The organism is Candidatus Baltobacteraceae bacterium (assembly GCA_036488875.1).
GTDB lineage: Bacteria > Vulcanimicrobiota > Vulcanimicrobiia > Vulcanimicrobiales > Vulcanimicrobiaceae > JAFAHZ01.
Genome location: DASXGW010000004.1, coordinates 283,892 through 340,926, shown reverse-complemented (window position 1 = coordinate 340,926; position 57,035 = coordinate 283,892). Strand labels below are relative to the sequence as shown.

At 63.3% G+C, this 57,035-nt stretch carries 56 protein-coding genes (2 of these 56 running past the window's edge); 31 read left to right on the top strand and 25 right to left on the bottom strand.

Annotated features, from left to right (window positions below):
- Window positions 1–3,355 carry the 3' portion of an AAA family ATPase gene (locus VGG89_07165; GenBank protein ID HEY1976304.1) on the top strand. The gene continues 53 nt to the left of window position 1, outside the view, so only the last 3,355 of its 3,408 coding nucleotides appear in the window; its start codon lies off the left edge, out of view; its stop codon occupies window positions 3,353–3,355.
- Here VGG89_07165 and VGG89_07160 read toward each other — a convergent pair.
- Both VGG89_07160 and VGG89_07155 read right to left on the bottom strand, forming a co-directional pair.
- Window positions 3,319–4,845, bottom strand: a complete 1,527-nt coding sequence (locus VGG89_07160) for an amino acid permease (GenBank protein ID HEY1976303.1) — start codon at window positions 4,843–4,845, stop codon at window positions 3,319–3,321. The genes VGG89_07165 and VGG89_07160 overlap by 37 nt on opposite strands.
- Entirely contained in the window at window positions 4,827–5,279 is a 453-nt protein-coding gene (locus VGG89_07155; protein HEY1976302.1) for a hypothetical protein, read from the bottom strand. The genes VGG89_07160 and VGG89_07155 overlap by 19 nt, the downstream gene beginning before the upstream one ends.
- Here VGG89_07155 and VGG89_07150 point away from each other — a divergent pair.
- Window positions 5,278–5,871 carry a hypothetical protein gene (locus VGG89_07150; GenBank protein HEY1976301.1) on the top strand — a complete coding sequence of 198 codons (594 nt, stop codon included), beginning with the start codon at window positions 5,278–5,280 and terminating at the stop codon, window positions 5,869–5,871. The genes VGG89_07155 and VGG89_07150 overlap by 2 nt on opposite strands.
- Here VGG89_07150 and VGG89_07145 read toward each other — a convergent pair.
- The 3 genes from VGG89_07145 to VGG89_07135 are packed head-to-tail and all read right to left on the bottom strand — an operon-like array spanning window position 5,868 to window position 9,980.
- Window positions 5,868–6,884, bottom strand: coding sequence for an NAD(P)-dependent alcohol dehydrogenase (locus VGG89_07145; GenBank protein HEY1976300.1), 1,017 nt, complete (start codon window positions 6,882–6,884; stop codon window positions 5,868–5,870). The two genes, VGG89_07150 and VGG89_07145, sit on opposite strands and share 4 nt — an antisense overlap.
- Window positions 6,884–9,301, bottom strand: a complete 2,418-nt coding sequence (locus VGG89_07140; protein ID HEY1976299.1) for a TonB-dependent receptor — start codon at window positions 9,299–9,301, stop codon at window positions 6,884–6,886. The genes VGG89_07145 and VGG89_07140 overlap by 1 nt, the downstream gene beginning before the upstream one ends.
- The gene (locus VGG89_07135; protein ID HEY1976298.1) at window positions 9,198–9,980 is read right to left on the bottom strand and encodes a hypothetical protein; all 783 of its coding nucleotides are present in this window, start codon (window positions 9,978–9,980) and stop codon (window positions 9,198–9,200) included. The genes VGG89_07140 and VGG89_07135 overlap by 104 nt, the downstream gene beginning before the upstream one ends.
- Window positions 9,981–10,088: 108 nt before the next feature.
- On the opposite strand from VGG89_07135, the gene VGG89_07130 reads away from it, so the two are divergent.
- From VGG89_07130 to VGG89_07095, 8 genes are read left to right on the top strand one after another with little or no spacing between them, the layout of a single operon-like run.
- Window positions 10,089–10,289 carry a hypothetical protein gene (locus VGG89_07130; protein ID HEY1976297.1) on the top strand — a complete coding sequence of 67 codons (201 nt, stop codon included), beginning with the start codon at window positions 10,089–10,091 and terminating at the stop codon, window positions 10,287–10,289.
- Window positions 10,286–10,522: a BolA family protein gene (locus tag VGG89_07125; protein HEY1976296.1), complete on the top strand. Its 237-nt coding sequence runs from the start codon at window positions 10,286–10,288 to the stop codon at window positions 10,520–10,522. Before VGG89_07130 ends, VGG89_07125 begins: the two co-directional genes overlap by 4 nt.
- A gap of 2 nt (window positions 10,523–10,524) precedes the next feature.
- A complete protein-coding gene (locus VGG89_07120) occupies window positions 10,525–10,884 on the top strand; it encodes a glutaredoxin domain-containing protein (GenBank protein ID HEY1976295.1) in 360 nt (119 codons plus the stop codon).
- A complete protein-coding gene (locus VGG89_07115) occupies window positions 10,884–11,738 on the top strand; it encodes a sulfurtransferase (GenBank protein HEY1976294.1) in 855 nt (284 codons plus the stop codon). Before VGG89_07120 ends, VGG89_07115 begins: the two co-directional genes overlap by 1 nt.
- Window positions 11,739–11,798: 60 nt before the next feature.
- Entirely contained in the window at window positions 11,799–12,260 is a 462-nt protein-coding gene (locus VGG89_07110; protein ID HEY1976293.1) for an EVE domain-containing protein, read from the top strand.
- Window positions 12,260–13,408: a cystathionine beta-lyase gene (locus tag VGG89_07105; protein ID HEY1976292.1), complete on the top strand. Its 1,149-nt coding sequence runs from the start codon at window positions 12,260–12,262 to the stop codon at window positions 13,406–13,408. Before VGG89_07110 ends, VGG89_07105 begins: the two co-directional genes overlap by 1 nt.
- A gap of 50 nt (window positions 13,409–13,458) precedes the next feature.
- Window positions 13,459–14,559 carry a hypothetical protein gene (locus tag VGG89_07100; GenBank protein HEY1976291.1) on the top strand — a complete coding sequence of 367 codons (1,101 nt, stop codon included), beginning with the start codon at window positions 13,459–13,461 and terminating at the stop codon, window positions 14,557–14,559.
- Complete coding sequence (locus VGG89_07095) at window positions 14,559–15,656, top strand: SMP-30/gluconolactonase/LRE family protein (protein HEY1976290.1); 1,098 nt, start codon at window positions 14,559–14,561, stop codon at window positions 15,654–15,656. Before VGG89_07100 ends, VGG89_07095 begins: the two co-directional genes overlap by 1 nt.
- A 59-nt stretch (window positions 15,657–15,715) precedes the next feature.
- On the opposite strand, the gene VGG89_07090 is transcribed toward VGG89_07095, so the two are convergent.
- Window positions 15,716–16,321 carry a hypothetical protein gene (locus VGG89_07090; protein ID HEY1976289.1) on the bottom strand — a complete coding sequence of 202 codons (606 nt, stop codon included), beginning with the start codon at window positions 16,319–16,321 and terminating at the stop codon, window positions 15,716–15,718.
- Window positions 16,322–16,455: 134 nt separating this feature from the next.
- Here VGG89_07090 and VGG89_07085 point away from each other — a divergent pair, with 134 nt between their 5' ends.
- Window positions 16,456–18,312, top strand: coding sequence for an alkaline phosphatase family protein (locus tag VGG89_07085; GenBank protein HEY1976288.1), 1,857 nt, complete (start codon window positions 16,456–16,458; stop codon window positions 18,310–18,312).
- A gap of 10 nt (window positions 18,313–18,322) precedes the next feature.
- On the opposite strand, the gene VGG89_07080 is transcribed toward VGG89_07085, so the two are convergent.
- Together VGG89_07080 and ppk1 are read right to left on the bottom strand one after the other, a co-directional pair.
- Window positions 18,323–21,145 carry a TonB-dependent receptor gene (locus VGG89_07080; protein ID HEY1976287.1) on the bottom strand — a complete coding sequence of 941 codons (2,823 nt, stop codon included), beginning with the start codon at window positions 21,143–21,145 and terminating at the stop codon, window positions 18,323–18,325.
- Window positions 21,146–21,380: 235 nt separating this feature from the next.
- The gene (ppk1, locus tag VGG89_07075; protein ID HEY1976286.1) at window positions 21,381–23,495 is read right to left on the bottom strand and encodes a polyphosphate kinase 1; all 2,115 of its coding nucleotides are present in this window, start codon (window positions 23,493–23,495) and stop codon (window positions 21,381–21,383) included.
- 39 nt (window positions 23,496–23,534) lie between these two features.
- Between ppk1 and VGG89_07070 the strand changes: the two genes are divergently transcribed.
- Genes VGG89_07070 through VGG89_07055 form a run of 4 tightly spaced genes read left to right on the top strand, consistent with a single transcriptional unit; the run spans window position 23,535 to window position 26,417 of the window.
- Window positions 23,535–24,134, top strand: coding sequence for an ABC transporter permease subunit (locus VGG89_07070; protein ID HEY1976285.1), 600 nt, complete (start codon window positions 23,535–23,537; stop codon window positions 24,132–24,134).
- Window positions 24,134–25,012 (top strand): glycine betaine ABC transporter substrate-binding protein, encoded by an 879-nt coding sequence (locus tag VGG89_07065; GenBank protein ID HEY1976284.1) that lies wholly within the window; start codon window positions 24,134–24,136, stop codon window positions 25,010–25,012. The genes VGG89_07070 and VGG89_07065 overlap by 1 nt, the downstream gene beginning before the upstream one ends.
- Window positions 25,009–25,800 (top strand): ATP-binding cassette domain-containing protein, encoded by a 792-nt coding sequence (locus VGG89_07060; GenBank protein ID HEY1976283.1) that lies wholly within the window; start codon window positions 25,009–25,011, stop codon window positions 25,798–25,800. The genes VGG89_07065 and VGG89_07060 overlap by 4 nt, the downstream gene beginning before the upstream one ends.
- Window positions 25,797–26,417, top strand: coding sequence for an ABC transporter permease (locus tag VGG89_07055; protein ID HEY1976282.1), 621 nt, complete (start codon window positions 25,797–25,799; stop codon window positions 26,415–26,417). Before VGG89_07060 ends, VGG89_07055 begins: the two co-directional genes overlap by 4 nt.
- On the opposite strand, the gene VGG89_07050 is transcribed toward VGG89_07055, so the two are convergent.
- Both VGG89_07050 and VGG89_07045 read right to left on the bottom strand, forming a co-directional pair.
- Window positions 26,309–27,532, bottom strand: a complete 1,224-nt coding sequence (locus tag VGG89_07050) for a hypothetical protein (GenBank protein HEY1976281.1) — start codon at window positions 27,530–27,532, stop codon at window positions 26,309–26,311. The genes VGG89_07055 and VGG89_07050 overlap by 109 nt on opposite strands.
- Before the next feature lie 36 nt (window positions 27,533–27,568).
- The gene (locus VGG89_07045; GenBank protein HEY1976280.1) at window positions 27,569–27,871 is read right to left on the bottom strand and encodes a metalloregulator ArsR/SmtB family transcription factor; all 303 of its coding nucleotides are present in this window, start codon (window positions 27,869–27,871) and stop codon (window positions 27,569–27,571) included.
- A gap of 36 nt (window positions 27,872–27,907) precedes the next feature.
- Between VGG89_07045 and VGG89_07040 the strand changes: the two genes are divergently transcribed.
- Genes VGG89_07040 through VGG89_07030 form a run of 3 tightly spaced genes read left to right on the top strand, consistent with a single transcriptional unit; the run spans window position 27,908 to window position 30,324 of the window.
- Window positions 27,908–28,843, top strand: coding sequence for a threonine/serine dehydratase (locus tag VGG89_07040; protein HEY1976279.1), 936 nt, complete (start codon window positions 27,908–27,910; stop codon window positions 28,841–28,843).
- Complete coding sequence (locus VGG89_07035; protein ID HEY1976278.1) at window positions 28,840–29,181, top strand: RidA family protein; 342 nt, start codon at window positions 28,840–28,842, stop codon at window positions 29,179–29,181. The genes VGG89_07040 and VGG89_07035 overlap by 4 nt, the downstream gene beginning before the upstream one ends.
- A gap of 21 nt (window positions 29,182–29,202) precedes the next feature.
- On the top strand, window positions 29,203–30,324 hold the full coding sequence (locus VGG89_07030) for an aminotransferase class I/II-fold pyridoxal phosphate-dependent enzyme (GenBank protein HEY1976277.1): 1,122 nt from the start codon (window positions 29,203–29,205) through the stop codon (window positions 30,322–30,324).
- Here the strand turns inward: VGG89_07030 and VGG89_07025 are convergent.
- The 6 genes from VGG89_07025 to VGG89_07000 all read right to left on the bottom strand — a co-directional run bounded on the left by VGG89_07025 (window position 30,280) and on the right by VGG89_07000 (window position 35,832).
- On the bottom strand, window positions 30,280–31,296 hold the full coding sequence (locus tag VGG89_07025) for an ATP-dependent DNA ligase (protein ID HEY1976276.1): 1,017 nt from the start codon (window positions 31,294–31,296) through the stop codon (window positions 30,280–30,282). The genes VGG89_07030 and VGG89_07025 overlap by 45 nt on opposite strands.
- Window positions 31,283–32,113, bottom strand: a complete 831-nt coding sequence (locus VGG89_07020) for a hypothetical protein (GenBank protein ID HEY1976275.1) — start codon at window positions 32,111–32,113, stop codon at window positions 31,283–31,285. The genes VGG89_07025 and VGG89_07020 overlap by 14 nt, the downstream gene beginning before the upstream one ends.
- Before the next feature lie 133 nt (window positions 32,114–32,246).
- Complete coding sequence (gene egtD / locus VGG89_07015; GenBank protein ID HEY1976274.1) at window positions 32,247–33,248, bottom strand: L-histidine N(alpha)-methyltransferase; 1,002 nt, start codon at window positions 33,246–33,248, stop codon at window positions 32,247–32,249.
- Between the two features lie 55 nt (window positions 33,249–33,303).
- Window positions 33,304–34,722 carry an amino acid permease gene (locus tag VGG89_07010; GenBank protein ID HEY1976273.1) on the bottom strand — a complete coding sequence of 473 codons (1,419 nt, stop codon included), beginning with the start codon at window positions 34,720–34,722 and terminating at the stop codon, window positions 33,304–33,306.
- Window positions 34,723–34,726: 4 nt separating this feature from the next.
- Window positions 34,727–35,227 (bottom strand): hypothetical protein, encoded by a 501-nt coding sequence (locus VGG89_07005; protein HEY1976272.1) that lies wholly within the window; start codon window positions 35,225–35,227, stop codon window positions 34,727–34,729.
- Window positions 35,224–35,832 carry a lytic transglycosylase domain-containing protein gene (locus VGG89_07000; GenBank protein ID HEY1976271.1) on the bottom strand — a complete coding sequence of 203 codons (609 nt, stop codon included), beginning with the start codon at window positions 35,830–35,832 and terminating at the stop codon, window positions 35,224–35,226. The genes VGG89_07005 and VGG89_07000 overlap by 4 nt, the downstream gene beginning before the upstream one ends.
- Before the next feature lie 102 nt (window positions 35,833–35,934).
- On the opposite strand from VGG89_07000, the gene VGG89_06995 reads away from it, so the two are divergent.
- Both VGG89_06995 and VGG89_06990 read left to right on the top strand, forming a co-directional pair.
- Window positions 35,935–36,465: a hypothetical protein gene (locus VGG89_06995; GenBank protein ID HEY1976270.1), complete on the top strand. Its 531-nt coding sequence runs from the start codon at window positions 35,935–35,937 to the stop codon at window positions 36,463–36,465.
- An 11-nt stretch (window positions 36,466–36,476) separates the two neighbouring features.
- Window positions 36,477–37,673, top strand: a complete 1,197-nt coding sequence (locus VGG89_06990) for a glycosyltransferase (GenBank protein HEY1976269.1) — start codon at window positions 36,477–36,479, stop codon at window positions 37,671–37,673.
- On the opposite strand, the gene VGG89_06985 is transcribed toward VGG89_06990, so the two are convergent.
- On the bottom strand, window positions 37,670–39,049 hold the full coding sequence (locus VGG89_06985; GenBank protein ID HEY1976268.1) for an alkaline phosphatase family protein: 1,380 nt from the start codon (window positions 39,047–39,049) through the stop codon (window positions 37,670–37,672). The two genes, VGG89_06990 and VGG89_06985, sit on opposite strands and share 4 nt — an antisense overlap.
- 6 nt (window positions 39,050–39,055) lie before the next feature.
- Window positions 39,056–40,021 carry an ROK family protein gene (locus VGG89_06980; protein ID HEY1976267.1) on the bottom strand — a complete coding sequence of 322 codons (966 nt, stop codon included), beginning with the start codon at window positions 40,019–40,021 and terminating at the stop codon, window positions 39,056–39,058.
- Between the two features lie 38 nt (window positions 40,022–40,059).
- On the opposite strand from VGG89_06980, the gene VGG89_06975 reads away from it, so the two are divergent.
- The 5 genes from VGG89_06975 to VGG89_06955 all read left to right on the top strand — a co-directional run bounded on the left by VGG89_06975 (window position 40,060) and on the right by VGG89_06955 (window position 45,245).
- On the top strand, window positions 40,060–40,740 hold the full coding sequence (locus tag VGG89_06975) for a YkgJ family cysteine cluster protein (protein HEY1976266.1): 681 nt from the start codon (window positions 40,060–40,062) through the stop codon (window positions 40,738–40,740).
- 64 nt (window positions 40,741–40,804) lie between these two features.
- Entirely contained in the window at window positions 40,805–43,756 is a 2,952-nt protein-coding gene (locus tag VGG89_06970) for a hypothetical protein (GenBank protein ID HEY1976265.1), read from the top strand.
- A 10-nt stretch (window positions 43,757–43,766) separates the two neighbouring features.
- Window positions 43,767–44,183, top strand: coding sequence for a hypothetical protein (locus tag VGG89_06965; GenBank protein HEY1976264.1), 417 nt, complete (start codon window positions 43,767–43,769; stop codon window positions 44,181–44,183).
- 37 nt (window positions 44,184–44,220) lie between these two features.
- Window positions 44,221–44,796 (top strand): peroxidase-related enzyme, encoded by a 576-nt coding sequence (locus VGG89_06960; protein ID HEY1976263.1) that lies wholly within the window; start codon window positions 44,221–44,223, stop codon window positions 44,794–44,796.
- A complete protein-coding gene (locus VGG89_06955; GenBank protein ID HEY1976262.1) occupies window positions 44,796–45,245 on the top strand; it encodes a hypothetical protein in 450 nt (149 codons plus the stop codon). The genes VGG89_06960 and VGG89_06955 overlap by 1 nt, the downstream gene beginning before the upstream one ends.
- Here the strand turns inward: VGG89_06955 and VGG89_06950 are convergent.
- Genes VGG89_06950 through VGG89_06920 form a run of 7 tightly spaced genes read right to left on the bottom strand, consistent with a single transcriptional unit; the run spans window position 45,199 to window position 51,397 of the window.
- Complete coding sequence (locus tag VGG89_06950) at window positions 45,199–46,422, bottom strand: hypothetical protein (protein ID HEY1976261.1); 1,224 nt, start codon at window positions 46,420–46,422, stop codon at window positions 45,199–45,201. The genes VGG89_06955 and VGG89_06950 overlap by 47 nt on opposite strands.
- Before the next feature lie 14 nt (window positions 46,423–46,436).
- A complete protein-coding gene (locus VGG89_06945) occupies window positions 46,437–47,432 on the bottom strand; it encodes a pyridoxal-phosphate dependent enzyme (GenBank protein HEY1976260.1) in 996 nt (331 codons plus the stop codon).
- On the bottom strand, window positions 47,399–47,758 hold the full coding sequence (locus tag VGG89_06940; protein HEY1976259.1) for a hypothetical protein: 360 nt from the start codon (window positions 47,756–47,758) through the stop codon (window positions 47,399–47,401). Before VGG89_06940 ends, VGG89_06945 begins: the two co-directional genes overlap by 34 nt.
- Window positions 47,755–49,347, bottom strand: a complete 1,593-nt coding sequence (locus VGG89_06935; GenBank protein HEY1976258.1) for a peptide chain release factor 3 — start codon at window positions 49,345–49,347, stop codon at window positions 47,755–47,757. The genes VGG89_06940 and VGG89_06935 overlap by 4 nt, the downstream gene beginning before the upstream one ends.
- Before the next feature lie 9 nt (window positions 49,348–49,356).
- The gene (locus VGG89_06930) at window positions 49,357–49,839 is read right to left on the bottom strand and encodes a hypothetical protein (protein HEY1976257.1); all 483 of its coding nucleotides are present in this window, start codon (window positions 49,837–49,839) and stop codon (window positions 49,357–49,359) included.
- A 14-nt stretch (window positions 49,840–49,853) separates the two neighbouring features.
- Window positions 49,854–50,933, bottom strand: coding sequence for a hypothetical protein (locus VGG89_06925; GenBank protein ID HEY1976256.1), 1,080 nt, complete (start codon window positions 50,931–50,933; stop codon window positions 49,854–49,856).
- A gap of 32 nt (window positions 50,934–50,965) precedes the next feature.
- On the bottom strand, window positions 50,966–51,397 hold the full coding sequence (locus VGG89_06920; protein ID HEY1976255.1) for a hypothetical protein: 432 nt from the start codon (window positions 51,395–51,397) through the stop codon (window positions 50,966–50,968).
- A 142-nt stretch (window positions 51,398–51,539) separates the two neighbouring features.
- Between VGG89_06920 and VGG89_06915 the strand changes: the two genes are divergently transcribed.
- The 6 genes from VGG89_06915 to VGG89_06890 all read left to right on the top strand — a co-directional run.
- The gene (locus VGG89_06915) at window positions 51,540–52,460 is read left to right on the top strand and encodes a COX15/CtaA family protein (GenBank protein HEY1976254.1); all 921 of its coding nucleotides are present in this window, start codon (window positions 51,540–51,542) and stop codon (window positions 52,458–52,460) included.
- Window positions 52,457–53,326: a heme o synthase gene (locus tag VGG89_06910; protein HEY1976253.1), complete on the top strand. Its 870-nt coding sequence runs from the start codon at window positions 52,457–52,459 to the stop codon at window positions 53,324–53,326. Before VGG89_06915 ends, VGG89_06910 begins: the two co-directional genes overlap by 4 nt.
- Window positions 53,323–54,651, top strand: coding sequence for an MFS transporter (locus tag VGG89_06905; protein ID HEY1976252.1), 1,329 nt, complete (start codon window positions 53,323–53,325; stop codon window positions 54,649–54,651). Before VGG89_06910 ends, VGG89_06905 begins: the two co-directional genes overlap by 4 nt.
- A gap of 39 nt (window positions 54,652–54,690) precedes the next feature.
- Window positions 54,691–56,340 (top strand): acyl-CoA dehydrogenase family protein, encoded by a 1,650-nt coding sequence (locus VGG89_06900; GenBank protein HEY1976251.1) that lies wholly within the window; start codon window positions 54,691–54,693, stop codon window positions 56,338–56,340.
- A complete protein-coding gene (locus VGG89_06895) occupies window positions 56,337–56,933 on the top strand; it encodes a hypothetical protein (protein HEY1976250.1) in 597 nt (198 codons plus the stop codon). The genes VGG89_06900 and VGG89_06895 overlap by 4 nt, the downstream gene beginning before the upstream one ends.
- Window positions 56,934–57,005: 72 nt before the next feature.
- Window positions 57,006–57,035, top strand: partial view of a hypothetical protein gene (locus tag VGG89_06890; GenBank protein ID HEY1976249.1) — the 5' end (the start) only. The gene runs 225 nt beyond the window's last position; 30 of the gene's 255 nt are visible here — the first part of the coding sequence; its start codon is at window positions 57,006–57,008; the stop codon falls past the right edge of the window.

Here is a 57,035-nt window from a genome sequence, read left to right as displayed (position 1 = left end):
GCAGCCCATCAAGCTGCCCACGCCCGCACGTTGCGTCGCCGTACTCGCAACGATCGCGCTGCGCCGCGGCGAGCCGCCGACGCGTTCCACCTTGGCGGCAGCAATTTGGCCCGACGAACTGGATTCGAACGCGCGTGCGAATCTTCGCCGGCACCTGCATCTCGTCGCGCAGGCGCTGCCCGCGATCGACGATATCGAATGGCTCGACACGACCGCGCGCACGATCGCGTGGAACGTAGGCGCTCCGGCGTGGTTCGACGTGCTCGAGTTCGAAGATCGTGCGAACGATCCGAAGCGGCGCGAAGAAGCCATCGCTTTATATAACGGCGATCTTTTGGCGGATTGGCCTGACGAATTTCTCATTGCCGACCGCGAGCGTCTGCGCACGCTGTATCTGACCGCGTGCTTCGAAGCCGCCATCGGCGCGCGGCGCGATTCGCGTTTGAGCGAAGCGCTCGCCTACGCCGAGCGTATTCTTACCGCCGACGAGTTTCGCGAAGACGCGCTGCGTCTAGCGATGACCGTCGAGTACGAATCGGGCGACCGGTTGGGAGCGGTGGGGCGCTTTCAACGTTTCGTCGATCGATTGCACGCGGCGATGGGCGTCGATCCCATGCCCGAAACGTTAGCGTTGCGCGACGCCCTTCTCAGCGGGGTCCCGGCCTCGACACGCACGCCGTTCGTGGGACGCCGCGCCGAAATGCAGGTCCTGGAGGCCGCGTGGCGACATGCCGCGCGCGGACGTGGAACCGTCGTCTTTGTCGGCGGCGACGCGGGCGCCGGCAAAACGCGCTTGATCGGCGAGATTTGCGCGACGGTCGGCGCACAGGGCGGCCGCGCACTCTACGGCGAGACGTCCAATCCTCAGGCCTATCCGTACGAACCGATCGTCGAGGCACTTCGGCGCGGCATCTCGATGATCGCCGACTCGCCGCCGGCTATGCCGTGGCTGAGCGCTTTGAGCGAGCTGCTTCCCGAGCTGCACGCGCGCATAGCCGGTATCCCGCCTCCCAAACCGCTCGAACCCGGCGACGCGCAAAAGCGCCTATTCGAAGCGATCGAACGAACCATCGAGCGGCTGTCGCGATCGCGCCCGCTCGTGCTGGTCCTCGAAGATCTCCACTGGGCGCAAGCGGCCACGCTGCAAGCGCTCGAAGCGCTGGCGGCGCGCATCGCCGCCGTTCCCGTGGCGATCGTAGCGACGTACCGCACCGGCGAGGTGACGCCCGGCCACGAGCTGCATTCGCTGCGCCGGCGTTTGCACAATCAGCGGCTTGCGACGTCGATCGACGTTCCTCCCTTGCTGGCCGGCGAAGTGGCCGAGCTCGTTGCAAAGATCGGCGCCTCGTCGAGCGACGAAGCGTTGAGCGCTGCCGTGTATCGGGGCAGCGAAGGGAACGCGCTGTTCGCATCGCTGCTGCTGCGCAACTATGCGGAAACCGGCACGCTGCCGTCGCCGGGCAGCGCGCCGCGTAATATCGCCGAAACGATTCTCGAGCGGACGTCGTCGCTCGACGCATCGAGTCACGCGCTGCTCGACGCCGCGGCCGTCGCCGGACGAACGTTTACGGCCGGCGTCTTGGCAGGCGCCCTAAACTGGAATGAAAGCGCGCTTTTCGACGCGCTCGGCGTCCTGCTCGATCGCGGTTTTATTCGCACGTCGGGCAGTTCGGCGTACGCGTACGCGTTCTCGCACGCGCTCATCGAAGCGGCGATCTATTCGAACATACCGGCTTGCGAACGCACCGCGCGCCATCGCCGTATCGCCGAGCTGCTCGAGAGCGACGACGCCGGAACCGGTACGCTGCATTCGATCGCTCGCCACTGGAAGGCCGCGGGAGAGCGCGCACGTGCGGCGCACGCCTTTGCCGGCGCGGCCGAGGCATCGCTCGAGGTGTACGCACGCGACGAAGCAATCGGTTACGCCCGCGAAGCGATCGAACTCCAAGACGATCCACAGCGCAAGTTCGAAGCGCTCAGCGTGCTCGTGCGCGCCGACGAGCACTACGTGTCGGTGGAACGCTGGAACGACGACCTCGTACACCTCGAGACCGTCGCGACCTGCCTCGGCGACGCCGAGCGCTACGGTGCGATGGAGGCGCGAGCCCGCTTCTACGCCCAAACCGGAGAACGCGAACGCGAGCGGACGCTCATCGACAAGATGCTCGACCTGGCCGGTCGCATGCGCTGGAGCGACCGGATCGCCGATGCGCTGTGCTCTCTGGGAAGCGTTCACGTCGGCATCGGCGATTTTCGCGGAGCGGTAGCCGAATTCGAACAAGCGCTCGTGCTCGCCGAAGCACTGCGCGATAAGCGGCGCATTTTGCACGTTCGTCAACGGCTCATCTTGACGCTCATGCGCTGCGGCGACGTGGCCACTGCATCGCGTCAGCTCGACCTCTTGCGCGCCGAACGCACCGGTGACGAACCGATCTCCGAGCGTATGGATATGTTGTGGGCCGAGAGTTCGGTCGGCACCGCGACGGAAGATCCGGTTATCCTCGGACGCGTCGGAGCGGAACTGCTCGACCTAGCCACCACTATCAACGACCGTGAAACCGAAGCCAAAGCGCACTGGCTGTTGGGCTGGGCGGCGATGGTCGGCGGCGATCCCGCGAGCGTACGGCAAGAGTACGAAGCGGCGGCCGCCCTCTTCGAGCAACTCGAACAACCTCAGTCGCTTGCCGCCACGTACACGAACCTCGGCGTTCACTACTTCGAGGTCGGGCTCTTCGCGCAAGCAGTTGAATTCTACCGGCAAGCCGCTGCATGTGCCGAGCGCGCCGGGGCGCGCAATCTGGTCGCATTCGCATGGACGAACATCGGCGACGCACGGTATGCCGCCGGCGACGTTGCCGGTGCTCGCGAAGATGCCGCGCGCGGGCTCGAACTTGCCGGGCCGACCGCGGACCAACGCTGCATTGCCGGAGCGCTTAGCGTCCTAGGAACGATCGAGTGCGGTGCCGGCGACACCGATTCCGGACTCCGCCGCTTACGCGCCGCGGTCGACATCCGGCGAACGCTCCTCAATACCGATTCGCTCATGGAAGATCTTTGCCGATTCGCCGAGGCGCTGTTCCGTGCCGGAAGACTCGAAGACGCCGCTGGGGCGGCCGCCGAGCTCGAAACGTTGCTCGCCGGCGCAAGCCCTCTGCGAACGCCGCCGCGTCTCTATGCCACGATCGCGCAGATCGAGCGCGCAATCGGCAACGGCAAGAGCGCCGGCGAGTATTTAGCTCGAGCGGAAGCGATTTTTCAAGACCAGCTGGCCGCGCTTCCCGATGAGGAAAGTCGTGAAGCTTTTCGGGCGCTGCCGCATCACCGCGATTTCGCGGGCCGAGCGATCGTTTCGTAGATCGCGCCCGCTCCGACGATAATCGCCATCACGAGCAGCGTCACCCAGCCGTAATTGAACACGGCGCGCCCGCTGCCGAGCGCGCTCGGCCACACGATGTTGAGCAGCATGAGCAGCAGGTAAAGTCCCCCCGCGACCGTCACCGGAACGCCCCACGCGCCGAGGGTAAAGACGCCGCTGGGCTTCCAACCGCGGCGGCGTGCCACGAGCGCTCCAACGACCGTCAAGAAAAACGCCAGATAAATACCCGACGTTGCAAACGACACGAGTGCGTAGAGCGCGTTGACGTTGGCCGGGTAGTCGAACCACAGCACGTGCACCGGCTTACTTGGATTGACCAGCACCAGCAGCAAGAAGAGGAACGGAACGATGGTGCCGACCAGGATGGCATTGACCGGCGTGTGGTGGCGCGGTGAGATGCTCGCGATCTTTTGGCCGGCGGGCAACGCGCCGTCACGCGCCAGCGCGAAGGCGACGCGCGCGCCGGCGCCCTGTACGGCCGTCCCGCAGCTAAAGAACGCCACGATCACCATGACGAGAAAAAAATCTTGCAGCCACGGCGGCAACTGCGCGAGAACGGTGTTGACGCTTCCGTTGACGATCGGCGCGATGCCCCCGTGCGGCGTTGCGAGCAGGAGTCCGAGTACCAAGACGAACGACGCGATCCCGCCGTAGAGCAGCGCGCTGCGCATCGCGCGCGGCACTTGGCGTTGGGCGTCGAGCGTCTCTTCCGAAATGTCGCCAGCCGATTCAAATCCGTAAAAGATGTAGACGTTGGCCAGCACGGCAACGAGCGCGGCGGCCGCCCAGCTCCCGCCGAAGTCCAGGCTCATCGGATTGGTCTTGACGTGCTCGACGCCTTGCGTCGTGAAAATGAACCCGAGGTTCTGATGAAACGCAAAGATCGCCAGCGCCAAGAAGACGCCGAACGTTCCGATGGTTTCGACGTAAACGCCGTAACGTGCGACGCGACCCATGATCTTGGCGCCGACCGAGTTGAGAATCGCCGACAACACGATGATGCCGCCCGCGATGACGAAGATCGTTGCGTGATCGTCGGGCTTCAAATTCGTCTTGAACAGCAGGTTGCAGAGCGCCGTCACGTAGCCCACGGCGCCGGAATCCACCGACGCGACGGTCGCGAGCAGCGCGAAGCCGTAGATCCAGCCGATGTACCAGCCGAAACGCGGGCCGACGTTGTACTTTCCGTATTGGTAGAGCGCGCCCGAGAGGGGATACTCGCTCGCCAACTCGCCGAAGACGAGCGCGACGAGCAGCATGCATCCGACGACGATCGGAATGGTCCAGATGTAGCGCGGGCCGCCCGTTCCCAAACCAAGCGTGTAAAGCGAGTAGATCCCGACCATCGGGCTGAGGTAGCTGAAGGCAACGGAAAAGTTGTCGAAGAGCGAGAGTACCCTCGATAACTGCTGCTTGTATCCGAGCGCGGCGAGCCGCGCGTCGTCGGCGGTTACCTGCCCGCGCCCCAAGCCCACGCCGTGATGCGCCAGCCGGCCGAGGTATTCTTCAGCACCAGCGTCCAGGTCGCTCCGTTTTGCTTAACGGTCGATCCTTTGTGCTGGTACGAAAACGTCGTTGGAACGACGACGTACGCGAGATTTCCCGTCACATCGACGTGGACGGGCGGCCCGAGCGTGACCAATCCGTCGCTGTCACCGTCTTGCTTGGAGAAGGCGAGATAGGCTTTCCACCAATCGCCGCACGACATCCAAGCGTGGGGCGGAAAGTCGTCGATGATTCCGGCCTGCGGCGCGCAGGTCGCCAGCATGCCTTTGCCGTCGGCCTTGTTGAACGCGTCGACGAACGCCTTGACGGTACCCATCGGACTGACCGGCGTCGCTCCAAGCGTAAACGCCGCGAGAGCAAGGGCTGAAACGAAGGTTCTCAAACGTACTGCGTACATGCGCTTTCCTCCGAGGCTGGCACCTTACGTCGTCCTGATGTTGACGGCCTGCGGCCAGCACGTCGTGCCGGCCGTTGCGCCGCCCTTGCCGTCGGCGCTTGGGCCGACGTCGTGTTACACGACCACCGTCGCGCCGAAAAACGCCAAGGCGACGATTACGTTTTACGGTTATCCCGACAATACGCCGCCGGGTAAAGCGATCGCCCATCCCGTGATCCACCAGCACGCGGGAGGCGACGGCACCTACTGCAATCCGACGACGTTTGCGACCGAAAAAGCCAACGACGCAACGATTCCCTACGGAACGAAGATCTACGTTCCGTTCATTAAGAAATATTTCGTGCGCGAAGACTTGTGCGCCGCGTCGGGGCCGCCGGTGGGCAGCGGCAGCAACGGCTGTTATCGGCTGTGGTTCGATCTATGGATCGGCGGCAACGCGCATAGCAACGTCAAAGCACTCGTCGCGTGCGAGCGCCGCCTTACGCCCAACGGTAAGGTTCGCGTCGTCCTCGACCCGGGACCGAACTTACCGGTCGCAAACGCGGGATCGATTTACCGCAACCACCCGGCGCCCAACGGTACGTGTAACTAATCGACGTCGAGGACGATCTTTCCGAAGTGATTCGACGAGGCCATGCGCTCCGCGGCCTTGACGACGTCGCCCATCCCGAACGACTCGTCGATCGCCGGTTTCATGCCGCTTTCTTCGAACAGCGCGAGCATCGCCTGAAAATCCCCAGGGCTGCCCATCGACGTACCCACGATCGTCACGTGCTTCCAGAATAGCGGAAACATCTTGATCGTCGCATCGCCGTTGGTGCCGCCGTAGACGGCAATCCGTCCGCCCGGACGAACCGCGTCGAGCGCTTTGGCCAACGTGTCGCCACCCGACGAATCGACGACGAGATCGATCGCTCCCATCGAGCGCAGCGCTTTGTGCCAATCGGGATTCGTACGGTAGTTGAGGCCTTCATCGGCGCCGAGCTCCTTCGCACGTTCCAGCTTCTCGTCGCTTCCCGACGTAACGATGACGCGCGCCCCCACGCGCTTGGCAAAGAGCAGGACGAACGTTTGCACGCCGCCGCCGACGCCCGTGATCAGCACCGTTTGTCCCGGCTCGAGCTCGCCGCGCGTGAACGTCGCACGGTACGCGGTGAGTCCGGCCAGCGGAATCGCGGCCGCTTCCTGCATCGATAGGTGCTTGGGTTTGGGGTACGCGTTGACCGCCGGTACCGCGACGTACTGCGCGAACGTTCCGGGATGCGGCATCCCGAGAATCGAGCTGGAGCGCGCATCCCACACGTTTGGATCGTCGCCCCAGCCGAGCATCGGATCGACGACGACGGCATCGCCCGCCTTTACGTGCGACACGCCGTCGCCAACCGCCGCGATTTCGCCGGCTCCGTCGGAGCCGAGAATCACGGGCAGCGCGATCTTCGGATAGAGTCCCTGCGTAATGAAGACGTCGCGCCGGTTGAAGGCCGCGGCGCGCACGCGCACCACGACCTCGCCGGATGCCGGCTGCGGCACCTCCACGTCGTCGATTCGCAGGTTCTGCGGTCCGCCGATTTCGTGCAGGCGGACCGCGCGCATGGTTTGGGTCATTACTGTTTTATGGTGATGGCGAAGTGCACCGCCGCGGGCTGTACGAAGAGCTGGTCGGTCTGGAGCGGAGCGAGGTAAGACGTTCCGTTTTTCCCTGCGTATAACCCTTGGTACGGCACGCCCGCACCGTAATAGGTGAACGGGCCCGAGACGGAGTTGAACAGGTTCGTGCCGGCGATCGTAAAGTCGACGTTACCGAACGACTTACCGACGGCGGCGTCGGTGAAAGTATAGGGCGCCTGCCCGAGCGGATTGTTGCGACCCGTAAACGTGAAGGCGGTGGCGGCGTGCCAGCCCTTATCCGCCCACAGCAGCGTTGCCGACGCCTGCTGCTGGGGAACGCCCAAAAACTGCTGGTACGCAACGAGATTGCCGCCGGACGTGGGGTTGGACACGTTGGGTCCCAGTGAATACGGGAACGCGACGTTCAACCCGTACCCCAGCTGCATGGTGAGATGCTGTTGCGGGAAACGCTGCTTGAACTGCACTTCGGCACCCTCGTAGACGGCGTTACCGATGTTGATCGGAATCTCGTACGCGAAGCCGTTGGGCGTGTTGCACGAGAATCCGGGATAGAAGTTTTCGATCGTGTCGCGCAGATTTGAACGGTAGAGCGAAACGTCGAGGTTCGAACTGCTCGAGAACAGATGCGAGAATCCGGCCTCGTATTCGGTCGCGTGCTCGGCCTTTTCGCTCGGATTTCCCTGGCCCCCAACGACGCAGTTTGAGTCGGCCGGCGGCAGACCGGGGTTGGGTTGCACCTTCCCGCTTTCGACAACTTGCGGAAAGTAGTACTGCTCGATCAGAAGGGGCGGCCGGAAACCCGTACCCGCCGACGCACGGACGACGTCGGAACTACCGAGATCGTAGCTCGCTCCTAAACGCCAATCGGCGGAACTTCCAAACGTGGTGTAGTTTGCGTCGTAGATGCCGCTCGACAGCCGAAGCCTGCCGAAACGCTGCGCTCCGCGCGCGAAGTAGGAATGAACGCTGTTGTAAAGCGTTCCAGCAATGCCTTGTCCGCCCAATGACTCTTGCCGCGTGTATCCGCCGAACGCAAACTCGCCGTCGTCGAAGGTCCGTCCCCACGAGAGCGACTCGTCATACCGTTGGTCGGTGTGCGAGACGTCGTACGGCGTGACGCCCGTCGAGCCGCCGGAAAAGTTGACGCCGTTGTCGTCTGCGAAGAAATCCGCCAAGAGCGTGCCGGACCCCAGCACCGAGCGCGAGTAGACGTCGTAAGCGCGGATGTTTTGCGCGAAGGTCGCGGTGCCGGCGCCGAAGTGCACGCCGTACACGGGATTCGGCACGTTGGTATTTCCGCTGGGACAGTAGCTGCTCGCGTCGGTTGGATCGCACGGCTCGTATCGATTTCCGATGATGCCGTTGAGTGCGCTGCTCTCGTCGCGCACGTCCCCCAGATTAAAGACACGAACACCGGCGTCGGCACGCTGCGAGAAATTATAGTCGAGGTTGAGTAGCCCCAGTCGTGCCGAGATCGTCGATCCCAGATGCGTGAGTACCGGACAGTTTGCCGCCCCGCTGCCGGCCGACGACGCGCAGTCGATGGGAGCGTTGTTCTGAGGAACGACGTAGGCGAATTGGTTCGTTTGGCCGGCCGATTGATAGTCGTCGGCTGCGACCGCGTACCCAAGTTTGCCCGCCGTACCGGTCGCATTCAGCCACGTCTGCGTCGTTCCGAACGAGCCGACCGATCCCGAGATCGCAGCGTGCTGATCTTGCGTCGGCCGCAGCGAAACGAAGTTGACCGCACCGCCGAACGTGTTGCTGCCCTCGCTGTCGAAAGGACCGAGGCCTTCGGTCACACTCAACGCGCTAAATGCCGGCACCGCAAACTGCGAGAGATCGAGATCGCCCGTGTTCGCATCGTTGAGCAGATGCCCGTCGAGCGTCACCATCGCTTCCGAGGGATCCGGACCGCGCAGTGAAACGACGTCGGGTGCGGTCGGCGCGCCCGAGTCGGGCCGCTGGATGACGACCGACGGAACCGCTTGCAGCGCTTCCGTGACGGTGGTGTATCCCAATGCGTCCATCTGCGCGCGAGAGACGTCGACTTCGGGGATGGCGTTGCGCACGAGAGCGTATCCGCCGTTGACGGTCACCGTACCGATGGTACGCAGCCTGGGCGAGTTTACGGGCTCGAGCACGACGTCGACGTTAGAGTCTCGGTTGATGTCGCCGGTGTTCACGGTCACCGTCGCGTAGCCGCTCGCGCTCGCCGTAAGGTCGTAGCGCCCCGGCGGCAACGACGCGGAGAAGCTGCCCTTTGCGTCGGTTTGGCTGTGGAGTGTCTTAGGACCCGAAAAAAAGAGAGAAGCCTGAGCGATTCCCGCTCCGGCCGGCGTACGAACGCTGCCTGTAACGAGACAGCACGCCGCAACGAGTATGTGTAGCATGTAAATCCTCGTATGCCCTGTGTGCAACTACGGTTGAAGACACGGCAAGACGAGGAGGTCCGCGCTTCCCGCGCCGCATCGATGCGATGCTGCGGCGGCGCACCGGCGCGGTAGCGAACGTACGCAACTCTGCCGCAGACGGCAGAGTTGCGTAATCCTTGGAAATGATTGCGACGATCGCGGCGATGATTCGATCGCGGTGCGAGAGCAGCCAGCGCACCAACGCGAACGTCGCAAGCGCGATCGAGCCGGCGCAAATCGCGATCGTGATGAGTCCCAGCAAGACGGATCCGCCGAACGCGTCGTCGAGGTCACCGAGCGGCCGCCCGGCCAACAGCGTGTCGATCCATTCCATCGCGGGCACGAGCAGCGACGCCAACGCGACGGTTGCCAGCACGAACGCCGCGCCGAACGACCAACGCGGAGCTTCGCTCGCACGCATGCCGCGGCGAGCAGCCGCTTCGCAAATGAGGCGAAAGCCGCGCACGGCGATGAGTGCGGCGGCGGCAACGGCGACCGCGACGATGATTTCGCGCGAATCGTGGCTGCCGACGTCGTCGAACGACGCATGTGGTACCAAGTAATCGGCGACGACGTCGATGACGACGTGCGCGACCGCCGCGGAAGCCGCAGCGGCGGCGACCACGAGCAAGACGAGCCAGCGGGGGAAGGCGCGCACGAGACCGCCTATTCTGCAGAGGCCCGGGCTCCTCCGGTGCCGTACAGAGTTCGGTCTATGAATAAGAGAGCAGCTTTTGTCCGCGCGTTTTTTCGAGGCGTCTCGCGGGTGACGAAAACGTTCACGCTAGAGGTCGGCCCCTTGCGGGCGACCGGCGTTCCGGCGCTGTTGCTGGGCGTGTCCGGAGTCGTGCTCGCTTCCGGCGTCACCGCGGCCTTAGCCAAGGGAGCGACGCGCTTGCCCGAAACCCTCAGCGAAGCCCGCGGGTTAACCGAAGCGCTAAACGCTCGCTCGCGCCTAAACGCATGATCGACGACATCGCACTGACCGATCTGATCCGCGCCCAGCTTCCCGACGCCGACGTCACCGTCGTCGACCGGACGGGAACGATGGACCATTTCAACGTGACGGTGCGCTCGGCGGGGTTCAAAGGCAAAACGCTGATCGAGCAGCATCGGCTCGTATACAACGCGCTCAAGGCGGCGCACAAAGACGGACGCATTCACGCCGTCGAGCTCAAAACCATCATACCGGAGAACTAACCATGGCAGAGGACTTCAAAGAAGAGATCGCGCGCGAGGTCGCGGCGAATACGATCTGCGTTTACGGCAAGGGCACCAAGACCGCGCCGCGCTGCGGATTCACGCTCGAGACGATCGAGTTTTTCAATCACTTCGGCTATCCGTTCGAAGTCATCGACGTGCTGGAGAACGTTCCCAAGCGCGAGGCGCTTTCCGAGATAACCGATTGGCCGACCTTGCCGAAAATCTTCATCAGCGGTAAGTTCTACGGCGACACCGACATTCTGGGACCGATGGCGCAGAACGGCGAGCTGCAAACCGTCCTCAAGGACGCGTTCGGCGGACAAGAGCCGGCGCCGAAACAGACGATCAACCTTCGCTAGTGTTTACGACGATCGTCTCGGTTGACGAGCTGCGCGATCTCATCCTGAGCTTGTCGAAGGGCGATCCCAAGGTCGTCACGATCGACTGCCGGCATGCGCTGGCGGATTTTAGTTTGGGAAAGCGCCTCTACGACGAGGGGCACATTCCCGGCGCGTTCTTCGCGGCGGTTGAAGACGATCTCGCCGGGCCGAAGACGGGCCGCAACGGCCGTCATCCAATGCCCGATCCCGAGGTCTTTGCGCGCTTCTTGCGAGGACTCGGCGTCGACGACGACACGCAAATCGTCGCCTACGACGCAGGCGCCGATATGTTCGCAGCGCGCTGCTGGTCGCTGGTTCGCTGGATCGGACACGATGCGGTCGCGGTTCTCGACGGCGGTTACGCAAAGTGGGTGCAGACCGGATGTCCGGTCAGCGCGGCGCCGGCCGAGCCGCGGCGCGAAGGCAACATTCGAGCGCGCGTACGGCCCGGCCTCATCGTCGACGTGGAACACGTGCGCGCGCATCTGGGTTCCGACGAGCTGCAAATCCTCGACGCGCGCGCGGCCGACCGCTTCGCCGGGCAAAACGAAACGGTCGATCCGGTTGCCGGACATATTCCCGGCGCGCGCAATCGGTGGTTCAAGCAAAACTTCAACGACGACGGTTCGCTCAAATCGCCGGCGGACTTAGTCGCGGAGTTTTCTTCCGTCGATCCGCAGCGCGTCGTCCATCAGTGCGGATCGGGCGTTTCCGCCGCCGTGAATCAATTGGCGATGATGCACGCGGGCCTGGGCGAAACGCCGGTCTACGGCGGTTCGTGGAGCGAATGGATCGCCGATCCGTCGCGACCTATCGCGACCGGGGCGGATTAACACTTACAGCCTCTCGAACAGTTCTGTCACGCCGTTGCGCCCGCTAGAAAGGGGAGCTCGTTGCGGTACTGGCTTTTCAAAACCGAACCGAGCGCGTTCTCGTTCGAGCAGTTGCAAAAAGATCGAACGACGCCGTGGTCCGGCGTGCGCAACTTTCAAGCGCGTAACAACATGATGGAGATGAAACTCGGCGACTTAGGACTCTTCTACCATTCGAGTATAGCCGAGCCGGGCGCGGTCGGCGTTTGCCGCGTCGTGAAAGAAGCGTATCCCGATTTCACGCAGTTCGAAAAGGGCGGCGAGTATTACGACGGCCGCGCGAAACCCGATAAACCGATTTGGATGATGGTCGACGTCGAGTTCGTCGAAACGTTCGCGCAGCCGGTCACGCTGTCACGAATGCGCGAGGATCCGCGCTTAGTCGGGATGGCATTGCTCAAGCGCGGGCAGCGGCTTTCCGTGCAGCCGGTCATGCCGCACGAATGGAACATCGTGCGAGAGCTCGCTAAGGGGGGCGCGTGATGAAGAAAACCTGGCAGACCAAACTCATTCACTCCGATGCGAAGATCCCCGAAGGCTACCGTTCGCTGGTGCCGCCGGTGTACCGCGGGTCCACGACGATCTTTCCTTCGGCCGCATCGGTCGACGACGACTGGAACCAGCATCGCGCCGGTTACACGTACGGCTTATACGGAACGCCGACGGCGCTCGAACTGGCCGCGCGCGTTTGCGAGCTCGAGGACGGCGAATGGACCGTAATCGTGCCGGGCGGGCAGGCGGCCATCGCGCTCATCTCGTTTGCGCTTCTCGAGAGCGGCGCCCACATGCTGATGCCGACGAGTGCGTATTCGCCCAATCGCAAGCTCGCCTATTCGCTGTTGTCGCGCTTCGGCGTCGAGGCGACGTTCTACGATCCGCTGATCGGAAGCGGCATCGGCGAGCTCATGCGCGAGAACACGCGCCTGGTTTGGGTCGAGAGCCCGGGATCGATCACGATGGAGGTGCAGGACGTTCCGGCGATCGTCGCCGCGGCGCACGCGCGCGGCGTCATCGTCGCGCTGGATAACACGTGGGCCGCGGGCGTACTGCTCGATGCGTTCGCGCAGGGCGTCGACGTGACGATGCAAGCGCTCACGAAATACGTCGGAGGTCACAGCGATCTGCTGCTCGGAACGGTGACGGTGCGCGACGCCGCACTCTACGAAAAGCTCGGCGCCGCACATCAAGTGCTTGGTTATAACGCGTCGCCCGACGACTGCAGCCTCGCGCTGCGCGGCCTACAGACGCTCGCGGTGCGGCTCTCCGCAATCGAGCGCTCCACACTGGAGATCGCGCGATGGTTGTCGCAGCGCCCTGAAGTGGAGCGCGTGCTGCACCCGGCGCTGCCGTCGTGTCCGGGTCACGAGTTTTGGAAGCGCGATTTCACCGGCTCGTCGGGCGTGTTCTCGGTCGTCTTTAAGCCAGGCCCCACGCAAGAGCAAGTCTTCGCGTTCGTCGACGCCCTCGAGCTGTTCGAAGTCGGTTACAGCTGGGCGGGCGTCACGAGCCTCGCCGTGTCGTACACAATTCGCGGCTACGAACACCGCATCGTGCGCTTTTCCATCGGCTTGGAGTCGACCGAAGATCTCATCGCCGATCTGGAGCGCGCGCTGACGAAGTTACGCGAGTAGTCGCAAAGACTCAAGGCGCCCGCCCGCGGCGCGAGAACTGTAGTACCGTCATGAATCGCGCTGCGTGGTTGCTTGCCTTGCCGATCGCGCTGACATCATGCTCGGGCGTCACTCCTTCAGTTGCGAGCGGTTCACTGCGCGTCGCGCACGCGCGTGCTCTCGTCGAGCCTTCTGCTCCGTACGTGTACGTTGCAAACTCCGGATTCGCCTCGGGGAGCGATGAGCTTCCAAGCGTGGTCGTCTTTCCGCCGAACGGCAGAACCCCGCGGCGTACCTTCGCGAGCACCTCCACCGTCGAGCTGGGTGACGTTATTGCGCTCGATGCGAGGGGCGCACTTTTCGTTCCTCAAGGGCCGGCAGGTGCGGCGACGACGCCCTATTCCATAAACGTCTTTGCACCCGGCAGTAAACGGCTTCAGCGAAATATCACCTACGGCGCGGAGCTGGTAAACTCCATGGCGTTCGACCATCGCGGGAACCTTTACGTTGCCTACCAGCGTTTGAACAACTACGTCATCGAGTACGCACGTAAGAAGTCTGCGGTTCGTGAAATCTCCACCGGTGCGTCTGTCCCAGGTCGGCTTGCCGTAGATTCAAAAGACAACCTGTACGTTCAAACCGACAACGCGCTGCTCGTTTTTGCGCCGGGGAGCTCGACGCTGCCGCTGCGTATTATCAAGCACCTGCCTAAAGCAGCCAAAATCGGTACCTATACCATCGATCGGTCGAACAACGTCTACGTCAGCTATTATTTCGGGAATGGCAGTCAAGGCGTCGTCGACGTTTACGCTTCCGGCAGCACTCACCCGGCACGCGAAATTTCCGGGCTCAATCCTTGCCAGCTAGCGACCGATACCGCACGCCGGCTCTACTCGTTGCAGTGCCGCGCCGATCTCCCGCAGTCGATAAGCATCTTCGCGCCGGGAAGCTCGACGGCAGAGAGAACGATCACTTCGGGGCTCGTGCATCCGAGTTCGATTGCCGTCGACCCGTCAGGGTACTTGTATGTAACGAACTACGGCCCGTACAACAACAAGAACAACTACGTAGACTCCTCGGTAACCGTGTATGCACCCGGGCAATCGGCGCCGCTTCGAACCATCGAGCGCGATCTCGCCCAACCGGTGCAAATCGTCTTCGGGTCGCAGTGATGCGAAACGTCTTACTGCTTTTCCTCGTCATCGCGGCCGGTTGCTCGAGCCCGTTAGCTTCGAGCGCGCTCGGAGGTAGCACGGTTCCCGCAATTCGGCAGGCGCGTTCGGCGAGCGGCTATCTCTACGTCGCAAACAACGGTGGAAACTCCGTTACCGTGTACTCCGATAGCGCCGGCAAGCTGGCTCGAACTTACAGCGTCGGCGTCAATCGTCCGACAGCGCTTGCATTAGATGCAGCAAGTAATCTCTACGTCGCAAACGCTTGCTGCCGCGGATCGTCCGCTCCGTCCTCGACTTACGGTTCGGTTACCGTTTATTCTTCCTCGAGTGCAGCATTAAAGCGCACGATCACCGACGGTGTGTGGCTTCCTAGATCCCTAGCGTTCGATACGTCAAACGACCTCTACGTCGCGGGCGCCGCCGGCGTTGCGGTCTACGCGCCCGGGAAAAGCACCGTTTCACGCAATCTCAACATCTATCCTTACGGTAGTGACCTGCCTCGAGCGCTCGCGTTCGACCCTTCGGGCAATCTCTACGTAGCCGCCTTCCCCGGGGACGCGTACGACTCCGGCGGATCGTCGATTGCGATCTACGCGCCCGGAGCGACGTCGGCAAACAGCATCATATTTGACGGTTTGCGGTTTCCGAATGATCTCGCGTTCGACTCAGCCGGCAATCTGTACGTCGGAAACGATCCGCGGGCCAACAATCCGAAGTCGACGATCGGCAACGTGGTGGTCTATCCTCCCGGCGCAACGGCTCCGTCCCAAACGATCACCAACGGCATCGGCGCGGCAGCAGCCCTCGCTTTCGATTCGGACGGCAACCTCTACGTTGCAAACGTTCGGGGCAAAAAGAAGAATAGCGCTTCGATAGCGGTCTTTGCCCCTGGAGCCACGTCGCCGAAACTCACGATCACCAAAGGCATTCACAGTCCCGACGCGCTGGCGTTCGATACGGCCGGATTCCTGTACGTCGCCAACTACACCGCGAATACCGTCACGGAATATAATCGCGGAACCGGCAAACTGAGGCGGACGATTACGCGCGGCATTTCACATCCTACCGCGCTGCTTTTTTCGGAACAATATTAGCGCCCAAGGGACCGGCCCCGCCGGCGCGGCCCCCTTTTACGACTCGCTTTCCTTGGAGGTTACTCCAGCGTGACGTCCGAGACGTACCAGTAGTCGTACACGCCGCTGTAGCCGTTATCGTAGACGCCGAACTCCAGCGTTACCGTTTTACCGGCGTATTTCTTGAGGCTGCAGGTGCCCAGCTTCCAATCGGTCTTGGGATTGGTCACGAGTTCCTTGTAGCAGCGATCGACGGTCTTACCGTTCATGACGACATCGACTTCCTGGTCGCCGTATTTGAGCTGATCGGTCGATCCGCCCCAATACCACCAGCTCAGCTTTCCGGCTTTCGTCATTTTGACGGTTTGTGACACGCCCCAAAAACCGTTGGGAGCCGGATTCTTCGTCGTACCGGCAAAGGCCGCACCCTTACACGTCTTATAACCGCCTTTGACGGCTGAGACGCTGCCGCTGGCCGGATTGGATTTGTCGGCACCTACGCCCTTCACTGCCTTCCAGCCGGTGAGACCGGCGAAGCAGGCGTTCTTGATAGCGTTCGCCGTTGCCGACGGCGCCGTCACCGCATAAGGCGATTGCGGAGGCGGTACTATTGCGGACTGACCACCGCAGCCCGTCATGAAGAGCGACGCCGAAATGGCGACGCCGGCGATCCAAAGATTTTTCATGGGCAGAGTATCGCACGTTCATGCTAACGACTGCTTATGAAGTATTTAAGCCATGATTTCGTTTGTTGCGTGTTTCACTAGGGGGCGTTTGCAGCGTACGGAAGAATCACGATTTTTCGCTCGGAAAGGACGTTATGATTCGTTTACGCGCCATGCTGGAAGCCGTTACGATGTCGACGATCGTTTTCTCCACAGCTTGCGGTACGCCTCACGTGTTGGGAGTTGCAGGCGCGGCCGTCCCGGCCAAGGCGCCGGCGAGCAGTAACGTCGTTGCCGATCCCAGCTTCGAATCGGGCGGCTTTTCGTACTGGAAGCAATGCGGAACCGTGGCCGCGTCAATCACTAAGCGCGCCTCCCATAGTGGTTCCTATTCCGAGTTCGGCGGCACGCTGGGAACGCCCGAGCTCAAGGGCGATGCCGCGGTCTGCCAACGCGTAACGATTCCGCCATACGGACGGCTATCGTTTTGGCTCAATGCCACCACGACCGACACGCTGCAGTACGCTTGGGAGTCGGCGTCGCTGCTCGGTCCCGACGGCAAACCCGTCGCCACCCTTTATCAGGAAGCCGCCAACACCGCGGGGTGGCAACCCAAGAGCGTCGACGTCAGCGCCTACGCCGGCCGTGAAGTAGACTTGCAGTTCGACGTTCATGGCAACGGTTATCCCAAGGACTACATCGGCGCGTACGTCGACGACGTTTCGCTCGCATCGGGAACGCCCACACCGTCACCTATGCCGTCGCCGACGCCGGTCGCTCCGAGCAAGATCGAACACGTGATCATCGTGCTTCAAGAGAACCGCACGCTCGATAACCTGTTTCACGGGTATCCCGGAGCGGACACGGTGTCGTCGGGCTTAACCAGTTCTGGCAAGCACGTCGACTTGCGTGCCGTCCATCTCATGACGCCGTGGGATCCTTCACACACGTACCACACGTGGCTCACCGAGTATAACGACGGCGCGTTGGACGGATTCGATAAGATCGCCATCGATTACGGATCCGGAGCCCCGGACGATTTCGCGTACTCGTACGCGGAGAAGTCCGACGTGCGTCCGTATTGGCAGCTCGCGAAGGAAGGCGTGCTGGCCGACCGCATGTTCGCCGACCATCGTTCGCAAAGCTTTGCCGGGCATCTCTTCCCGGTCGCCGGCGCGTCCGGTCCGATCGATGCGGACGACCCCGAATACTACGCCGCCGACAACCCGCAGGGCGGTCAGAGCTGCGCGGGACCCGGAACGGGAGAGGCCGTCAACTTAGACACCGGGCGCGAGGACAAGCAATACCATTCGTGCTTCGACTTCCAAACAATTGCCGATCTCATGGATCGCAAAGGCGTCTCCTGGAAACTCTACATCGACGCGGCGTCGCGCACGAGCTACGTCTCCAGCTTCTCGGTCGTCAAGCACATCTACGAAAGCAGCGACTTCACCAACAAGGTCGTCAGCCCGGAAACGACGATCTTCAGCGATATCCAGGGCGGCACGCTGCCGGCGGTTTCCTACGTCATCGGAACGTTCGCAAACTCCGATCATGCCGGACAGAAGGTTCCGAGCAGCAACGGACCGCGCTGGGTCACGAGCGTCTTCAACGCAATCGGCAAGAGCGCGTATTGGAAGAACTCGGTCGTCGTTCTCACCTACGACGACTGGGGCGGCTGGTACGACCACGTGAAGCCGCACACGTTCAATGCCTTTGAAGCCGGTTTCCGCATTCCGCTGGTCATCGTTTCACCATACGCGCGGCGCGGCTACGTGTCGCACCGCGACCATTACATGGGCAGTCTGCTGCACTTCATCGAGGCCAACTGGAACCTGGGTTCGCTGCACACCAGCGATGCTCGCTCCGACGCACTCGACGACTGCTTCGATTTCGCTCAGACGCCGCTGCGCTACGTTCCCGTCGATGCCGGTAATCCGCTGGCCGTTCTCGTCGACGCCGACCTGGACTGGTACGGAACGCACCCCACCGATCCGGCGTTACGCGATTAACGGCGCGCGCTTAGGGCGCGAGGTTCTTCGTAACAACGAATGACCAGGTCGCCGGGCCGGCCACGTTGCCTAACGTCGCGGCAGTGCCTCCATTAGCCAACGGTATCGATACGCCGCCGCCGTAGACCGGAATGACCGCGGGCCAGGCATTGAAGATGTTGTTTCCGGAAATCTGGAACGCCGTGTACGGCGCGATCGGATAGCGCACGGTTGCGTAGCCGAGGCCGAACGCCGGCTCACCATATGAGTTATTGTGTCCGTACAGCGTCATGCCCACCATCGCATAGGCCGAATTGCCAAACGTGTATGAGAGTGACGCGTTCCCTTGCGCGTACGGGATGCGCGTGTTGAGCGATCCGACCGTGCTGCCGAATCCAAAGTATGGCGAGTACGATACGCTACCGATGCCTTCGCCGTTGAGGTTTTGGTTCGCAATGATGTTGAGGTTTTGGTTATACTGGCACTTCGGTCCTGGGTTGCTGCAATAAAAGTATTTCGGAAGATTGAATACGTAGCCGCGCTGCAGCGCGCCGGACAGGTTGAAGCCCCAGCCGACACGCGGCGAGCGCCTGAGGCTCAGCTCGATACCCTGAAAGCGGAAGTTACTGATGTTGGTATTGAGCGCGTAGTAGATGGGCGTCGTTCCGGGCGCTTTCTTCCCGGAACTCGAGACGCACATATAGGAAACTTGGGCGCACGTCAGGCCGCTCGCGGTCGTTTCGCCGAAGTAATGATTGAAGAGATTATTCTCGTACACGTCGGCCGACGCAACCATCGATGAGTCGTGGAACCGGTAATCCGTGCCGAGATCGTAGCCGAACGCCGTCTCCGGGCGCAGCTGACCGCTGTTCCTGGTAAGGGTCGCGATGCCGGTCTGCTGGTCCCACGTCGCCACGTTCGCGGTAATTTGGCTCAGCAGATCCAGGTACGGCGGCGCGATGGCGCTTCCGGCGCCGAATCGCACGGCCACGTTAGAGTTCGGCTGCCACACGAAGCCGGCGCGCGGATCGTTGTGGCCGGTCGTCGTCGTCGCGAAAGTCACGTTCCCGCCGCCGATCGAGCAGTTCGAATATGCGCCCGAGAACGGGCACGAGGTCGCGTACGTGCTGCGATACACGTTGGCATAGTCTGCGAGCGTTGCCGTCACCTGGGGCGACAGCTGCAGGTTACCTTGAAGGTGGAAGGTCGTGAACAACTGCGAGGAACCTTGCGGAATAAAGACGCTCGTGAACGTCGATTGCTCGTACGACTGCGACTGCGTGGTGTTCTGATCGATGCTGAAGATCAACTGGTTTTGCGAGTCGAACGGATGGTCGTACTCGAACGACCAGCCGCCGAGCTTATCGGCTTCAGTTTCGTTGAAGTAATCCTGAAAATAGACGGGAAGCGTCGTACCGTTGTACGTCGCAGTGCTGCTCGAGCGCGAACCCGACGCCCCGAACAGCGTTAGCGGATACGGATCGAGGATGCTCGAATTCTCGCCCTGCTGCGTCGCCCGGTAGATAGACGCGTGATAGTACCGCGCGACGAGCGTATCGACTCCCACGCCGGAGCTAACCTCCGCTTGGAATATCGGCTCGACGTTATTGAGGACGTTCGGCGAACCAGGAAAGACATAATCGACGGCGTGCGGACCGGCTGCTAACGATCCTTTGTAATCCGCGCCGGGTTGGAAGACCGCCTCGGTAATGTTGCCGGTGTTGCCGTTCTGATCCGTCGTCGTCTGCCCGTCGAGATAGCTTACCGTCGCGACGGTGGTCGGCGAAATCCGGTATTGCAGCTTCAAGAGCTCCGAGAGGTTATTGAAGTTGGAGGTCAGCGTATAGCAGCACGCGAGCAGCGAATAGCCGGTTTGGATGTTACTTTCGGTATTGGCGACGTTCGAATACGATTTGTTCCCGGAAAGCGCCGGGCCGCGTGGCGAACCGGCATTACCGCCGCTCGGATCGATCAGGACCTGCGTGCCGTTGAGCGCCGACGGCAAGTTAACGTTGGCCAGTGCGACGACGAAGCCGAGCCGTCCGTCGAGGATCGAGTCCGAGATCGCGACGTCACTCCACCCGCCGCCGTGGTTGTCGACCCCGAACTCGAAGTCCGGCGCCGGAGTCGCCGTGGGATTGCGCGTTCTAAAGTTGAGCGCACCGTTGATCGCGCCGTTGACCTCGACGCCGAAAGCGCCTTGACCCTTCACGACCTCGATATTGCTGAAGAGGAACGGGCTCAAATAACTCGTGATGTAGTCGCCGTAGCTCGATGTTGCCACCGCGTGGCCGTCGATAAACGACGCCGTCTCGTAGGACGCGGCGCCGCGGATCGTCGGCACCGTCACAGATCCGGGCGCGGCCCCGTTGGTCGATCCGCTGGCCAGCGAGATCTGAACTCCGGGGATCTGATTGAGCACTTGGAAGACCTGGTTCTGCGCTTGGTTGGCGAAGTCTTGAGTCGTTACGATTCCGACCGAAGCCGACGTCGTGTTGAAGTGTACTTGTCCGCTCGAACTGGCGACGACGGCGATCGTTTGCAGGGTCGCGACGGCGAGCGCCACGTCGACGCCGGTCTTGATCCCGGCTCCGACGTCGACGTTCGTACGCGAGTACGTTTGGAAGCCGGCTTTGGAAACCGTGATCGAGTACGAGCCTACCGCGACCTCGGGAAAAGCGTATTTCCCGGCGGCGTCGGTAACGGCATCGTAAGATCGCGGTCCGGCGAGCTTCACGTGCGCGCCCGATACCGGCTGGCCGGAGCTATCGGCGACGGTTCCGGCGATCGAACCGGAGGGCACCGGCTGCGCGGCTGTGGGCAGCGCCAGGCCGCACCCTAGCCACGGATTCATGAAGATTGAAAACAGCAAAGCCGTACGCAAAAGCGTCTTAAAGCAAAAGTTCTCCACGGTAGCAGCGTAAGAGTTCCAGACTTAAGGAGTCCTTTTAGAGGGCTTGTGCTTGCGTTAAGAAGACGCGCAAGGCCTCAATGGTTGGGAACTCCGTCTATACTTCGCGTCGAGATTCTGACTGCACGACGCGAGCCCGATCGACAGGAGAATCGCAAGGAGACAGCGTTGCAGGCCGCTACAATGCTTGGGCTTGCGTCAAGAAGACACGCTGCGCGTCGATAGGCATCTCGCCCGAACCGGCCGTGAGGCGCTTGTAGCTGCCGTTTTCCATGAGTTCACGGCTCTTGACGTTGTCGGCGAGCAGCACCGATAGGATCTGCGTGCTGATCGTTTCGGAGATGACCGGATCGAGTACGGGGGTCGCAATCTCCACGCGGCCGTCGAGGTTGCGCCCCATCCAGTCCGCGCTGGCGATGTAGACTTCTCGATCGCCGCCGTTTTCGAAGCTATAGATGCGCGAGTGCTCGAGGAACCGGCCGACGATGCTGCGCACGCGGATGCGCTCGCTGACGCCGGGGACGCCGGGCCGAATCACGCACATGCCGCGGACCAGCATGTCGATCGATACACCAGCCTGCGATGCGCGATAGAGCGCGCGGATCACCTCAGCATCGCTGATATGGTTGAGTTTCACGCGAATGCCCGACGGACGCCCTGCGCGCGCATGTTCGGTTTCGCGCTCGATGAGCGAAAGGATCTCGCGGCGCAAGGTTACGGGAGCCACCCATAAATCTTCGTAATCGGTGACCTTCGAGAACCCGGTCAGAGCGTTGAAGAGCTGGGTAACGTCGGCCCCGAGTTCCGCGCGACACGTCAGGAGACTCAAGTCGGTGTACAAACGGGCCGACTTCTCGTTGTAGTTACCTGTACCAAAGTGCATGTACCGGCGGAGCCCGTCTTCGTCTTCACGAACGACCAGCAGCGATTTGGCATGTACCTTGCGGTTGGCGAAACCGTAAACGACGTGCGCGCCGGCGCGCTCCAGGCGCTTGGCCCATTCGATGTTGTTCTCTTCGTCGAACCGCGCTTTGAGTTCGATGACGACCGCGACCTGTTTCTCGTTCTCGGCCGCCGTCAGCAGGGCGCGAACGATCGGCGAGTTCTTTCCGGAGGTTCGGTACAGCGTCGCTTTGATAGCGAGCACCTTTTCGTCGACGGCCGCCTGCTGAACGAACTGCACGACCGGATCGAACGACTCGTACGGATGATGGAGCACGATGTCGGCTTCTCGAATAGCCGCGAACATATCCGTAGCGCCGATGAGCCGCTTGGGAATCGCCGGCATGAACGGTTTGTCGCGCAGCTGCTCGTAATCCGGCAAGTTGACGATCTGCCACAGATCGTTGACGGCCATGAGCCCGTCGATTTCGTACGAATCGAGGTGCGAGAGATCGAGCGATTCGCAGAGCAGATCCCGCATGTATTCGGGCATCCCACGCTCGACTTCCAAGCGAACGGGTTCGCCGAAGCGGCGGCGGCGCAACTCGGATTCGATCGCACGCAGCAAGTCGTCGGCTTCGTCTTCTTGCAGGTCGAGGTCGGCGTCGCGCGTCACGCGGAACAGGTAGGCATCGCGTACGTGCATGCCGGGGAACAGGCCGTCGAGGTGATGGGCGATCAGATCCTCGAGCAGCACGAAGTGACGCTCGCCGGGCGGCGCCGACTCGATCCCCACGAATCGCGGCAAGGTCGGGGGAATCTTCACACGCGCAAAGTGGAGATCGACGCCGTCGCGCGTCGACTCTTCGAGCTCGACGGCCAGCGACAGCGACAGATTTGAAATGTACGGAAACGGGTGACCGCTATCGACGGCTAGCGGCGTCAGTACCGGAAAGACGTTCTCGTCGAAGGTCCGCTCGAGCGCCAGCTGCGTCTCCTCGTCGAGCTCGGAGATGCGGCGAATACGAATGCCTTCGGCTTCTAATGCCGGCAGCAACTCGTCGTTGAGCAGCCGCATCTGGGTCAGCAGCGAGGCGTGCAGCCGTTCCGAGATCGCAGCCAAGTGTTCGGCCGGCAGCCGGCCGTCGTCGGAGCGCCGCACGACCTGCGCTTCGATCTGCTGCTTGATCGCCGCCACGCGAATCATGAAGAACTCGTCGAGGTTGGTTCCGTAAATCGCCACGAATTTCACCCGCTCGAGGAGCGGATTGCGCGCGTCGAGGCCTTCCTCGAGCACGCGGTCGTTGAACTCCAGCCACGAGAGCTCGCGGCTGATGTACAGCGAGGAATCGTCGAGGGAGATGGCCGGTACGGCGGATTCGGGTCGATTGGGTTTGGCGATCATGCGCATCGTAGGGTTCGCTTCGGAGGAGCAAAACACTACGAGCCTATGTGGACGGACTTGGCAGCCCACGCCGTCGCGCACCTCGGACTAGCGGGCTCCGCCATGGCGCTGGCGCTGGCGGTCGGCCTTCCGGTGGGTGCGCTGGCCGGAAATTTCGGCTCGTTCCGCGGTCTGGCGCTCGGGCTGGCCAGCGTCGGGCGAACCCTTCCCAGCTTGGCCGTCCTGATGCTTCTGCTGCCGCTTTTGGGCGTGGGTGCTACGCCGGCGATCATCGCCCTGGCGCTGCTGGCGATACCGCCGATCGTGATCGCCGTCGATCTCGGTATCCGCGGCGTGCCGGCCGGCGTTCTCGACGCTGCCGCCGGCATGGGAATGACCGCAACGGGCCGCTTCTTCCGCGTCGTCGCGCCGCTGGCGCTGCCGGTCTCCTTCTCAGGCGTTCGAACGGCCGCCATCGAGACGATTGCAAGTGCTACGCTGGCCACGTTCATCGGCGCCGGCGGACTGGGGGACGATATCGTGCGCGGACTGCAGACCAACGATCCGGCGGTATTACTTGCGGGTGCGATCGCCGTCGCCGTATTGGCGCTGGCCGTCGAACTCGCGTTGGGCGCGGTCGGTCGCGTCCTGGAGGCACGCGCGTGATGCTTACGCGCCGGCACGCGCTCGCGACGCTCGCGACGCTTCCGCTGCTCGCGCGCTGTGCGGGCTCGGGTTCGTCGATCCGCGTCGGATCGAAGAACTTTACCGAGTCGTTCGTCATCGCGGAAATTTACGCGCAGGCGCTCGAAGCGGGTGGATTTAACGTCGTACGGCGCTTCAACTTGGGTTCGACGCAGATCGCGATGGCCGCGATGCAGCGCGGCGACATCGATCTCTATCCCGAATACACCGGAACCGCGCTCATCGACGTCCTGCGACGACCGCCGATGCAAGATCCGCAGGCAGTCTACGCGACCGTCTCGCGCGAGTTCGCCAAGCGGTACGATATCGTTTGGCTCAAGGCCTCGCCGATGAACGATTCGCAAGCGCTGGCGACGACGAAGGCGGTCGCGGCGCGCGAACGCATCGCCACGCTGTCGGATTTGGCGGCCAAGGCGTCGTCGCTGCGCCTGGCGACGATTCAAGAGTTCCTCGCGCGCGCCGACGGGCTGCCCGGGCTGCAGCGCGCGTACGGCGGCTTCCATTTCGCACAGGTTCGCACGTACGATATCGCGCTGAAGTACCAAGCGCTGCTGGACGGACAAGCCGACGTTGCGAGCGCGTTCACGACCGACGGAGCAATCGCGACGAACCAACTCGTCGTTTTGCGCGACGATCGCCATTTATGGTCGCCCTATAACGTCGCGCCGGTCGTGCGGCAGCAGACGCTCGCCGCGCATGCGAAGATTGCGATCGTGCTCGACGCGGTATCGCCGCGCATCACCGATGCCGCGGCGCAGCATATGAACGCCGCGGTCGAGTCGGATCACAAGGATCCCGCCGACGTCGCGGCGGCGTTTCTCGCCGGAAAGACCGTTTGAGCGACGTCGCGATTGGTTTCGCGAGCGCGACGGTGCAGTACGCCGGCGCCGACCGCCATGCCGTCGAGGACATTACCTTCGACGTCGCGCCGGGCGAGCTGATCGTGCTGCTCGGGCCGTCGGGATGCGGCAAGTCGACTTTGCTGCGCACCGTCAACCGTCTCGTTCGGCTCGACGCCGGCACCGTTGAGTTCTTTGGCCGCGACGTCGCGGCGACCGATCCGGTCGAGCTGCGCCGGAACATCGGCTACGCCATTCAAGCCGTCGGCCTGTTCGGGCACATGACGGTCGCCGCTAACGTCGGCGTCGTTCCCTCGCTGCTGGGCTGGAGCCGCGACGAGATCGACGCTCGCGTCGACGAGCTGCTCGCGATGGTAGATCTGGATCCGGCACGCTATCGCGATCGCAAACCGCGCCAGCTATCGGGCGGCGAGGCGCAGCGCGTCGGCGTCGCTCGCGCGCTCGCCGCGCGCCCGCGCGCGCTGCTGATGGACGAGCCGTTCGGTGCGGTCGACGCGCTCGTTCGCGCCGAGCTGCAGCGCGAGCTGCTGCGCATCGTGCGCGATCTGCAGACCACGACGCTCTTCGTCACGCACGACGTCGACGAAGCCCTGTTGCTCGCCGACCGCATCGTGGTGATGCAGTTGGGCCACGTCGTGCAGATCGGCGAACCATCGGAGCTGCTCGACCGCCCCGAAAGCGATTACGTTCGAACGCTCTTCCACTCGGGCGACGCACTCTACCGCGAATACTTCCTTCACGTGCGCGCCGAGATGCGCCAACGGTGAACTATCTGATCGAGCATCCCGCGCGAGTGCTAGCGCTCTCCGCCGCGCACGTCGAGCTGGTAGCGGCGGCATTGGTCGTCGCCTGCGCGGTCGCCTTTCCTCTCGGACTGATGGCGGCGCGGCGCCCGCGCATCGCGTCGTGGCTGCTCGGTATGCTCGGCGCCCTTTACACGATCCCCAGCCTCGCACTGCTGGCCGTGCTCGTCGAACTTTTCGGCCTCGGGCCCGCGCCCATCTTCGTCGCGCTGGTTCTCTACGCGCAGTTCATGCTCGCTCGCAACGTCGTGGCCGGCATCAACGGCGTCGATCGCGCGCAAGTCGACGCCGCGCGTGGGCTGGGGATGTCGTCCGCGGAGATCCTGTGGCGCGTCGAAATTCCACAAGCGCTTCCGGTGATGATTGGCGGCGTTCGCGTCGCGGCGATCGCCGCGATTGCGATCGCGACGCTCGGCGGCTACGTCGGAACCAGCGGCTTAGGCGTCCTGATCTTCAACGGCTTGACGTTGCATCAGTCGTCGATGATCGTTGCCGGCAGTCTCGCGGCATCGATGCTGGCGATCGTCGCCGACGCCTTGCTGCGGCTGGTGGAGCGGCGCGCGCGTAACGTCTTCGGGTGAGGATCTTCGCGCAAGAACAGCGCGCCTTGCAGATACGCGAGCGTGCTTTCGGCACCCATGTTCTGATTGAGGCCGTCGCGCGTCAGACCGTCGTAACACGAACCGACGTCTACGTCGGCTAACGCAACTCCGCCGACGTTGTTACCGGTAAACCATTCGAATGCCACCCGGGCGTCGCGGCGATACGAAACGTTGTTCTGCCAGCGCTCCGCGGCGAGGAACACGTCGACCATCGCAGCGGCTTCGAGCGGCTGCTGATCGTAAATTGGACGCTCTTGTCCTTTGCGATACCAGCCCGGCGCACCGACCGGTACGAACATGCCCGACGGCTGCGTCACTTCGACCAAGAACTGCAGCGACTCGAGGCCGGTCTCGCCGAACGACGGCTCGCGCAACGCCGAAGCGGCGCGCAGCATCGCCTCGGGTAGCCGCGCATTGTCGTACGTCAGTTCGGGCTCCCACCACATCCAGCCGGGTTCGGCCGAACGAAGGAACTCGAAACGCATCGAGGCGGCCATGGCGTACAGCGTTTCACGCGCCCATCGGTGCACGTCGGGATCGCTCGAACGATCGGGCACGGGGCGGATCGGCGCGGCGGTATCGGGGTCGACGAGCGCGGCGAGTCCGAGCATCGCATAGGCTCGCGCTCGCGTCGACGTCAACGCGCCGACCGCGTGCGAGATGTTCGCAAGCTGTTGCCACGCCGCGTTGCGCCATCGGGCGTCGACCGCGCACGTCGCGGTGACGCCGAGCGCCCAAATCAACCGTCCGACCGATTCGGGCGACGCGCACTCGTCGGTGAACTCGCCGTCCTTGTCCATCACGTTGTGATAGCACGGCGCGTCGCGCGAGGCGTCGGCGAAGAACTCGATGCAGAGCTCGCCCATGCGCTCGGCAACCGGATCGGCCTGCCCTTCGCGCAAGTACGCCACCGCAACGAGCAGCGCGCGTGCGTTGTCGTCGAGACAGAAACCCGAATCGAGATCGGGCGTCCGGCCGCGCGTAAACTGAATGATGCCGTGATCGCCCATCAGCCGATTGAAATGGACGAGCGAAGGGAGCAACGACTCGCTTGGCACGCGCATCGGCTCGAAGGGTACCGAATGCTGTTCCATGGGCGTTCCTGTACCCGCCCAATTCACCAAGCGAAACTAAATTGTTGCGGCGATCGCTTGCTTGATTTTCTTGATAGCGGGCTCATCGCGCTGATAAAACGTCCACTGCTTGATGCGCTTAGCCTTCAGGAGGCCGGCCTGGACGAGCACCTTGAGATGCTCGCTCGCGGTAGGCTGGCTGACTCCCAGCTTCTCGGCGATGAAGCCGCCGCAGACACCGTCTTTGACGAGATCGCCGTCGACCTGCGGGGGAAAATGCGAACGCGGATCCTTGAGCCAGTCGAGAATCTGAAGACGTCGGTCGTTGGCCAGCGCTCGCAGCGCCAGCTCAATAGGCATATTGCCATTTTGCTAAATCCCTAATAGAATGTCAAGATGAGAACTCAAGAACGCACCGTCGGCCGAGCGGGGATAACCGAGACGGCCGCGCTCATCGCGCCGTACGTCCGGCATACGCCGGTGATGGAAGCGGCCGCGGTTCCCGCGCAGGCGATCCTCAAGCTCGAGCTGCTGCAGCACGCCGGCTCGTTCAAAGCACGCGGGGCGTTTTCCAATTTGCTCTCGCGATCGATCCCGGGCGCCGGCGTCGCCGCCGCATCGGGCGGCAATCACGGAGCCGCGGTCGCATACGCGGCGATGCGCCTGCGCCATCGGGCGCGCATCTTCGTTCCGAGCTCGTCGTCGGCACCCAAAGTCGCACGCATACGGGCGTACGGCGCCGAGCTCGTGCAGACCGGTGACCGTTACGCCGACACGATTGCCGCACACGACGCATACGTGGCCGAATCCGGCGCGCTGGCGGTTCACGCGTTTGATCAGGTGGAAACCATGTTGGGTACCGGAACGCTCGGCCTGGAAATCGAGCAGCAAGTTCCCGAGGTCACGACGATCCTAGTTCCCGTCGGCGGCGGCGGCTTGATTGCCGGCATCGCGGCGTGGTTCGCCGGCACCGGCGTGCGCGTCGTCGGCATCGAGCCGGAAGGTGCGCCGACGCTCGCGCACGCGCTTCGCGCGGGCGGCCCGGTGGACGCACCCGCCGGCAGCGTGGCCTTCGACTCGCTCGCACCGGCACGCATCGGCGACCTCGTCTTTCCGATCGTACGCGACCACGTCGAACGCGCGGTTCTCGTTTCCGACGACGACATCACGAGCGCGCAGCGGCACCTATGGCATCACCATACGCTGGTAGCCGAACCGGGCGGTGCAACCGCGCTGGCCGCGCTGCTGTCGGGACGGTACGTACCGGCCGAGAACGAGCGTATTTGCGTGCTCGTCAGCGGCGGCAACAGCACGGCGGTGAACTTCGCATGATCGAACGCATTGAATCCGGACCGCGCATGAGTAAGGCGGTCGTTCATAACGGCATCATCTATACCGCCGGTCACGTGAACGATACCGCGCCCGACGTCGCCGGCCAGACGCGAGCCATCCTCGCGAAGCTCGAATCGGTTCTGGTACAGGCGGGGAGCGATAAATCGAAGCTGTTATCCGCGACGATCTGGCTGGCCGACGTCGCAACCTTCGATGAGATGAACGCCGTTTGGGATGCCTGGATCTCGCCCGGCAACCCGCCGGCGCGCGCCACCGTCGAAGCGAAGCTCGCGGGCCCGCAGTACCTGGTTGAAATCGCCGTCATCGCAGCACGCTGAACTCTTCACCGGAGAACGTCTATGCAGCTCAAGCCTTTCGCACTCGACATCTGGTTGGACACGTACGCGCACGACGTCCCGTTCAATCTCGCGGCCAGCACCGGACCGGCGTGGACCGCGAACGAGATCCTCGAATTGGCCGGCAATGCCGAGCGCGAACGCTATCTCAACCATCCGCTGACGTACGGGCGCGGTACCGGATCCGACGGTCTGCGCGCGGCGATTGCCGAGATGCACGGCGTCGACAGCGAGTGCGTGCAGGTCGTCACGGGAGCGTCTGAAGCGCTGCTCATCCTGTTCTGGCTCGCCGCATCGCCTGGAGCGAACGTCGTTTTGCCGCAGCCCGGTTTCCCGACGTTCGCGGCATTACCGGAGTCGCTCGGCATCGAGACGCGCTTCTATCGCATCCGGCGAGAGAACGGCTTTCGCATCGACCTCGATGAGATCGAGGCCCTCAGCGACGCCGGCACCAAGCTGATTCTCGTCAACAATCCCCACAATCCCACCGGCGCGACGGTCGGCGACGCCGAGATGCAGACATTGAACGATTTTGCCGCGGTACGCGGCATCACGCTCGTCAGCGACGAGGTTTACCATCCCATCTATCACGCAGGCGCAACGCAATCCGCCGCGAGATTGCCGAACGCCACCGTCATCAGCGATTTTTCGAAAGCGTTTCCACTTGCGGGAACGCGAGCGGGCTGGATCGTCGAACGCGATCCGCAGCGGCGTGAAGCGTACTTGAACGCGCGCCGGTATTTTTCGGTGTCGAACAACGCCGCGGGCGAGATTCTCGCGGAGATCGCGGTACGCGCGCGTCAAACCATTTGGCGCAAGTCGCAAGAGGTCGCAAGCCGCAATCTCGAGACGCTCGACGCGTTCATGACGCAGCGGCGCGATACGTTCGGCTGGATCCGGCCGCTCGGAGGGATGACGGCATTTCCCTGGCTGCTCTCCGGCGACGACGCGCGAGGTTTCTGCCGAACGGCAGCCGATCGCGGCGTGCTCCTCGCACCGGGAGATTGCTTCGGTGCGCCCGATCACTTCCGCATCGGGTTCGCCGCCGCCGGCGACCGATTCGCTGATGCGCTCGAGCGATTAGCCGGGATCGAGCAACTGATCGATCGTGCATTGACGAGGTGACTTGTCGGGGCGCCAGCGCAAGAATCGCGCGGCGTGACGAAAACGGCGGCCGGTCACGTGATCGAACGACACTTCGACGACGATCTTCGGTTCGACGGCAAACCATTCGCTGGCCTCACCGCCTTTGCGCCAGCGGCTAGGACCGCCCGGAATCGCGCGCGTGAAGCTGTGCTCCGTGACGAGCGGGCGCAGCAGTTCGCCGGCGCGTTTACGCTCGGCGGCATCCATGCTGCCGATGAAACCGACGTGATCGAGCTCCTTTCCGTCGTACAAGCCGAGCAGCAGCGACGCGATCGCGCCGGTCTTGCCGCCGCGAAACCCGCCGATCACGCAGTCGGCGGTATACGCGCGCTTGATCTTGACCGCGCCGTCGCGGCTTCCAAAGGCGTAGGCCAGATCGATGCGCTTTGCAATAACGCCGTCGAGGCGCGCGAGATCGCCCGCCAGCCACTCGGCGGCAACTTCGGCGTCGACGGTCGCCGGTGACGGCACGATCGCGCGATTGCCTTTAAGGTAGCGCGCTGCGAACGCCTCCAATCGCTCGCGCCGCTCTTCGAGCGGCCGCTCGTAAATCGAGGCGTTTTTCTCATCTACGAGCAGATCGAAGACGGTGTACGTCACCGGCGTCGACTGCGCGAGCATCTTCACGCGGCTTTCGGCGGGATGAATGCGCTGCAGCAGCAGGTCGAAGTCGAACCCGCCTTCGCTTTGCACGAAGATCTCGCCGTCGAGCACGAATCGCTGCGCTTTGAGTGCGAGCAATGCGGCGGTGAGTTCGGGAAAGTAGCGCGTCAGCGATTGCCCCGACTTCGACTCGAGCTCGACGTCGCCGCCGTCTCGAAACGCGACGCACCGGAAGCCGTCCCACTTCGGTTCGTACTGCCAACTCTCGCCTTCGGGAAGGCGCGCGACTTGGCGCGTCTCCATCGGCTCGATCGGCGGCCGCAGCGCCAGCTCTTTAAACCTCGACATCGCTCACCCCGAGCTTCTTCGCCAGCGCGATGAGGTCGAAGCGTCCGCGCTTATTCTCCAGCGGCGCCCAGAGGTCGCCGACCCGCTCCACGCGTTCGGGAACGTCGAACATCGTGAAATCCGACGACTCGCAGCCGCGTTCGACTTCCTCCCATTCCAGCGGAGTCGAGACCATCGCTTCTTCGTTCGGGCGAACCGAATAGACCGACGCGAGCGTGCGGCCAAACGAGTTCTGATTGTAATCGAGCAGAACCCGGCCTTTCGGCCGCTTGGCGACGCGGTACTCGACGATGAGCAAATCCTTATGCGCTTGTGCAATCGCGTGCGAGAGCGCTTTGGCGACCGCCCAGACGCCGTGCTGCGTCGGCCCGCGTTTGATCGCGACGTAGACGTGCATGCCTTTGCTGCCGGTCGTCTTGACGTACGGCGTCATGCCCAGAGACGCAAAAACGTCGCGCACGATGAGCGCCGCCTCGCGAACCGCTTCGAAAGGTGCACCGAACGGATCGAGGTCGATGTGCAGATAATCCGGATGATTGTAGTCCGAGCACGGTGCGTACCACGGATTGAGATCGATGCAGCCGAGATTGACGACCCAAAGAAGCGCCGCTTCGTCGTCGATGATGGGAAAGTTAATGACGTTTCCGGAGCCGTGCTCGATCGCGCACGTTTCGATCCACTCCGGACGCGGCGACGGCGCCCGCTTCATAAAGAAGAAATCGCCGGTCGCGCCGTTGGGATAGCGCTTCATGACCATTGCCTTGCCCGCAATGTGCGGCAGCAGCGCCGGCGCGACGCGCAGGTAGTAGCGCAGCAAGTCGCCTTTGGTCAGCTGGAGCTTGGGGAAAAAAATTTTGTTGAGGTTCGTCAGCGCGACGTTGCGTCCGCCAACTCGAACGGTCGCGTCATTGGGACCCTTCGGAACGAGCGATGCGGCGGCGCCCGCCGGTTTACCCTCGAACCAATAGATTGACGCTGAATTTACCGGCGCGATCGGACCACGACTGCGCGGCCTTGAATCCGGCTGCCGCAGCGAGCTTCGTCACGTCGCTTTGCGCGAATTTGTACGCCGACTCGGTGTGAATCCGCTCGCCCTCCGCAAACTCGACGTCGAGCTTGATTTTGCCGACGCGGACCTTCGCGGCGCGCTTGGCGACCAAAAACGACTTGACGGCGCCGTGCGCTTCATCGTACTGCGCGCGGTAGTCGAAGTTCTTCGCGTCGAAGTTCGCGCCGAGTTCCCGATTCATGCGCGCGAGCAGATTCCGATTGAACGCAGCCGTTACGCCGGCAGGGTCGTCGTAGGCGAGTTCCAGTACGGCGGGATCTTTCTTCAGATCCGTCCCGACGAGCAATCCGTCGCCGGGGCGCAGCGCATCGCGCAGCAGCGAAAGAATCGCGACGGCTTGGTCGGGCTCGTAGTTGCCGATGTTAGAGCCCATGAACATGGCTAGCGCGCGACGATCGAACCGGAGCGCGCGCGAAGCCAGCACGTCGAAGTAGTCGCCGGCATACGCTCGAACGGTCAATCCCGGATACGCGTCGACGAGCGCGAGCGACGACGCGCGCAGCGCTTCGGTGGAGATGTCGATCGGGCTGTAACGCAGACGTCCTTGGACGCGCAACGCTTCTTCGATCAGCAGCCGCGTCTTGACCGCGCTGCCGCTTCCGAGCTCGAGGAAATCGATGGGGGCATCCAGCACGCGAACGATCTGCCAGCCACACTCCCGCAGAATTTCGGTTTCGGCGCGCGAGAGGTAGTACTCGGGCAATACCGTTATGGCGTCGAAGAGCGCCGAGCCGACTTCGTCGTACAGGTATTTCGAGGAGAGCCGCTTCGGGCTCGCGGTTAAACCGGCCGCAACGTCTTGGGCAAACGTCGGCCTGCCCGCGGTATGCGGTACCTCGATGAGCTCAAAACGGTCCGAGACCGACGTGACGGCGCGGCGCATGGTCCTCTCCCTAATACCCCAAAACCCAGTGCGGTTTCAACCCTCAATCGCTTTTTTATCTGGCGGCAGAGGCTTCCGGGAGCCCGCGTAGGCGCGAGTGTCTAAACCCGTAGGCCAGATACACGACCAGGCCGATGACGAACCACACCGCGTAGCGGACCCACGTGCCGACTTGCAGCTGCGTGATCAAAAACAAGCATGCCAGCGCACCCGCCGATGCAAAAAACGGAAGCAGAGGAGCCCTAAACGGCCGCGCAGCGTGCGGATGAATCGCGCGAAGTGCCAAGACTCCGGCACAAACGATCGCAAACGCCACCAAAGTACCGATGTTGGTCAGTGCGAGCAGATCGGGCAGCGGGAAAACGGCCGCGAGCATCGTCACCAGAACGCCCGTGACGATCGTCATGCGAGCAGGCGTACGAAACAACGGATGAATCGCCGCGACCGCCGGCGGCAGCATGCGATCGCGCGCCATCACGTAAAAAATGCGTACTTGCCCGAGCAGCGACGTGATCGCAACGGTCGTATTCCCCGCGATGCCGCCGATGGCCACGATCCAATAGATCCCCTGGCTCTTGTTCACCGCCGATAGCGCGTCGAGCATCGCGGCGCCGTCGGAAAGCTTCGCGAACGGCATCGCGCCGACGGTGCAGAACGTCAGTGCGACGTAGAGAATTCCGCCGACGATCAGCGCCAAAATGATGCCGATCGGCACGTCGCGCTCGGGACGCTTCGCCTCTTCCGAGGCGACCGTCACCGTGTCGAATCCGATGTAGGCGAAGAACACCAGCGCGGTGCTCATGAAGATTCCGTGCACGCCGAACGGCGCGATCGGATGCAGGTTTGCCGGCGAAACGGCCGGCGCGACGACCGCAATGAAGACCACCATCGAAACGATCTGCACGACGACCAGCGCACCGTTGACGCCGGCGGATTCCCGAATGCCGATCGCGACGAGCGCGGTGATCAGCAGGGTCACGATCGCCGCCGGCACGTCGAACTGCCAGTGACCGCCCGCGCCCAAGTTCGCGGTTTGCGCCCACGCCGGGAACGTTATGCCGATGCTTGCGAGCAGGTGTTGAAAGTAGTCCGAGAGCGACGACGCGGTCGGCGCGACCGAAACGCCGTACTCCAAAATGAGATCCCACCCGATGACCCACGCGACGAGCTCGCCGAGCGTGGCGTACGCGTACGTGTACGCGCTGCCCGCGACGGGAACCATCGCGGCGAACTCGGCGTAACACAGCGCAACGCAGATGCTCACGAGTCCCGAGAGTACGTAGCCGAAGATGACGCCCGCGCCGGCGAGATGCGCACCGCTTCCGATCGTGGGAAAGATGCCGCCCAGCATGGTTCCCAAGCCGATCGCCGTGAGCGCCGGCCAGCCCAGCGCCCGCCGCAGCGTCGGTCCTTCGCGCTCCGGCGTCGTCCACGCAAGCGGCTGACGCGCGAAAAGCTGACGAAGCGGGCTCAAGCGTTTAGTGCTTGGCGCAGAGCTCGCGCAACGCGTCTTCGGCCTGCGCGTTGGGATGACGATCCAGCGGATAGACGTACATCGCGAAATACGTCGCGCCGCCGTTGGACATCATCATCTCGAGATTGTGCGGCTTGTCGGCGTTGTTGCCGGTTGACGACTCCGCACTACCCTTAAAGAACATCGCGGGTTGAGTGCCGCAGATGGACACCTGCCGCTGGGCCTGGATTTTCGTATCCTTGAGCTTGCCGCTTTCCATGATTTCCTTGGTATCGATCGGCTTCGAAAGATCGACTTGCCGCGGAGAGCGAAAGAGCATCAGCACTTCGTCGGAGTTGGCGGACGGCGTCCAAAACTGCATGAAACCCATGATTCCCGGCGAGGACTGCCAACCGGAAGGAGCGGTGAACGTCAATCCGTCCGCAGGGCTGCTCGTGAGACCGCACCCCGAGAGTGCAACGGCAAACAGGGCGCTGCTGAGAACGAACGCAACGGAGCGTTTCATAGGCGCGACGTTCGTCCCGAGGCGAGTTTTGTCTTGCCCGGCGTCTCGTACGACGCGATGCGCGCCCACCGATCGAAGATGAGCTCGACGTACTCGCGAGTCTCCGGATACGGCGGAACGCCGCCGTACCGCCGAACCGCCATCGGGCCGGCGTTATACGCCGCCAGCGCGGCCGTATAAGGATCGTCGTACACGCCTCGATAGGCCGTCACGTAGCCGCCGAGCAACTCGGCTGCGCCGCCGATCGCTTCGAATGGATCGCGGGGGTCGATTCCGACGTCCGCCGCCGTTTCCGGCATGAACTGCGCGATGCCGATCGCCCCTGCCGAAGAGAGTGCGTCGACGTCGTAAGCGGACTCTTGCAGCAACGTTGCCGCTAAGAACTCCGGAGGAAGATCGTTTTTGCGCGCGGCGTTTGCAGTCGCAGCCGCCAACAGCAGCGCTTCGGTTTGCGTGAGGCGCGGGTTGGTATGCAAGACCGCGCGCGCGATAGCCAGCCCCGGCTGCGTTACGGGCGCTCCGTCGCGAAGGAGTACGGCGCCTTTGAGCGCATCGACGCCAGATGGCGAGGGCCAGCTTAACGCGATGTTAAGAGCGCGCGTCAATTGTGCTGGCGCAACGAAGCGTTCGCGTGTATGGTGGACTGGAGAACTACAAGCGGTGAGTGCCAAAAACGCTGCTATGCAACGGGTGGGTATCATCAAGAAATGTTTGTAGCCGTCGCAGCCATCGTCACCCTGGTCGTTGGCGATTTTGCATCGACGTTCTTCTACCACGTTCCGCAACACGTCTGGTTCACGCTTCACCTGCGCACGCATCACGATCGCCGGCGCTCGTTTTGGGATCACGCCGTTATCTCCATGGATCCCGCGGTGCTGCTCGACGGCCTGCTGGGCGCGGTGCCTTACGTGCTCGTCGCGGCCGTATTGTGGCGCGTTTCGTGGCCGGGAGCGGTTCTGGGATTGCTGCTCGGCCAGCTTCACGTCTGGTGGCGCCATACGACCGATTTGGGCTGGCGCACTCCGGTGTGGCTCCGGGCCGTCCTGCGGCCGCTGGCGATCGTCCTTCCCGAGGACCACGACGGGCACCACCGAAACCCCGATATCGAGTTTGGCGACATCTTCCGCTTCTACGACGCCCCGGCGAGGGCGCTTTTGGCCAAGCTAGCCCCGACCAGCCGGCGCATGAGAAACGCCGCCGGACGCCGACCGACCAGGAGGGCGCCCGCGCAAGCCTAACGGGAGAGCCAATGACCAAACGGGCACTCTTTCTGATTTCAGATACGGGTGGCGGCCATCGCAGTGCCGCCAATGCCATTACGGCCGCCCTCGACGAGATCAAAAGCCCGTATCCGTTCGAACACCGAATCGAAGACGTCGCCGCCCACTGCGCCTTCCCGCTGACCCAGCTTGGGCTCGGCTACAGCATGGCCCTGCGCTACGCTCCGCCGGTCTACGGCGCGCTGTACTACGCGACCAACGGACGCCGCCGCTACAAGGCGCTGATTCGTTTTTGCGAGCCGCTCTATCGCGAGCGGCTGCGCGACCTGTTCATCAGCTATCAGCCCGACGTGATCATCTCGGTGCATCCGCTGCTCAACCACGCCGCGTTGCGGGCGCGGGCCGACGCGCACATGCAGCACGTACCGGTCATCACGGTCATTACCGACCTAGGCAAAGTGCACGAGTCGTGGCTGGTGGCCGAAGCCGACGCCGTCGTCGTTCCGGCGCGCGAAGTGTACTCGCGAGCGCTTTCGCGCGGGGTTCCACCCTCGCGCCTGCGCCTGCTCGGACACCCGATTCATCCCCAGTTCGACGACGTCACCGGATCCAAACAAGAACTGCGCGCGTCGCTGGACTTGCCGCAGGACGAGCTTATCGTCATGCTGATGGCCGGCGGAGAAGGCGGCGGAAAGCTGCTCTCCACGACCTTGGCGCTGGCTCGCGCGCGTTTGCCGATTCACATGGTCGTCGTTTGCGGCCGCAACGAACATTTGCAGCAAAAGCTCACCGAAATGAGCCGGTCGCTTCCGACGCCGATGACGGTGCTCGGATTCACCAACAAGATTCCGGAGTATTTCCGCACCGTCGATCTGCTCGTCACTAAAGCCGGACCGGGATCTCTCGCCGAAGCGAACGCGGCGCAGCTGCCCGTCGTCGTCTACGATTACATTCCGGGCCAGGAACGCGGCAACGTCGACTTCGTCCGCAACAACGGTTTAGGCTTGGTCGCGCTGCACGGTGCCGGCGAAGTCGTCAATGCGGTGCGTACGCTGATTCGCACGCCCGAACGCCTGGAGTCGATTCGCGAAAATCAAGAAAGCGTTGCGCCGCGCCGCAGCTCGCGCCGCATCGCCGCGCTGATCGCGCAGATTACCAACACGGGAACGGTTCCGGCGCAGGACGACATGCCGGCCGGCCCGCTGCGCCAAGCCGCCGGCGTCTAAGGCTGGCCGTTCCAAATAAAGCCGCCGGGAAGAATTTCCGGCGCGCGCGGTGTTTGCGAGAAATCGAAATCGTGGCGTAAGTCGCCGAGAATCTTTTCGTCTTCGCGCACGTCCGGCCGCGGATCGGGGCGCCCGTTGGTGCGCGGATCGATGCGTTCGCCGCCGAGAAAATCGTCTTCGATGAACTTCACGTACGCGTCGTGACTGAGCGTTTGGTGATCGATGAAGCCCTTGCGCGCGTAGGGACTGATGACCATTGCGGGCACGCGGATGCCGTAACCGTTTTGGTCGACGCTGGGCGGCGCGACGTGATCGTAGAAACCGCCCCAGTCGTCCCAGCTCAAGAAAATCGCCGTGCTCTTCCAGTCGGGACCCTGCATGATCGCGTCGATCAGGCCCGTGACGTACGCCTGGCCTTTGCTCACCAACGCCGGCGGATGCTCGCTATATTCGTGCGCCGGCGCGATCCACACCACGTTCGGCAGCGTCCCGTTCTTGGCGGCAACGTAAAACTGCCGCAGATCCATGACGTTCTTGAGCTCGCCGTCTTGTTTGACGGTGTCGAAATACGGCAGCACGTTCCAGATGCCGCGCGTGCGTGCGTTCATCGGGACGGCCTTGCACTGCTCTTGGTCGTACGCGCAGTCCGGCTCGGTGCCGGCCATCACGTAGTACGCCCAGCTCACGTGCTTGCGGTGCAGCAGATACGTCAAATCGGTCCAAGCGTAGTCGGGATGTCCCGGCTGGTGCAGGCGCGCGACCTGCACGCGAAAGTCCGGCGGCAAATCGGGGCTCTCCGGAGCGTTCACGCAGCTCGACGCGTCGTGCAGGCGCGAGCAGCTTGCCGACCATTCCGAAACCATGAACAAGTGCTGCGGCAGACTCCACGACGCGATGTTTTCGAACATTTTGTCTTGCAAGACGAAGTCGCGGGCGTACCGCCAATAGTTCGGGAGCTCGCGTTCGTCGTGATAACCGAGCACGTCGTTCGCGCGGACCGTGCCGCCGCAGTTCGGGTTGGCGGTATTGGCGCAGTTCTTGCGCGAGTGTGACAAGACGCGAAGGAAACCGTCCATCTTTCCGCCGTCGACGGCGTTTCGGGAAGCTCCGTAGTTATGCGGGCCTCCCCGGTTGCGATCGCGCGGATCGTGATAAGGGCGCTGGCACGCCGAGCCGTCGGGTGGAGGCACGCATACCGTAGGTTGACCGTTTTTCATCGGGATGCCGTCGGCGCCGGGAAACGTGCCGAAGTAATGATCGAAGGAGCGGTTCTCCTGCATGATGATGACGACGTGCTGGATTTTGTGAATCGGGTCGGGAGTTGGAGTGACGCCCGCAAGCGCGAGCGTCGCCAGCACGATAAGCGCGAGTTTCATAGTCCCTTACGCTCCGGCTTCATCTCCACTGCCGAGCCCACCGCGAAATGCCATCGTGGCGGCTCCGACCTGCCCGGCATCGTTACCCAGCTGCGCGACGACGATCTGGGTTGTGCCTTTCGGCACCATCGTCGTTAGCGCATCGACCGGACCGCGCACGGCATCGAGCATGAAATCGGCCGCGGTGGAAACGCCGCCGCCCAGCGCGATCATCTCGGGATTCACGAACGCGATAATATTGGCCAGACCGATGGACAGATCGGTAATGAAGTTGTTCCACGCCGCGAGAGCGTGCCGGTCACCGGCCTGCGCCGCTTTGCGAATCTTCTTCGAGCTGAGCTTGTCGCGATCGACGTCGAGCATCGTGCTGCGCGGAAACGACGGCGCCACTCCAAATGCGTGGCGGATCAGCCCGGTGCCGGACGCCTGTGCCTCAAAGCAGCCGATCTTGCCGCAAGAACAGACGAAGCCGTCACTCGGGCGAATTTGGTGGTGGCCGATCTCGCCGGCGCCCCAGCGGTTACCGAGCACCAGCTCGCCTCCGACGACGATGCCGCCGCCGATTCCGGTGCCCAGCGTGAGCAGAACGAAGTCCTTCGTCCCTTTTCCGCTGCCGAACGTGTACTCGCCGAGGGTCGCGCAGCGGGCGTCGTTGCCGACGAAGACCGGCAGGCTGAACTTCTTGCGCAACGCTTCGCCCAGCGGCACGTCGTGCCAGCCGAAGTTCGGGCTATAGAGAACGGCACCGCTCCGCGCGTCGATGTTTCCAGGGGAGCCGATGCCGATACCGGCCACTGAACTGCCCGCGTCCTTGACGGCCGCACCGATCGTGTCGTTGAGCGCCGAGATGACGGCGTCGTATCGCAGGTCCTCGAGATCCAGCTCGTGCTGCTGATGAATCGCCCCGTCGTCGGTAACGACCGCCGCGGTCACATGTGAACCACCGAGGTCGACTCCAATAGCCGTCCGCATGGTGGGACCCCTTTGTCCCTCTGGTTAAACAAGCCTTCATGGAGACTATTGACCTCATCAACCTGCGGAACTTCACGCGGCGCACCGGACAGCCCACGCATCCGGAACTCCTCGATCCTCGCCCGATGGAGCACGTAACCAAGATTGAAATCGACGAAGAACACGTCACCGTCGAGTTCGACGAGAAGATCGAACGGTATTACAACGTCAACGAAGTCACTCATCGCGAGTGGGTGTACAAGTATAACGACGATCCCGAGTTCGTAAAGGCGGTCGCGAAGGTTATCGACCTCGCGCGCAAGCACCTCAAAGATCTTCCGTACAACGTCGCGTGTCCGCCGGGATGCGCGGAGTGCTGCAGCGGCTACGAGCCCTTCGTGAGCAAGGCCGACGTGAAACGTATCGCCGATCACCTCGGCATGACCTACGACGACGTGATGAGCGAATATATCGTACCGCGGCCGTCGGCCGACGGCTTTACCGTCGGATGGGTACGCAAAGTCACCGACGACATCGGCGACAAGTGCGTGTTCCTCATGGGATCGCGCAGCGGCCGGCACTACTGCGGCATTTACGAGGCTCGCCCGAGCGACTGCGCCGACTTCACGCCGATCGGCTGCGACGACGTCGATACCGAGCTGCCGCGCAAAACCCCGTGGAAAATCGGCGCCGCATTCCAGCCAAAGCACCGTCGCGGCCGCAACGGCAAGCGCATGTAGCGTCTGGGCAGTAACGGCCTAACGTTTCGTCGTACGCAAGACCTTCCACAAGGGAGGTCTCGCGGTGCCGTTTCGATTCGTCTTCATCGCACTTATTTCAGCGTTGCTAATTGGATCCGCCCCATGCGTCGCTAAGGCGCAAACCGTTAGCCTTTCGTCGTACGAAGGGCTGCATTGGCGTTACATCGGCCCGATGCGCGGCGGTCGAACCGCTGCCGTTGCCGGAGTCGCCGGCGATCCGTTCCTCTATTACATCGGCGTCGTCAACGGCGGCATCTGGAAAACGGTCGACGCCGGACGCACGTGGGAACCGATATTCGATTCGCAGCCGACGGGATCGATCGGCGCGCTCGCCGTGGCGCCCAGCCGCAAGCGCATTATCTACGCGGGCAGCGGCGAGGGATTGCAGCGGCCCGATCTTGCGGTCGGCGACGGCGTCTATAAGTCGACCGACGGCGGCGCGACGTGGAAGAACATGGGACTGCAAGACGGTCAACAGATCGCCGGCATCGCCGTCGATCCCGTCAACTACGATCGCGCGTTGGTTGCGGTACTCGGCCATCCGTACGGTCCTAACGCCGAACGCGGCGTCTACCGCACGACCGACGGCGGCGCAACGTGGCAAAAGGTGCTTTACAAGAACGAGAACGCCGGTGCGTACGCGGTGGCGATCGATCAGCACGACCCCAACGTCGTTTACGCGACCCTCTGGGCCGCGCGCCAAGCACCGTGGGAGATCGGCAGCTCGTTCGAAATCGACGGCAGCGGCCTCTTCAAATCGATCGACGGCGGCACGACCTGGGCGCAGCTCACCGACGGCCTGCCAAAACGTGTCGGGCGCACCGAGGTCGCGATCGCGCCGAGCGATTCGAAAGTCGTCTATACCTACGCCGACGTCGAAGTCCGCGGCGACGAAGGCGGCGCGCTCTATCGCAGCGACGACGCCGGCGCGCATTTCGTGAAGGTCAATGACGCCGCGCCCATCGCCGAGCGCGGCGACGATCTCGTTTCGATCGCCGTCGATCCGCGCGACCCCGACACGGTGTACCTGACGAACACGACGACCTATCGTTCGAACGACGGGGGCAAGACGTTCCGCGCGATCAAAGGCGCGCCCGGCGGTGACGATTACCACGCGATCTGGGTCAACCCCAACGACCCCAAGGTCTTCATTCTCGGGAGCGATCAAGGCGCGACGATCACGCTGGACGATGCGAAAACGTGGAGCTCGTGGTACAACCAGCCGACCGCGCAGATGTTCCACGTGTTCGCCGACGACCGGTTTCCGTACTTAGTCTGCGGCGGACAACAGGAGAGCGGCTCGGCGTGCGTAAGCAGCCGCGGCAACTGGGGTGAGACGACGGAGCGAGATTGGCATCCGGTCGGCGCGTTCGAATACGGATACGTCGTCGAGGATCCGCTGCATCAAGGCACGTTCTACGGCGCGAAAGTCGAGAAGTTTACGGAACGCACCGGCCAAACGCAAGAAGTCGGTCCGGTGCCGCTTCGCTCTAAACGCTACCGCAACGTGCGCACCGAGCCGCTGATCTTCGATCACTTCAACAAGCACCGGCTGTATTCGGGCGCCAACGTCATCTTCGCTACCGACAACGGCGGCCAGAGCTGGCGTGCAATCAGCCCCGACCTCACGCGCGCTAATCCGGCGGTACCGAGCGTCATCACGGCGTTTGAGTCCGACGATCCGCAAAACGGGAAGGCTCGCGGCGTCGTCTACGCGATCGCACCGTCGTACCGGCACGCCGGAACCATCTGGGCAGGAACCGACGACGGGTGCATTTGGATCACGCGCGACTACGGAGCGCACTGGAAGAACGTTACTCCGGCCGCGCTGACGCCATGGAGCAAGATCGCCCAAATCGACGCGTCGCGCGTCGACGACAACACGGCCTTCGTCGCCGTGAACCGCTTCCGCCTCGACGATCTCCGCCCGTACGTCTACGTTACGCACGACGGCGGCGCGCATTGGCAGCTGCGCGTCGACGGATTGCCCAACCAGCCCGTGAACGCGGTGCGCCAAGATCCCGTCGTACCGCAGCTATTATACGCTGCGACTGAGAACGGTGTGTACGTTTCGTTCGACGCCGGCGCACAATGGCAGCCGCTGCAGCAGAACCTGCCGCACACGTCGGTGCGCGATCTCGTCGTGCACGACAACGATCTCGCGATCGCGACGCACGGCCGCGGATTCTGGATCCTCGACGACGTCGAGCCGCTGCGGGCGCTGGCGCGCAACCCGCACCTGGGCGCCTTCCATCTCTTCGCGCCCGAACTCGCATATCGCGTGCACTGGAGCACCAACACCGACACACCGCTCCCACCCGAAGAGCCGACCGGACAGAATCCGCCCGACGGTGCGATCGTCGATTACGCGCTCGACTCGTCGGTACAGAACGTCTCGATCGCGATCTACGATCCTCGCGGAACGCTCGTGCGCCGCTACTCGAGCGACGACCCGCCCCCCGCGCCGATTCCCGATCTCGACAAGCCGTCGTTCTGGGAGCGTCCGTTCACGCGTCCGAGCACGCTCGCGGGCATGCACCGGTTCGTCTGGAACTTGCGCGAGCCCGATCCTAAGGCCGTCGCGCAAGATCTCTCGATGGGCGCCGTCCCGCACGACACGCCGCGAACGCCGCAAGGCGTGCTGGTCGTTCCCGGCCGCTATCTCGTACGTCTGACCGTCGACGGCAAGAGCGTCGATCGCAGCTTAACCGTCGCGCTCGATCCGCGCGTGACGGTTTCCTCGGCGGCGCTCCGGCAGCAGTACGACCTCGCGCACAAGATCGCGGAACTCATCGACCGTTCCTACGAGGACGCGCAACGCGCGAAAGGCGGAGGCCATCGCGACGCCGCCGGTGCGTTCGAGACGATCAACGGCGGACTGAGCTTCTTGCTCGCGGCAGTCGACGACGCCGACGCCCCTCCGACGACGCAGGCAACGGCCGCCGCGACGGTACTCGAGAGCCGCCTGAAGGATGCCGAGAAACGGTTACGATAAGGTGCTCCCTATGAAGAGCCTTCGTTTAACCCTCACGGCGGCAGCGCTGGTGGCACTCGGTGGTGCGACGCTCGTCGCAGCGCACGCGGCGACCACTGCGGTGACCGTCGACATGAAAGCCCTCAACGGATCCGGCGAAACCGGCACCGCGACCTTGACTCAAGGACCCGACGGCGTCAAGGTTGTCGTTTCGCTCAAGAACGCGCCGGCCGAGGCGCAGCCAACGCACATCCATATCGGCACGTGCGCAAACATCTCGAAGGCGCCCGAATACGCGCTGGTCAGCCTCGAAAACGGAAGCTCGACCACCGTCGTCAAGGGCGTTTCGCTCGACGACCTGCTCAAAGGGCACTACGCGATCAACGTGCACAAGAGCGCGTCGGACCTCGGCACTTACGTTTCGTGCGGAGACATCAAAGCCTCATAAGGACCATCGCATAACTCGGCGAACGGAGGACGTTGCTATGCAGCGTCCTTCTTTTGTTTCTCGATTCGGAGAGCCGCCCGAAGACCGGCTTCCCGACGATATCCGTGCGATCTACGAAGCCAATCGCGCCAAGATCGGCTTCGTCCCCAACGTCTTTCGCGCGTACGCGCGCCGGCCCGAGCACTTTCGTGCCTTCATGGGCTATCACGACGTGCTCATGAAGGGCGAGGGCGGCTTGAGCCGGGCCGAGCGCGAGGCAATCGTCGTTGCGGTATCGTCGGAAAACCGCTGTCAATACTGCCTGACCGCTCACGGTGCCGCTCTGCGAATCCTCGGAAAGGATCCCATTGTGGCCGAGCAGATCGCCAACAACTGGCGCACCGCCGATCTCTCTCCTCGCCTGCGAGCGATTCTTTCGTTCGCGTCGCGCGTAAACGAACCGGCCTTCGCGGCGTCCGATGAAGAGATCGAAGCGCTGCGCGCGGCCGGCTTGAGCGACGACGACGTCTGGGACGTCGCCGCGATTGCAGCCTTTTTCGGGTTCTCGAACCGCATGGCCGGTCTCATGGACATGCGCCCGAATCCGGAGTTCTATTCGATGGGGCGTCAATAATGTTTCATCATCCTGCAGTTCGCAACGTCAACGATATTCAGGCCCAACAGACGTCGGTTACGGAGAAGCTGTGTCAGCGCATCGCAGCTGGGACCGGCGCTCCGCTGACGCTCGTCGCAGTGATTGTCTTTCAAATCATCTGGATCGTGGTCGGTCAGATCACGAAGATGGATCCGTTTCCGTTCGTCTTTATGTTAACGGTCTCGAACGTCGTTCAACTGGTCCTGATCGTGGTGGTCGCCGTTGCCGGCCGCCAGCAATCGCTGCACGACACTATTCGAGCCGACGAGGACCACTCGACGATCTCACGTCTGCTCTATCACCAGCAAGCGCAGGAAGCGCTGCTCCTGCAGATCGCGGAAAAGGCGGGGATCGACACGACGGAGCTGCGTGCTACCGTCGCTAAGCTCGCGCAGCCCGACGCGCCCCGATCATCGCCGTCATCGTAACGACCCAAGCGCACAAACCCAGAAACGCGCCGAGCGCGCACGCATTCTTCGAAGGCAAGAGTAAGCCCGCGGCCAATGCGGCGACCGCAAGTTGGAACAGGACGAACGAAAGCCACGCGAGCCGCGCGTCGAGCAGTTCGATCGGGCGTGTCTCGTCATCCTCGCCGCGGTAGATCGTCGATACGAGACGAACGCCGATGTGGAAGACGTGCGCGTCGACCATTTGCGCGACCCACCCCATCAGCAAGACGAAGACGTACGCAGCTTGCCACGGATGCCCTAAAAGAACGCCCGCTCCCAACACCATCGCGACGGCGAGCCACACGAGTGCCGCCGCGACGAACGCTTTCGGCGGACCGTGCGGATTCGTCGATCGCAGGAGCACGTCGCTCGTATCGACCACGTACGCGGCCGCGCCGAGCGCGAGCAGCGCCGCACCGATCCACGTCATGGTTTCCGACCCTAGAGCCAGGCCGGCCGGCAGCACGAGTGCGCCGACGAGCGTCGCGGTTCCGACGACGATATGCATTGCGGTCCAGCGCGATCGCGTACCCGTGATGGGCCGCAGCGTGCATGCCGACACGCCGTAGATCAGCAACGTCAGCCAACCAAATAGCGCGACGTTCGCATGCGCGCCGGGAAGCCGCGAGATCCACGACACACCGAAAGCGCCGGTCAGCGCCCACGCCAAGCTCAGTCCCAACGCGATCGCCAGCGCCAACATCGCAAGCGTCATGGCGAAGGCGCGCGCAACGGCGCGATCGATGCGATCCTCCGAGCGGAACGCTCCGGCGAGCGTCTCCCACGCGGTGACCAGGTACGTGAGGAGCGCGATCGCGACGACCGACGCAGCGATACCGAGCGCGGGCACGGCGACGCACAGCGTAACGACGAACGCCGCGATCGCCGCGGCGGCGATGCCGACGCAAACGCGTGCGAGCGATTCGTGCTTCCACGTCACGTCGAGAAACGCCGGGATCGCGTGGAGCAGAATCGAGAACGCGGTCACGGTAATCCATCCTAAGGCAACCAGATGGATCCACGCGATCGCGGGCAGCACCGTCGGATCTGCGTGTAACCACATTGCAATCGAGAGGGCGAGCAGCCACGACGCGCCGTGGCAAAGTTGGCCGAAGAGCAGCCCCGCCGGCGGTATCCAATGTCGCCTAGCGAACATGCGCGAAACGAACGCTAACCGACGATGGCCGCGAAATGTTTGCCGTCGACGTTGCCGCCGCTAATGACGGCTCCCACGCGTTTTCCGTCGAGACCGGCGATGCGGTGATGCAGCAGCGCGGCGATGGCTGCGGCACCGCTCGGCTCGACGACGAGTTTGAGCCTCGCAAAGGCAAAGCGTACCGCCTCGCGCAGTTCGTCGTCACTCACCGTGACGATGGCGCACGCGTGGCGCCGCGCGATTTCGAAAGTCAACTCGCCCGGCGACGTCGTCTGCAATCCGTCGGCAATCGTTTTAGGAACGCCGATCGTTACGCGCTCGCTTCGTGCGAGGGATTGCGCGAAGTCGTCGCCGGCCTCCGGTTCGACACCGTAGATCTCGATCGCCGGATCGATGCCGTGCGCCGCCAGCGCGGTGCCGCCCATTAACCCCCCGCCGCCGACCGGCGTTACGATTGCATCGAGCGCTCCTGCGTCGGCAAGCAACTCGAGCGCAGCCGTTCCCGCGCCGGCGACGATGCGTGGATCGTCGAACGGCGGAACGATGGTGGCGCCGCGCTCGGCGGCGATTGCTGCTGCGATCTCTTCGCGATGCGATCGCTCGCGCTCGTACAGCACCACCTCGGCGCCATATCCGCGCGTCGCGTCGAGCTTGACGGATGGAGCGTCGGTGGGCATGACGATCGTCGCCGGGATGGAGAGCAGCCGCGCCGCGAGTGCGACGCCCTGTGCGTGGTTACCGCTCGAGAATGCAACGACGCCGGCGCGCCGCTGCTCCGGCGAAAGCGACGACAAGAGATTGTACGCGCCGCGAAACTTGAACGCACCCATGCGCTGCACGTTCTCGCACTTGAGGTACACCTTGGCGCCGCAGCGCTCGTCGAGGGTTCGCGAACGGACCGCCGGAGTATGATGCGCAACGCCGCGCAGACGCTCCGCGGCGGCTTGAACGTCGGAGAACCCGACCGGAAGCGGCGTTAGGTCTGTCCCTGCACCATGTGGAAGTGCCAATCGACGACTTTCCCTTCCTCGTTCAAGCGCATCGTTTCCAAGTAGTCGTGCTTGTCGAATTTGACGGTAAAGCAGTGCTCCCCGGGCGAGCAGCCGTCGGTCGTCTCCTTAACCGAGCGCAGCGACCCTTGCTCGGAAAGCTCGTCGGACCACTCGGCGATCTGGACGCGCGTGATGTGCGTACCCTTGGCAAGGTCGTTCTGAACCGGTCCGAAGTCGTTGTTCATCGCCGCGCGCGTCAACTTCTCGGCTTCGCGCTCGTACCGATTTTGGAACGAACACGCCGTCAACAGCGCGACGGCGAGCAGGGCAAACGCTCTTTTCATGCTACAGCCTCCTTGGACGTGTCGGCCGAGAATCGCACGAAACTCAACGCCGGGTTCCATTCGTGGGCGAGACGCAGGCTCCACTCGCTTTCGAAGAGCGCGACCGGACGCCCGTCCCAGTCTTCCACTAACCGCGCGTTCGAGGGCAGCTGCGCGCGCGCAATCGAGTCGCGCTCGCCTTCGACGTGCCGCGCCAAGGTGAAGGGCAGCGTCGTAAAGACCGTTTTGACGTTGTATTCCGACTCCAGGCGGTACTTGGCGACCTCGAACTGCAGCTCGCCGACGACGGCGAGGATCGGTTCGGTCCGCATCGACCCCCACGGATAGAAGACTTGCACGGCGCCCTCCTCGCGCAATTGTGCGATTCCTTTGCCGAACGATTTATAGCTCGATGTATCGATACTCCGGACGGCCGCGAAATGTTCCGGCGCAAAGGCCGGGATCGCGGCGAACTCCACCGGAGGTCCGTCAAAGAGCGCGTCGCCGATCGCAAAGACTCCCGGGTTGGCCAGGCCGACCACGTCGCCGGCAAAGGCGACGTCGAGCGACTCGCGCTCGTCGGCGAAAAGGCGCATCGCGCGCGAGAGCCTGACGGCGTTGCCGGTTCTCCCGTTGCGGACCGTCATGTCGCGCTCGAACTTTCCCGAACAGACGCGCACGAAAGCGATGCGATCGCGGTGCCGCGGATCCATGTTCGCCTGAATCTTGAAGACGAAACCGGTGAACTCTTCGTCGTCGGCGGCCACTTGCGATCGCGGCACCGGCGTGGGAGCCATTTCAACGAACTCGTCGAGAAAGAGCTGTACGCCGAAGTTCGTCACCGCGCTGCCGAAAAACACCGGCGTACTCGCTCCGCGCAGCATCGCGTCACGATCGAACCGTTCGCCGGCGCCTTCGAGCAGCTCGATGCCCTCGAGAAACTGCGCGTGCGTATGCTCGTCGACGAGCGCGGCGAGCTGCGGATCGCGGACGTCGGTGACCGACAGCGTCGCGCGCGCAGCACCGTGAGCGGATCGTTCGAACAAGTGAACGGCATGCGTACGGCGATCGTAGACACCCCGGAACTGCTCGCCGCTGCCCAGCGGCCAGTTCATCGGATAGGCGCCGATGCCCAGCACGCTCTCGAGTTCGTCGAGCAGCTCGAGCGGATCGCGGCTCGGACGATCGAGTTTGTTCATGAACGTGAAGAGCGGGATGCCGCGCTCGCGGCAGATCGCGAACAGTTTTTTCGTCTGCGGCTCGACGCCTTTGGCCGCGTCGATGAGCATGACCGCGCTGTCGGCCGCCAACAGCGTGCGGTACGTATCCTCGCCGAAATCTTGGTGGCCGGGCGTATCGAGCAAGTTGATGACGTGGTCGCGATACGGAAACTGCAGAACGGTCGACGTGATCGAAATTCCGCGCTCGCGCTCGAGCGCCATCCAGTCGCTGGTCGCCTGACGCTGCCGCTTCCGCGCCGAAACTTGACCGGCGACGTGAATCGCTCCGCCGTACAATAGGAGCTTTTCGGTAAGGGTCGTCTTACCGGCGTCGGGATGCGAGATGATGGCGAACGTTCGCCGCTTGAGAACTTCTTCTGCGATGCTCATTGTCGGTCGTTACCGTTGTGCCGGTTGGTACACCCGAAGCTCCGTGCCGCCGCCCTCGATGCGCAGCAGGGCCAACGTCTGCGCGGTACGGTAGAAGCGAACCTTCGGCGGAATGCGGAACCGATCGGCGCCCCGCGAGACGAATGCTTCGTCGCCGGTCAGCGAAATCGTGCAATCCCCGTAGCGCAAGGCCGCCGGAGGCTGCACCGGCACCGAACCGGCCGGCAAATGCGCCACCGTGTAGTCCGCCGATCCGGTCGTCTCCGACACTTGTACCAAGCACTCGGGGAGAGCCGACAAGGCCCACGGCGCGTCACCCTGCAGCGGTACGGAACCGGCGCCCCCAAGGGGAGTCGACGCCACCGGTTTTGGCGGAGCCGACGCGTACACCGACGCGATTTTGATCCGAATCAAATCGCGATTCATCCACCCGGCAACGGCGATCGCGACGGCAAAAACGATGATGGTCGAGATGAAAAGGTAACGAAGCACTCAGGACGAGTGCGCTACAGCCACATGCGCGCCGCGCCGATGCAATAGTCGCCCATGCCGTAGTACACGTCGAAAACGCGTTCGCCGAGATCCGTGCGCGGATCGATGCCGGTAGGGAAGACGACGTTGTTGACGACGCCGACGCGCTCGCGTTCGTCGAGCGGTTCGAAGATCGGCGCGGGCGAGCGATAGAGAATTCGATCGGGACGCTCGACGTCGTGGATGACGATGCCGCTGCTGTAGCGCAGCGACGGTTTGCCGCGCGGACTCTTGACGGCATCGACGCCGTGGAACAGCGACATCCAGCCTTCCGCGATCCGCACGGGCGGCGTTCCGCCGCCGATCTTGATCGATCCCCAGTTTGCGTCGGGCGAAAGCACCAGCACGCTTTCGGTGACTTCGAGCAGGTTCGAACGATCGCGCATGACCGCGTCGAGCGGCACGTACGCGATGCGAATCGATTCGCGATCCTCGAACGGCATGCGTTCGATCATCGGTATGGCTGCGCGTCCGTCGACCGCCGACAGATGCAGCATTGGACGGTGGTAGAACGCCAGCGAACGCACGCCGCTCGGCGAGAGCACCGGTTCGGGGAAGAAGGCCCCGTCTTTATCGTCGCCGATCGAAACGCCCGCGCCCTCGAATCGCACCAATCCCAGACGTTCCCAGCGATACGCATCGCTCGAGATCGCGATCGCAATGCGCGGACCGAGCGGACCGAACGCCGTGTACGACATGACGTAGGCTTTGAGCGCCGGCACGAAAGTAACGCGCGGATCCTCGCATCCGTAGCCGGGATGCGGGCGCAGCTCGTAGTCGGCTTGCGGCTCGAGCGCGTAGCCTTCTCGCTTGACGTCGAAACCGACGTCGAGCGCCTGCGTACGCACCAGACCGACGCGCGAAATATTGCCCGTTTCCACGCAGCGCGGATAGAGCAGCAGTTCTCCGCCCGGCGCGCGAGCCGCCGCGGGATTGAGAATGCCGCCGGCCTCGGCGGGTTCTCCGTTGGGTTCGAGGACCAAGCCCAAGCGCTCGACGCGGACGTCGAGTTCGAGAACCGGCTCGGGTTGGCGTAGTGGCCGTGGAGAAAGCACTGGTGAAGGTATCGTCCTAACTGGTCGCAGCCTTAGGGGAGAAAGGTCGTCGCGATCGGTGCGGCGCTCGGCGTGACGACGTCGACCCGAACTCCGCGCCGATAGACGCTGTTGGGAACGATCCACAGCGTGTACGTGCGATAACTCGGTGAAGGTTCGCCGCCGTCGGCGGGATCCTGTTCGAACGCGACCACGCGCACCCGCTGGTCGTTGGCGCGGATCGACTCGATGATCTGTTTGTAACCACTGCGGTCGTGAGGCCCCATAAGTAATATGACCCCAAACTCCCCCTTGAAGTGTACCGGCGCGTGTATACCCAACTTCGCCAAATCTTCGGGGTTGCGGACGATGAGGATTTGGTCCCCGCCCAGCACGGTGGTCGTCCCCTGAGAAAGGGTCTGCACCCGTACTTCGCGGCATCCGACCAGGAGCAATAGGCCCAAAACGGCCCACCAGCGCTTCACGGCCCACCGCCTTCGCCTGCTTCCCGCGCCGGCCTCCCCCGAAGGCAAGATTTCATACGCCTCCAATCACCATGTCTTCAATGCCGCAGCCCGAAAAGGTCATTGTGCTACGGACTTGCGGCGGCTACGCTGGAAGTCAACCGTGAAGACCCTGCGATATCTCGCCTGGGCGACGGACCTCGTCGCCTTGGGAACCATCATGCTGGGAAGCTGGACCCGCATCAACGGCGCGGGCCTGACCTGCCCGGATTGGCCGCTGTGCCAGGGTCGCGTCATGCCCCCAATGGCCAACGGCACCGTTTTCGAGTTCACGCACCGCGTGTTTGCAGTCGGCATCGCACCGCTGGTGGCCGGCCTCCTGGTTGCAGCGTGGCGGCGGCGCGATCGCTCGCCGTTCATCATGCCGACGATGGTTGCGATAGGTCTCTTTTTCTTCGTGCAGGTGTTGCTTGGCGCTGCGACCGTGCGCTTGGGTAACTCTCCGATTTCCGTCGTGCTGCACTGGGGAACGGCAATGGCGTTCGTAGCGGCGGTCTCGGCCATGGGAATCTTTGCCGCAGCAACCGACTCCGCGCATGAGAGCTGCGGCGGCACCCGAAACGCGGTAGCGATGGCGGGTGTGATGGCCGGGACTTCGATCATTGCGTTTCTTACCATGTGCGTCGGTGCTTACGTGAGCTCCAGCGGCGCTGGCCTCGCGTGTCTCTCGATTCCGGGCTGCGCCGGCAACGTCGTCGTGTATACCCAGGGACAAGCCGTGCAGATGCTGCATCGCATCGCAGCCGGAGGGACGCTCGTTTGTGCCGCCGGATCGCTCGCATTTGCGTTCGCGCGGCCCGCGAGCGCGCGCGTACGCGCGGCCGTTTGTGCGGGCGTCGCGCTGGTCTGCGTGCAGGTACTGCTCGGATTGCTCAACGTCGCCTTGCGATTACCAACGGATTTGCGCGAAGCGCACGCGATCAACGCCGCGCTGGTCTTCTTATCGTTCGTCGTCGCCACCACGTTTGCGATGCTCGACGCACGAGCGTTTTCCGCGCCGCAAACCGAAGCGGTGCGCGCGTGATCGCCCGGATCGCCGATTACTACGAGCTGAGCAAGCCCCGTATCATCGTCTTGCTGCTCGTCACGACGCTGGCCGCGATGATCATGGCGGCGCGCGGCGTGCCCTCGTTGTGGCTGATTCTTTGGACCCTGCTCGGCGGCGCGCTTTCGGCCGCTTCGGCCGGTGCTCTCAACTGCGCCTACGATGCCGACATCGACGCCATCATGCAGCGCACGCGTCTGCGCCCGATCCCGCAAGGACGAGTGTCGCGCCGCGATGCCGTGATCTACGCACTGCTCGCCGGCGCGCTCGGGTTTGCGATGCTCTACGTCTTGGTCAATCCGCTTGCGGCATGGCTTTCGCTGGCCGGCAACGCGTACTACGTCGGCATCTACACGATGTGGCTCAAGCGCATCACGCCGCTCAACATCGTCATCGGGGGCGCGGCCGGATCGGTGCCGCCACTGGTCGGATGGGCCGCCGTAACGCACGCGATCGGCGGCCCGGCGCTCGGACTCTTCGCGCTGATCTTTCTGTGGACGCCGCCGCACTTCTGGTCGCTCTCGCTGATGACCGAGCTCGACTACGAAAAAGCGCGCATCCCGATGTTCCCTAACGTCTACGGCGAAGACCGGACTAAGCGCGAGATCGTGTACTACAGCATCATTCTCGTGTTGGCGTCGCTCGCGCTCTATCCGTTGCACGTCATGGGCGCGCTGTACTTCGGCGCCGCCGCCGTTTTGGGTGGAATCTTTCTGCTCGAAGCGTGGCGCACGTGGCGGGAACGCGACGGCAAGGTGTACGCACGCCAACTGTTTCGCTATTCGCTCGTTTACCTCGCGCTCATGTGCGCCGTCATGGTGATCGACCGCATTATCATTTCGTGACACGGCTTCTCGTCACGCTGGGTTTAGGGGTGTTCGCCGGCGCGCTCGATTTGAGCGTGCTTTCCCCGGCACTCCCCGCCATCGGACGCGACCTGAGCGTACAAACGAGCGATCTGGCGTGGATCTTTACGCTGTATCTGCTCGTCACCGTCGTGTCGATCGCCATCGCCAGCACGCTCGCGGATCGCTACGGGCGGCGCGTCGTCTATCTCGGATGCATCGGCCTCTTTGCCGCCGGAAGCATCGTGGCGATCGTCGCGCCGACGTACGGAATCCTTCTCTTCGCGCGCGCGTTGCAGGCGCTGGGCGCCGGAGGCATCTTTCCCGTCGCAACCGCCGCGATCGGCGACGTCGTTCCCGCCGAGCGGCGCGGAGCGGCACTCGGGATGGTTGCCGCGACGTGGGGACTTGCCGCGGTTATCGGTCCGCTCGTGGGCGGACTCATCGCGCACTTCATCGCGTGGCGGTGGATCTTCGTTCCGAATCTTCCGCTGGCGGCAGTCGTTTTTTGGTTTGCGCGGCTAGACGTTCCGGTGGACGCGCCGCGGCGGCGCGAACCGCTCGACGGCGTCGGTCTGCTGCTGTTGTGCCTCGGTTTGCTCGGCGTCATGGACGGATTGATCGCGACGCGTCCGGTCATCGGTATCCTCGGAGTGGGGGCACTCTTTGCCTTTTGGTTATGGGAACGGCTGTCGGCCCATCCGATCGTTCCGCTGGAACTGTTGCGCGCACCGCAGCTTACCAAAACGTACGCCCTGGAGATCGTGATCGGCGTGCTCGAAGGCTCGCTCTTCTTCATTCCGACCGTGCTCGTCGGCGCGCAGGATCTTTCTTCCGCCGCCGCAGGCGCGATAGCGGCGCTCGGTGCGCTCACGTTCGTCATCGTCATTCCGGCGTCGGGTCGCGCGCTCGATCGTGTCGGCAGTCGCGACGTGCTGCTGGTCGGTACCGTATTAACGGAAATCGGGTTAGCGATCTTCGCGCTCGGCTTTGAATCCATGGGACTCGCGGTGTTGGCGATGATCGTTGCCGGAGCCGGATTCGGCGCGCTGCTCGGAGCGCCGACGCGCTACATCGTTACGAACGAAACGCACGAGCGAACGCGCGCGACCGCGATCGGCTTGCTCAGCCAATGTCTCATCGTCGGTCAGATTTTCGGCAGCTCGCTTGCCGGCGGTCTCATCGGCATGGGCAAGAGCGAGTTAATGGGCTACCGTCACGCCTATCTGGCGTTTTGCGCCGTCGCGTTTATCGCGATCGTCCTTACCGCGATGCTCAAGCCGCGGCGGGGCGAGCGTAGCGAGCCCGCCGCCGGCGCGGCTTGAGCCAGGACCCGCTCAAACGCCGACCAATCATGTTTTCGTATGGCCACCCATCGGGTCGAGAACCAGCCGCCGCCGCTCGAAAACTATAACGTCTTCCTAAGCGATCGCGCGCTGGTCGAAGCGCTCGCGCGCGAGGCACCCGGTGCGTCGTCGAACGAGCTGACGACGCTCGGCGCGCTTGCCGGTAAACCCGAAACGATCGCGCTTGGGTTCGACGCCAACGAGCACGAGCCGGAGCTGCGTACGCACGACCGGTTCGGCCGTCGCATTGACGAAGTGCGCTTTCATCCCGCGTGGCACGAGTTGCTGCACAGCGCGACTGCGTACGGACTGCACGGCACGCCGTGGGAGGACGCGCAGCCGTATCCACACGTTCGGCGCGCCGCGAAGTTTTTCGTGTGGTCGCACGTCGAGTCGGGCCACGGCTGCCCGATCTCGATGACCTATGCAGCCGTGCCGGCAATACGGCTGCAACCGGAAATTGCGTCGGCCTGGGTTCCGGCCTTTGCGCGGCGCGCTTACGATCCGCGACTCGTGCCGCTCGCCGAGAAAAACGCCGCGCTCTGCGGCATGGGCATGACCGAGAAACAAGGCGGGTCGGACGTTCGCGCCAACACGACGCGCGCCGTGCCGGCGTCCCGGCCTGGTCCCGGGAACGAATATCTGCTCACCGGCCACAAGTGGTTCTGCTCTGCGCCGATGTGCGACGCGTTTCTCGTGCTCGCGCAGGCCGGTGCGGGGCTGACGTGCTTTTTCGTTCCGCGCGTGCTCGCCGATGGAAGCCGAAATCCGTTTGCGATCCAGCGTCTCAAGCACAAGCTCGGCAACCGCAGCAACGCGTCGAGCGAAATCGAACTCGACGGCACCCACGGCTGGATGATCGGTGAAGAGGGACGCGGCGTACGGACGATCGTCGAGATGGTCAACCATACGCGGCTCGATTGCATCGTCGGCTCCGCCGGACTGATTCACGAAGCGCTCGTTCAAGCGATCCACCATGCGACCCACCGCAGCACGTTCGGCGCGCCGCTGATCGATCGTCCGCTGATGCAAAACGTTCTAGCCGACGTCGCGCTCGAGTCCGAAGGGGCGATCGCACTCTTTATGCGCGTCGCACGCGCAATCGACGACGCACCACACGACGAGCGCGCCGCTGCGCTCAAGCGCATCGGCACCGCGGTCGGAAAATACTACGTCTGCAAGCGGGCGCCGGGCGTCGTCGGCGAGGCGCTCGAGTGTCTAGGCGGCAACGGTTACGTCGAAGAGTCGATCATGCCGCGCTTGTACCGGGAGGCACCCGTGAACTCGATCTGGGAGGGATCGGGTAACATCAATGCACTGGACGTGTTACGCATCGTTCGAAAACAGCCCGAGTCACTTGCGGCGTTGCGCGCCGAAATCGAACCCGTCGCGGACGACCCGCGCGTTGCGGCGGAGTTGTCCGCCCTCGAGCGCGACGTGAGCGACGTTTCCGCGCTGGAAGTCCGCGCGCGGTCGGTGGCCGAGCGGCTGGCGCTGCTGTGGCAGGCGTCGCTGTTGGTGCAGCACGCTCCACAGGCCGTTGCCGACGCGTTCGTCGAGAGCCGCCTGGGGCGCGGCGGCCGCACCATGGGAACGCTCAACGCGACGGCCGCGGTCCGCGAGATCGTGGAACGCGCGTCGCCGCACGGAGTACCCATTCCCGTATGAAACCGACGCTCGACGCGCGGGCGCGCTTTCTCCCCAGCCGGCCGTGGACGGAAAAGGAGCGCCGCATCGTTTGGTGCGGCCTCACCGGACGATTTTCACTTGCGATCGAGCCGCTCATCGGCATGTTCTTCATGGCGTTCATCACGCTGGGAATTATCTGGCGCGCGCATCACGTGCCGGCCGACGCGACGCTCATCAAGATCGCGTGGATCTTCGCGCTGGGCTTCATCGCCTTCTTTGGTTACTTCGTCGCCGTGCTGTTCGCGCCGTTCACGGCGTACGTTCAAACGTTCAGGCCGATCTATACCCTCGACGGTTACGTGCGTTACCGGCACCCCGACGAAAGTTCGGAAATCGACGGCTGCGGTTACGTCGCCGCACTCTTCCCCGATCAAACCGTCGCGTGTGAGTGGGAGTGGCTCGGGAAGAAAAAGCTTCCCGATCTCACGATTCCCGCAATGGTCGAGTTCTCGGTCTACGGCGGCGTGCACAAGATCGACGGCAAACCCACCGGACTCGTCCCCGACGACGATCTTCCGCCGCTGGCGATCGGCATCGCCACCCGCCACGGCTACCGCCAGGATTTGCCCTAGCTCACGCTACTTCTCGTCGTGATGGAAGCGCGACTAGGAGGAACTGCAGCCGTGAGTCCATTAGAACTTCGTATGGCCCATCTAGAGGGTGCCTACGAACAA

What these genes read in the sequence shown, in the direction of transcription:
- VGG89_07150 (HEY1976301.1), top strand. Translation starts at nt 5,278, where the DNA reads ATGCGCTTTCCTCCGAGGCTGGCACCTTACGTCGTCCTGATGTTGACG.
- VGG89_07155 (HEY1976302.1), bottom strand. Translation starts at nt 5,279, where the DNA reads ATGTACGCAGTACGTTTGAGAACCTTCGTTTCAGCCCTTGCTCTCGCG.
- VGG89_07145 (HEY1976300.1), bottom strand. Translation starts at nt 6,884, where the DNA reads ATGACCCAAACCATGCGCGCGGTCCGCCTGCACGAAATCGGCGGACCG.
- VGG89_07140 (HEY1976299.1), bottom strand. Translation starts at nt 9,301, where the DNA reads ATGCTACACATACTCGTTGCGGCGTGCTGTCTCGTTACAGGCAGCGTT.
- VGG89_07125 (HEY1976296.1), top strand. Translation starts at nt 10,286, where the DNA reads ATGATCGACGACATCGCACTGACCGATCTGATCCGCGCCCAGCTTCCC.
- VGG89_07120 (HEY1976295.1), top strand. Translation starts at nt 10,525, where the DNA reads ATGGCAGAGGACTTCAAAGAAGAGATCGCGCGCGAGGTCGCGGCGAAT.
- VGG89_07105 (HEY1976292.1), top strand. Translation starts at nt 12,260, where the DNA reads ATGAAGAAAACCTGGCAGACCAAACTCATTCACTCCGATGCGAAGATC.
- VGG89_07100 (HEY1976291.1), top strand. Translation starts at nt 13,459, where the DNA reads ATGAATCGCGCTGCGTGGTTGCTTGCCTTGCCGATCGCGCTGACATCA.
- VGG89_07095 (HEY1976290.1), top strand. Translation starts at nt 14,559, where the DNA reads ATGCGAAACGTCTTACTGCTTTTCCTCGTCATCGCGGCCGGTTGCTCG.
- VGG89_07090 (HEY1976289.1), bottom strand. Translation starts at nt 16,321, where the DNA reads ATGAAAAATCTTTGGATCGCCGGCGTCGCCATTTCGGCGTCGCTCTTC.
- VGG89_07085 (HEY1976288.1), top strand. Translation starts at nt 16,456, where the DNA reads ATGATTCGTTTACGCGCCATGCTGGAAGCCGTTACGATGTCGACGATC.
- VGG89_07080 (HEY1976287.1), bottom strand. Translation starts at nt 21,145, where the DNA reads ATGAATCCGTGGCTAGGGTGCGGCCTGGCGCTGCCCACAGCCGCGCAG.
- ppk1 (HEY1976286.1), bottom strand. Translation starts at nt 23,495, where the DNA reads ATGCGCATGATCGCCAAACCCAATCGACCCGAATCCGCCGTACCGGCC.
- VGG89_07070 (HEY1976285.1), top strand. Translation starts at nt 23,535, where the DNA reads ATGTGGACGGACTTGGCAGCCCACGCCGTCGCGCACCTCGGACTAGCG.
- VGG89_07065 (HEY1976284.1), top strand. Translation starts at nt 24,134, where the DNA reads ATGCTTACGCGCCGGCACGCGCTCGCGACGCTCGCGACGCTTCCGCTG.
- VGG89_07050 (HEY1976281.1), bottom strand. Translation starts at nt 27,532, where the DNA reads ATGGAACAGCATTCGGTACCCTTCGAGCCGATGCGCGTGCCAAGCGAG.
- VGG89_07045 (HEY1976280.1), bottom strand. Translation starts at nt 27,871, where the DNA reads ATGCCTATTGAGCTGGCGCTGCGAGCGCTGGCCAACGACCGACGTCTT.
- VGG89_07040 (HEY1976279.1), top strand. Translation starts at nt 27,908, where the DNA reads ATGAGAACTCAAGAACGCACCGTCGGCCGAGCGGGGATAACCGAGACG.
- VGG89_07035 (HEY1976278.1), top strand. Translation starts at nt 28,840, where the DNA reads ATGATCGAACGCATTGAATCCGGACCGCGCATGAGTAAGGCGGTCGTT.
- VGG89_07030 (HEY1976277.1), top strand. Translation starts at nt 29,203, where the DNA reads ATGCAGCTCAAGCCTTTCGCACTCGACATCTGGTTGGACACGTACGCG.
- VGG89_07025 (HEY1976276.1), bottom strand. Translation starts at nt 31,296, where the DNA reads ATGTCGAGGTTTAAAGAGCTGGCGCTGCGGCCGCCGATCGAGCCGATG.
- egtD (HEY1976274.1), bottom strand. Translation starts at nt 33,248, where the DNA reads ATGCGCCGCGCCGTCACGTCGGTCTCGGACCGTTTTGAGCTCATCGAG.
- VGG89_07005 (HEY1976272.1), bottom strand. Translation starts at nt 35,227, where the DNA reads ATGAAACGCTCCGTTGCGTTCGTTCTCAGCAGCGCCCTGTTTGCCGTT.
- VGG89_06995 (HEY1976270.1), top strand. Translation starts at nt 35,935, where the DNA reads ATGTTTGTAGCCGTCGCAGCCATCGTCACCCTGGTCGTTGGCGATTTT.
- VGG89_06990 (HEY1976269.1), top strand. Translation starts at nt 36,477, where the DNA reads ATGACCAAACGGGCACTCTTTCTGATTTCAGATACGGGTGGCGGCCAT.
- VGG89_06985 (HEY1976268.1), bottom strand. Translation starts at nt 39,049, where the DNA reads ATGAAACTCGCGCTTATCGTGCTGGCGACGCTCGCGCTTGCGGGCGTC.
- VGG89_06980 (HEY1976267.1), bottom strand. Translation starts at nt 40,021, where the DNA reads ATGCGGACGGCTATTGGAGTCGACCTCGGTGGTTCACATGTGACCGCG.
- VGG89_06975 (HEY1976266.1), top strand. Translation starts at nt 40,060, where the DNA reads ATGGAGACTATTGACCTCATCAACCTGCGGAACTTCACGCGGCGCACC.
- VGG89_06965 (HEY1976264.1), top strand. Translation starts at nt 43,767, where the DNA reads ATGAAGAGCCTTCGTTTAACCCTCACGGCGGCAGCGCTGGTGGCACTC.
- VGG89_06960 (HEY1976263.1), top strand. Translation starts at nt 44,221, where the DNA reads ATGCAGCGTCCTTCTTTTGTTTCTCGATTCGGAGAGCCGCCCGAAGAC.
- VGG89_06955 (HEY1976262.1), top strand. Translation starts at nt 44,796, where the DNA reads ATGTTTCATCATCCTGCAGTTCGCAACGTCAACGATATTCAGGCCCAA.
- VGG89_06950 (HEY1976261.1), bottom strand. Translation starts at nt 46,422, where the DNA reads ATGTTCGCTAGGCGACATTGGATACCGCCGGCGGGGCTGCTCTTCGGC.
- VGG89_06940 (HEY1976259.1), bottom strand. Translation starts at nt 47,758, where the DNA reads ATGAAAAGAGCGTTTGCCCTGCTCGCCGTCGCGCTGTTGACGGCGTGT.
- VGG89_06935 (HEY1976258.1), bottom strand. Translation starts at nt 49,347, where the DNA reads ATGAGCATCGCAGAAGAAGTTCTCAAGCGGCGAACGTTCGCCATCATC.
- VGG89_06900 (HEY1976251.1), top strand. Translation starts at nt 54,691, where the DNA reads ATGGCCACCCATCGGGTCGAGAACCAGCCGCCGCCGCTCGAAAACTAT.
- VGG89_06895 (HEY1976250.1), top strand. Translation starts at nt 56,337, where the DNA reads ATGAAACCGACGCTCGACGCGCGGGCGCGCTTTCTCCCCAGCCGGCCG.